This window comes from Sphingobium sp. BHU LFT2, from assembly GCF_018604485.1.
In the GTDB taxonomy this organism is placed as follows: domain Bacteria; phylum Pseudomonadota; class Alphaproteobacteria; order Sphingomonadales; family Sphingomonadaceae; genus Sphingobium; species Sphingobium yanoikuyae_A.
The window spans coordinates 110,612-168,282 of record NZ_JAFCGW010000009.1; the positions used below are offsets into that span (position 1 = coordinate 110,612).

Here is a 57,671-nt window from a genome sequence, read left to right on the forward strand (position 1 = left end):
GCAGGATGCGATATGGCTGGGGAGCGGGGCGGCGCTGGTCGTGGCCTTGCTGATCGCGGTCATGAGACGAGATGCGCAGGGCGCTTGACGCCCTCCACCACTACCCTACAGACTCGCGCGTATACGTGAGAGACTTCCAAACCGGGGCCTGAATGCAACTTGTCATTGTCGAATCGCCGGCCAAGGCGAAGACCATCGAGAAATATCTGGGCGGGGATTTCCATGTCCTGGCCAGCTACGGCCATATCCGCGACCTGCCGCCCAAGGACGGGTCGGTCGACCCGGACAATGGCTTTGCCATGTCCTGGGAAAATTATGGCGACAAGGGCAAGCAGCTCAAGGCCATCGCCGACGAGGCGAAGAAGGCCACGCGATTGATCCTGGCGACTGACCCTGATCGCGAAGGGGAAGCGATCAGCTGGCATGTGCAGGAGGTGCTGCGCGCCAAGAAGGCGCTGCCGCAGACGGTCGACCGGGTGACGTTCAACGCCATCACCAAGGCGGCGGTGCTGGACGCGATGGCCAAGCCGCGCGCGCTGGACGAGGATCTGATCGACGCCTATCGGGCGCGCCGCGCGCTCGACTATCTGGTCGGCTTCACCCTGTCGCCGGTGCTGTGGCGCAAGCTGCCCGGCGCCAAGTCGGCCGGCCGCGTCCAGTCGGTCGCGCTGCGCCTGGTGGTGGAGCGCGAGCGCGAGATCGAAAGCTTCGTGCCGCAGGAATATTGGTCGATCTCGGCCGAGATGGAGCAGGGCGGGCAGGGCTTCACCGCGCGCCTCGTCCGCTGGAAGGGCGAGAAGATCGACCGCCTGACCATCGGCAAGGAAGGCGATGCCATGACCGCGAAGGCGGACGTGGAGGCCGGGCGCTTCACCGTCGACAAGGTCGAGACGAAGCCGCTCACCCGCAATCCTCCGCCGCCCTTCACCACCTCGACCTTGCAGCAGGAAGCCGCGCGCAAGCTGGGCTTTTCGGCCAGCCACACGATGCGGATCGCGCAGCAGCTCTACGAAGACGGCGCGATCACCTATATGCGAACCGACGGTGTGCAGATGGACGGCAGCGCCATTTCCGCCGCGCGAAAGGCGATCGCGGAGCGCTATGACGGCGGCTATCTGCCCGAAAAGCCGCGCCAATATCAGACCAAGGCGAAGAATGCGCAGGAAGCGCATGAGGCCATTCGTCCGACCGAATTCCATCGCGACAAGGTGGGCGGCGGCGATCATGCGCGCCTCTACGACCTGATCTTCAAGCGCGCGCTGGCGAGCCAGATGGCGTCGGCCCGGCTGGAGCGCACCACCATCGACATGGTCGACGGCAGCGGCAGCCATACGCTGCGCGCCACCGGCCAGGTGGTGATCTTCCCCGGCTTCCTCGCCCTTTACGAAGAAGGTCGCGACGACGCCGAGGATGACGACAGCAAGCTGCTGCCGCGCCTGAGCGAAGGTGATGCGCCGGCCAAGAAGAAGGTGAGCGCCGAGCAGCATTTCACCCAGCCGCCGCCGCGCTATTCCGAAGCCTCGCTGGTCAAGAAGCTGGAAGAGCTGGGTATCGGTCGCCCGTCCACCTATGCCTCGACCCTGCAGGTTCTGAAGGACCGCGACTATGTCCGCGTCGAGAAGAACCGCTTCTTCGCCGAGGAGAGCGGGCGGCTGGTGACGGCCTTCCTGGAGCGCTTCTTCGAACGCTATGTCTCCTATGATTTCACCGCCGGCCTTGAGGACGAGCTGGACGAGATTAGTGGCGGCCGCGCCCAGTGGCAGGAAGTGCTCGAAGCCTTCTGGAAGGACTTCAAGCCCAAGACCGCCGAGATCATGGAGCAGAAACCGTCGGACATCACGGCCGAGCTGGACAAGTTCCTGGAGCCGATGCTGTTCCCGCCCAAGGCGGACGGCAGCAATCCGCGCGCCTGCCCGCTCTGCGCCGATGGCCAGCTGTCGCTGCGCGGTGGCCGCTTCGGTGCGTTCATCGCCTGCTCCAACTATCCCGAGTGCAAATATACCCGCAAGTTCGGCCAGCCCGGCGGCAGCGATGGCGCCGATACCGGTCCCGAAATCCTGGGCCAGCATCCCGAGACCGGGCAGGACATCGTCAAGAAGTCCGGCCGTTTCGGTCCCTATATCGAGATGGGCGAGGGCAAGGAGGCCAAGCGCGGGTCGATCCCCAAGGATCTGCCCGATGGCGAAATGACGCTCGATTGGGCGATCAAGCTGCTGAGCTTGCCGCGCGAGGTCGGCCTGCACCCGGAAACCGGCCTGCCGATCGTCGCCAATATCGGTCGCTTCGGTCCCTATCTGCTGCATGACGGCAAATATGGCCGCCTGTCCTCGACCGCCGAGATTTTCGAGGTCGGCATGAACATGGCGGTCGCCAAGCTCGCCGATGCGGCGAACAAGGGCGGCCGTGGCGGATCGTCGCGGGAGCCTTTGAAGGTGCTCGGCAAGCATCCGCGCACCGAAGCGGAGATCAAGCTGATGGCAGGCCGCTATGGCCCTTATGTCACCGATGGCACCACCAACGCGACCCTGCCCAAGACGATCGAGCAGGATGCGCTGACGCTGGAGGAAGCCGCCCAGCTGATCGACGCGCGCGCTGCGGCTGCCCCGGCCAAGAAGGGCAAGAAGGCGCCGGCGAAGAAGGCCGCCGCCAAGAAGCCGGCGGCGAAGAAGGAAGCGGGCGAGAAGAAGCCCGCTGCCAAGAAGGCCCCGGCCAAGAAGAAGGCGGAGACCGCCAAGGCATGATCGGCTCCATGGCGGCGCGGGCCTGCGCCATCGTCGCCCTGCTTCTGTCGGCGGCCAGCCCCGCGCTGGCCGCCGAACCGGAGGTCGTGCGCTTTCAGGTCGGCGACCAGGAACTGCACTGGACCGTGCCGGAGGGCTATTGCCCGCCCAAGGGGCCGATGGCGTCGCTGGCGCAGATGATGGCGACCATGGACACGCAGAATGTCACGGTCCTGACCCTCTATGCCTGCGACGCGACGCTGACGAAGCTGGATCGCTATATCCTCGTCAAGGCGCCGGTCGCGGCATTGATGGCGACGCTGGAGCGGGACCAGTTCCTGAAGCTCATGGAGGCGGAGTTCGACACGCCGGCGTTCAAGGCGTTTCTGGACAAGGACGATACCAATGTGGCCATCGACAAGGGGATGGAGACGCTGTTCGGCGCCAAGACTCAGACCAGCGGCAAGGTGGTGCCGATGGGAATGGACGATAGCTGCGCCATCATCGGCGGATCGATGACGATGCAGACCCAGCAGGCGCAGGTGGCGATCGGCGTTGGCGGCTGTCTGACGACGGCGGCGGGCAAGGTGATCCTTGTCGCGACCTATGAAGGCTATGACGAGCCGGACACGGTCCGCACGTTGGTAAAGCGGTCGCGCGACTTTGCCCTGTCGATCATCGCGGAAAATGAAGCGCCGGCGAATTGATCGGCTGAACAGTTTATCGCTTGCTCCGTTGTGGCGCGGAGCCGAACCGACGCCCCTCTAGCCGAAATAGTGGGCGGCGGCGATCAGGCTGCCAGCGGCCAGGATGGCGGCGGCGATCCATTTCGCGCCGTTGTCGGGCGGTGATGGCGTGGCGGGCGTCGTGTCTGCTTCCAGTCGGCGCGTCAGCGCGCGCAGCAGGCGGGGGGCGTCGTCGGCGATGCGCGAGAGTTCGAGCAGCAGCGCGACGGTCTTTTCCGGGGCATGGGCGGCTGCGACCTGGTTCATCACCAGCCGGCCGCGCGCCTTTTGCAGCGCCTGCGACAGGTCGAAGCCGGGCTGGATCGCGCCCAGCACCCCGTCCATCGTGATCAGCGCCTTGAAGATGAGGGCGAGGTCGGGCGGCAGCACCAGCCCCTCCTTGCGTAGCAGCGGAAAGAAGTCGGCGACCATGCGCGTCAGCACCAGCGGGCCGCTGCCATGGCGGGCGACCAGTTGCTCGGCCGCGTCCAGCACCCGGCCGGGATCGGGCGCACTAGCCTTCGACCAGACGAGCAGCGTGTCGGCCAGGGTGCGCGCGTCGCCGGAGCGCAGCGAGAGGATGAAGGACAGGAATTCCTGCCGCCGCCGCGCGCTGACATGGCCGATCAGGCCGAGATCGAGCAAAGCGAGCCGATCGCCGGGCAGACAGAGCAGGTTTCCGGGGTGCGGATCGCCATGGAATCGGCCATGGACCAGCACCATGTCGAGCACCAGCGCGGCGCCAAGATCAGCGATCGCAGCCGGATCGATGCCGGCGGCGCGCAGGCTTTCGCCGTCGCGTGGCGGCACCCCGTCGATATAATCCATCACCAACACGGTTTCCGCGCAATAGGCCCAGTGGATCGCCGGGATGACCACGGCCGGGTTGTCGGCCAGGTCTTCGCGCAGCCGGTCGGCATTGCGGCCTTCCTGGGTGAAATCCAGCTCCTCCAGCACGGTGTCGAGCAATTGCTGGACCAGCGCCTGCGGTTGGAAACGGCGCGCCTCGCGGCTGCTGGCCTCGACGATGCCAGCCAGATGGGTGATGAGGCGCAGGTCCGCCTCCATCGCCTTGCGGATGCCGGGGCGACGGATCTTGATCACCACCTCCTGCCCTTCGGTCAGCGTGGCGCGATGGACCTGCGCCATGGAGGCGGCGGCGAGCGGGGCCGTATCGAAGCGGGCGAAGGCGGTTTCGACCGGTTCGCCCAGCACCGCTTCGAGGCGTGGGCGAAGCTGCTCGAAGGGCAGGGTCGGCGCGTGGCTGTGCAGCTTGCCGAATTCGGCGATCCACGCCTCGGGCAGCAGATCCTGCCGGGTGGCGAGGATCTGGCCCAGCTTCACATAGGTCGGGCCGAGCGCTTCCATCGCCTGCCGGGTGCGGCGGGGCAGGTCGGGCGGATCGGCGGCGGCATTGTCATCGCCTTTCGCCAGCCCCAGCCGGGCAAGCAGCATGTCGAGGCCGAAGCGGGTCGCGACGCTGGTAATCTCGGCCAGTCGTGCGCGATCCCGCGTGGCCACCATGATGGTCTTGAGCATGAAGGCTCAACGACCGGGATGGTGATTATGTTTCGCTTGTGCAGCGAAGTGGATCAGTCGACCCAGTCGAGGCCGATGTCGCGATAGATGAAGCGGTCTTCTTCCCAGTCTTCCTTCACCTTGACGTGGAGGTAGAGATGGACCTTGACGCCCAGGAGGTTGGCCAGTTCGGCGCGCGCCTTGGACCCGATTTCCTTGAGGCGCTGGCCACCCTTGCCCAGCACGATCGCGCGCTGGCTGGAGCGGCCGACCAGGATCTGCTGGTGAATTTCGACCGAACCGTCGTCGCGCTCCTTATACTGCTCGGTATCGACCGCAGCGGCATAGGGAAGTTCGGCGTGGAGCTGGTGATAAAGCTGTTCGCGGGTGATTTCGGCCGCGAGCATGCGGTCGGTCGCGTCCGACACCTGATCCTCGGGGAAGTGCCAGGGGCCTTCGGGCATGGCGTTCGCAAAGGCGGTCTTGAGTTCGGCCAGGCCGTCGCCAGTCGCGGCGGAAACGAAGAAGGTCTCCTCGAATTCCAGCTCCTCATAGAGGCGCTGGGTATGGACCAGCAGCTTCTCCTTGACCGCGATGTCGACCTTGTTGAGCACCAGCCATTTGCGTTCCGGCCGGGCCTTCAGCGCAGCGATGATCGGCTCCATCTTGGCGCCAAGGCCCGCTTTGCCATCGACCAGCAGGACGATCAGGTCGGCGCCCTGCGCGCCGCCCCAGGCGGCCTGCACCATCGCGCGATCGAGGCGGCGGCGCGGCGCGAAGATGCCGGGCGTGTCGACCAGCACCATCTGCGCATCGCCCTCGATCGCGACGCCCATGACGCGGGTGCGCGTGGTCTGCGCCTTGGGGCTGGTGATCGCCACCTTCTGCCCGACAAGTGCATTGACCAGCGTCGACTTGCCGGCATTGGGGGCGCCGACGATGGCGATGACGCCACAGCGCTGATTTTCAAACTCGATGGTCAATCACATGCTCCGTTCGCTCCACGCCAATGCGCGGAGACGTCTTCCTAAACCAAAATGAATGTTGGGGACAGGCTTAGCCCGCCAATTGCTCCAGCAGGGCTTTCGCGGCAGCGGTTTCGGCTTCCTGCTTGGAGCCGCCGGTGGCGCTTGCCTCGCCCGCGCCCTTGATCGAGACGGTGACGGTGAAGCGCAGCGCATGGTGCGGGCCGGACCGATCCGTCATCACATATTCGGGCGGCTTGCGCTTGTTCGACGCGGCCCACTCCTGCAGCGCCGACTTGGGGTGGCGCGGTGCGGCGGTCTGGGTGTCGACCCGGTCGCCCCACAGGCGACGGACCAGCGTGCGCGCCTCGTCCAGTCCGGCCTCCAGATAGAGGGCGCCGATCAGCGCCTCCATCACGTCGCCCAGCACATTGTCGCTGTCGGCGGCGCCATCATCGCGCGCCTGCTTGCCCAGCACCAGATGGGTGGGCACGCCGGCGGCACGGGCCACCTGCGCGCAGGTTTCGCCGGAGACCAGCGCGTTGAAACGGCGCGACAGCTTGCCTTCCGGTTCGGCCGGGAAACGGGCATAGAGCCATTCGGCGATCAGCAGCCCCAGGATGCGGTCGCCCAGAAATTCCAGCCGCTCGTAATTTTCCGCCTTGGCGCTGCCATGGGTCAGCGCCTGTTCAAAGGCGGCGGGGTTGATCGGCGCTCGGCCGATCAGCGCGATCAGCCAGGCTGCGGTATCAGGCCTGTGCGAAGCCACCATCAAAAGCCTTCCCCGATCCGGCTCCAGCGTGCGGCGGTGAACCAGGTCCAGGGCAGCAGCCAGTTGGCGCTGCCGTCGGTCGAGAAGACCGAAACAAGTGCCTTGCCGACCAGATTTTCCTCGGGGACGAGGCCGATGCCGCCGCCTTCGACCGCCGGGAAGCGGCTGTCGGCGCTGCGATCGCGATTGTCGCCCATCATGAAGAGATGGCCTTGCGGCACCAGCACGGTGTCACGGTCGTCGGCGGCGCCATCGGGCACCAGGTCGAGAACATTGTAGCTCTTGCCGCCCGGAAGCGTCTCACGATACTGGGGATAGCGGCACTGCTTGCCACCGCCCGGCGCGGCCTGTTCGAATTCGGGGCGATAGCAGGGGGAGGGGCTGCCTTCCTTCTGCGCGGCATCTTCCATGTTGGGCGTCACCGGAATGACGAGGTCGGCGACCTTCTGCTTCGGGATCGCCTGGCCATTCAGATAGACGGTGCCGCCACGAACCGAGATCATGTCACCCGGCAGGCCGATCACCCGCTTGATATAGTCGTTCTTCTGGCTCGGCGGCGCCTTGAACACCACCACGTCGCCGCGCTGCGGCGTCGAGGCGAAGATGCGGCCGGGGATCAGCGGCACCGAAAAGGGCAGCGAATAGCGCGAATAGCCATAGGGCCATTTGGCGACCAGCAGATAGTCGCCGATCAGCAGGCGCGGCTGCATCGATTCCGAGGGGATGTTGAAGGGCGAGACGATGAAGCTGCGCAGGACGAAGACGAACACCGCCAGCTTGGCGAGGAACCAGATGAAGTCCCGCGTTTCCGATTTTGCGCTCATGTCTGCCTAATGTTCCTTCAAGATCGTGCCGCGCTGCGACGTATCACTGCGGCCTGTCGCGGCTTTTGCGGGGTCGCCCGCGCCGCGTCAAGCGCGTGGACGATGCAATGCGTGCCGCTTTTGGATAAGGAGAGGAAGAATCGACCGGTGCAGCGTCGATATCGACCAACGACCAAGAGGATCTCCCGCATGTCCAGTCCCGCACTGGCGGCCCTTGCCGCCCTGCCTCAAGCTGAACTCAAGACCATCTTCGAGAGTGATCCCGACCGCCTGTCCAAGCTGGTGCTGAGCCATGGGCCGCTGCGCTTCGACTGGTCCAAGACGCATCTGACCGACGATCTGGTGGACGGCTTCCTGAAGCTGGCGCAGGAACAGGATTTTACCGGCCGGCGCGAGGCGCTGTTCGCGGGCGAGGCGGTCAACAACACCGAAGGCCGCGCGGCAGAGCACACGGCCCAGCGCGGCGTCGGCAATGCCGACAGCGTGGCGCTGGCCAAGGCGCTGCACAACCGCACCCGCGCGCTGATCGACGCGATCGAGGCAGAGGCGCTCGGCCCGATCCGCCATATCCTGCATATCGGCATCGGCGGGTCGGCGCTCGGCCCCGACCTGATCGTCGATGCGCTGGGCGGCGACGGCATGCGCTATGATGTCGCGATCGTCTCCAATGTCGATGGCACGGCACTCGAAAAGGCGATGGACGCGTTCGACCCCGACGCCACGCTGATCGCGATCGCCTCCAAGACCTTCACCACCAGCGAAACCATGCTGAACGCGGCGAGCGCGATCAACTGGATGGTCGAGGCGGGCGTCGAGGATCCCTATGGCAAGGTGATCGCGCTAACCGCCGCGCCGGAAAAGGCGATGGAATGGGGCGTCGATGAGACCCGCATCCTGCCCTTCCCCGAAAGCGTCGGCGGCCGCTATTCGCTCTGGTCGTCGATCGGCTTCCCCGCCGCACTGGCGCTGGGCTGGGACGCGTTCGAAAGCCTGCTGGAAGGTGCGGCAGCGATGGACCGTCATTTCCAGCTGACTGATCCGCGCGAGAATATCCCGCTGATCGCCGCTTTCGTCGATCAATATTATGCCCGCGTGCTGGGCTGCGAGACGCGCGCCCTGTTCGCCTATGACGAGCGACTGGCGCTGCTACCCTCCTATCTGCAGCAGCTGGAGATGGAGAGCAACGGCAAGTCGGTGAAGCTGGACGGCTCGCCGGTCGATGGGCCGACTGCTCCGATCACCTGGGGCGGTGTCGGCACCGATGCGCAGCATGCCGTGTTCCAGCTGTTGCACCAGGGCACGATCCTGACCCCGGTCGAGTTCATCGCCTCGATTGAACCGGGCAATGCGCTCGACCCGGCGCATCATCGCGCGTTGCTGGTCAACTGCTTCGCCCAGGGCGCGGCATTGATGCGCGGCAAGGACAATGAAGACCCGGCGCGCGCCTATGCCGGCAACCGCCCGTCGACCACCATCCTGATGGACGATGTGAACCCGGAAGCGCTGGGCGCGCTGATCGCCTTCTACGAGCATCGCACTTTCGCCAATGCCGTGCTGATGGGGATCAATCCCTATGACCAGTTCGGAGTCGAGCTGGGCAAGGAGATCGCCAAGTCGATCGAGGCCAATGGTCCGACCGGTTTTGATCCCTCGACCATGGCGCTGATCGAGATCGCTCTGGGCGAGTAAGGCAATAACGACCGTTCGTTTCGGGCGATGTCGGGAAATGCTTCTCGACAGGCTCGAAGCGAACGGAAGTTGCAGCAAAAATTCCCATTTGTAACTGCGCGGTCCAGCCGCCATATCCGCCGCCAAGATAGTGCGCCGAGCGGAGACTGGCATGAGCGATTATGATTTCGACCTTTTCGTCATCGGCGCAGGATCGGGCGGGGTGCGCGCGTCGCGCGTCGCCGCCGCGCATGGCGCCAAGGTCGCGGTGGCCGAGGAATTTCGCGTCGGCGGCACCTGCGTCATCCGCGGCTGCGTGCCCAAGAAGCTGCTCATCTATGGCGCGCATTTCGCCGAGGATCTGAAGGACGCCCGCCGCTTCGGCTGGAATGTGCCGGACTGCGGCTTTGAATGGGCGACGCTGCGCGACAATGTGCTGGCCGATGTCGACCGGCTCGAAGGGCTCTACACCAACACGCTCAACAGCCATAAGGTTGAACTGATTGCCGAACGGGTGACGGTAACCGGGCCGCATAGCGTGAAGCTCGCCAGCGGGCGCGAGGTGACGGCCAAGGTCATCCTGGTCGCGACCGGTGCCTGGCCGCTGATCCCGCAAGTGGAGGGCGCCGAACATGGCATCACCTCCAACGAGGTGTTCCATCTGGACGAGTGCCCCAAGCGCATCGTGATCGTTGGTGGCGGCTATATCGCCAATGAATTTGCCGGCATCTTCCACCAGTTCGGCAGCCATGTGACGATGGTCAACCGGGGCGGCACGCTGCTGCGCGGCTATGACGAGCAGATCCGCGACCGCCTGCTCCAGATTTCGACGATGAAGGGGATTAATTTCCGCTTCAACGCGCAGATGGAGAAGATCGAGAAGAAGGAGGACGGCACCTTGTGCGTCCACTTCAAGAATGGCGATCCGGTCGCGGCCGACATCGTGCTGTTCGCCACCGGCCGCCGCCCGCACACCGACGGGCTGGGACTGGAGAATGCCGGCGTCGAGATCGACGACAAGGGCGCGATCAAGGTCGACGAATATAGCCGCACCAGCTGCGAGAGCATCTACGCCGTGGGCGACGTCACCGATCGGCTGCAACTGACCCCGGTGGCGATCCGCGAGGGTCATGCCTTTGCCGACACCGTGTTCGGCAACAATCCGCGCACCGTCGACTATAGCTGTGTGCCCTCGGCCGTGTTCAGCCATCCGCCGCTGGCTGGCGTCGGCCTGACCGAAGCGCAGGCCAAGAACAAATATGGCACCGTGAAGGTCTACACCTCCGACTTCCGGCCGATGAAGAATGTGCTGGCCGGGCGCGACGAGCGGGCGCTCTACAAGATGGTCGTCGACGCGACCACCAACAAGGTGGTGGGCCTGCACATGATCGGTCCGGACGCGCCGGAGATTTTGCAGGCGGCGGCGGTTGCGGTGAAGGCGGGCCTCACCAAGCAGGATTTCGACGATACCGTGGCGCTGCACCCCAGCATGGCCGAAGAGCTGGTACTGCTGAAATAATCCTCCCCGCCTGCGGGGAGGGGGACCGCTGGCGAAGCCGGGGGTGGAGGGGGCGTGCCGTCGGCCAGCCCCCTCCGTCATCGCTACGCGATGCCACCTCCCCGTGCCGGGGAGGATTGAAAGGTAATCACCAGCGCGTCGCGCCAGGCGGGCTGGGCGGGATCGACGGCGTGGATTTCGGTTACGCCGTGGAAGATGCGGTGGTCATCGATCAGCATCGCGTCGCCCGGTTGGGCCAGGGTGAATTCGCCCATCGGCGTGCCATCGGCGGCGCCGATGCGGGTGACGCCCTCGCGCACATTGCGGCGCTCGACCAGCATCACGAAGACCCGATCGACGCCGTCGCGGTGCATGCCCTCGGGTGTGGGACGGCCAAGCTCGCCCGCCTTCGCCTCGATCCGGAACTGGTGCATCTCGACATGCCAGTCGCCCGATGACGCCGGATCGAAATGGCCGGCGCAAAAGGCGAGCAGCGCCTGTGTTACCGGCAGCGCGGTCGTGGCATCCTCGACCGGATCGAACCAGCGCTGCACGTCGCCGTTCAGCGGGTTATAGTCGCGGCTCTGATAATGGGGCTGGTGGGGCTGGCGGATGAACTGACCGGCCGTGCAGCGAAAGGTCGCGTGGCGGCGGCGGCGATAACGGCCGCCATCGGCCATGAAGAGGTCGGGGCCAAGATCGTCCCAACTGCGGGCAAAGGGCGCCCAACCGGCCGCGCCGATATCCAGCTGGCGCAGCAGGTCGGCGCCGGCCAGGCGGGCATAGCCATCCTGTTCCAGCGCCTGGTCGATGGTGGGCAGGCAGTCCGTATCGCTCATTTTCATCCTCATAGGCAGAGGAGGAAACGAGCGACAGGGCCAGTTGCCACAAGCAGGATTGTGATGGTGCCGGCCACAAACCTCCGTTCGTTTCGAGCGTGTCGAGAAACGTCATGCTCTACGCTTCTCGACCAGGCTCGAAGCGAACGGGGCCGGGGGCTTAACGGTCAGTAGATGGTGGGCACCATGCCGCCTTCGACCTTGACCGCGGCGCCGTTGGTGGCGGCGGCCAGCGGGCTGGCGAGATAGGCGGTCATCGCGCCGACCTCATCGGCTTCGATCAGCCGCTTGATCAGCGAGAGCGGGCGCAGCTTGGTGAAGAATTCGGCTTCGCGCTCGGCTTCGGACGCGTCCTTGTTCTCGACCACCGAGCGGATGAACTCGACGATCCCTTCCGAACGGGTCGGGCCGGGCAGTACCGAATTGACGGTGACGCCGGTGCCGCGCGTATGTTCGGCCAGGCCCCGCGAAATGGCGAGCTGGGCCGACTTGGTCATGCCATAATGGATCATCTCGGCGGGCGGCAGCAGGCCGCTTTCGCTGGCGATGAACAGGATGCGGCCCCAGTTCTTGGCCAGCATCTTCGGGAAATAATGGCGGGCAAGGCGGGCGCCGCTCACGACATTGACCTCGAACAGATGATGCCAGTCCGCGTCCGTGATGTCGGTGAAGTCCTTGGCCTCGTAGATGCCGAGATTATTGACTAGGATGTCGATGTCCGGGACGGCGGCGATCAGCGCGTCGGCGCCCGCCGCGGTGGCGGGATCGGCCAGCACCGGGCGGATGGTGCCGGCCTGCGAAAGCTCGGCGGCAGCAGCGTCCAGCTTGGCCTGGTTGCGGCCGGTGATGACGACCTCGACCCCTTCCTCAGCCAGGCGCTTGGCGATGGCGAAGCCGATGCCGGCGGTCGATCCGGTGACGAGGGCGGTCTTGCCCGAAAGCTGAAGATCCATGGTGCATTCCTCTGAAAAGTGACAGCGACGTTGACACCAAGATAGACTATTTATCATTGGTGATTAGATTGCACTTTCGCATTTCAGAAGTGATTTGAAATCATGGATAACCGGTTCGGCGACATCGAAACCTTCCTGATGGTGGCGGGCGAGGGCAGTCTGGCGGCGGCGGCGAAGGCGCTGCGGCTGACGCCATCGGCGGTCAGCCGGTCGATCGCCCGGCTGGAACAGCGGCTGGGCGTCACCCTGCTGCGGCGGACGACGCGGGCGCTGGCGCTCACGCCGGAAGGCGTCACCTATCGCGACCGTATGGCGGTGCTGCTGGGCGACATGATGGCGCTGGAGGCAGGACTGGGAGAGGATCGCACGGCGCCGCGCGGGCTGTTGCGGATCAACGCTTCGCCCTCCTTCGGCATCGAATGCCTGATCCCGATCCTGCCCGGCTTCCGTGATCTGTATCCGGCAGTGACGGTGGACCTGACCCTGTCCGACACGATCGTCGATCTGGTCGAGGAGCGGGCCGATATCGCCATCCGCATCGGCCCGCTGCGCGATACCAGCCTGCGGGCGAAGAAGCTGGGCCATAGCGCGATGGTGCTGGTGGCCAGCCCGGCCTATCTCGCCCGGCGCGGCACGCCGCAGACGCCGGACGATCTGGACGATCATGATTGCCTGCGCTTCAGCTTCCGCCGCTCGATCGACGGCTGGCCGTTCCGCATCGGCGGAAAGCTGGTGCAGCGGCCGGTGCAGGGCAGCTTCTACGGCAATTCGGGCGAAGTGGTGCGCCAGATGGCGGTCGCCGGCGGCGGCATCGCCCGGCACGGCCATTTCCATGTCGCCAGCGACATCAGGGCGGGGCGCCTGGTCGAAGTGCTGGCCGACTATAATCCCGGCGATGGCGAGGATATTCACGCGCTCTATGCGGCAGAAGATCGCACGGCGGCGCGGGTGCGTGCGTTTCTCGACTATCTGGACGGGGCGATGCCCGTGGTGGGTTGAAGGGGCGCCAGCCGATGCCGGCGCCCCTCCGTCCGGTCAGAAGGCCACGACCATCGACCCGCTGATCGCGCGGGGCGAGCCGAGATAGGCGGTGGTGGCGGTGCTGGTGAGGCCGGTGCCCGAATAGCCGATATAGACCTTGTCGAACAGGTTGGTGACGTTGAGCTGGAAGAAGGTCTTCTTGAGGCCCCATTGCTCCAGCGAGAAGCGGGCGTCGAGATCGACCAGCGTATAGCCGGGCAGCTTCACCGTGTTGATGTCGTTGACATAGCGCTCGCCGGTCCGCTTGATCTGGAGGCCGAGGTCGACCGGGCCGAGCGTGCCCTGGATGCGGCTGCCCAGCGTATAGACTGGCGCGCCGGCCTCCCGCTTGCCGGCGGTTGCGGCATAGGTGCTGGCGCCGGTCTGGACATCGTCCTTGATCTCCGACTTGAGGTAGGAGCCGAAGACGTAGAACATCAGATCCTTGACCGGGCGCACCGCGACGCTGCCGTCGACGCCATATTTGTCGACGCGGCCGAGGTTGCGGGTCACGCTGCAATCGCAATCGGCGTCATAGGCGGTCGCCAGGCGGTTGTTATAGCGGGTGTACCAGCCCGACAGCTGCGCCTGGACGATGCCAGACTGATAGCGCAGGCCAAGGTCGAACGCGTCGGAGGTTTCCGGCTTGGGATTGCCCGAGCTGGAGCCTTCGTCGAAATAGAGCGCGCCATAGAGGGCGTCGGTGCCGGGCACGGACAGGTTCTTGGCATAGCTGGTGAAGACGCTGGCCTTGCTGGTGAGCTTGTAGGTGACGCCAAGGTTGGGCAGCAGCTTGTTATAGTCGAACTTGCGCGACTGCGGCGCGGCATAGGCGCTGTTGGCGGCCAGCTGGGCATCGATGCCGGCCTGGGTCGCCGGGCAGTTGACATTGCCCGATGCGTCGGTGGTGACGCAATATTGATTTAGGTCGCGGCTGAAGAAGGGCATGCGCGCGCCCAGCAGCAGGATGACCTGATCGTCGAGATAGGAACCGCGATACTCGCCCGAAATCTGGTTCAGCGTGGCATAGGATAGCCGGTTGCGCTTCTGCACGACATTGCCGTCGGCATCGACGATCGGATTGTTGATCGGGAAGACATCGACCGGATCGCCATTGGCCTCCAGATAGCCGGCCTCGCCGGTCTGGCGATGGCGGGCACGGTCATAGGTGTAGGACAGGCGCAGGCGATTGTCGGGGTCGATATCGTAGGACAGGTTGGCGATCACGCCATAGCGTTTGGTCACGGTCTGGCTGGGCGAGAGAACGCGCACGAAATCCTGTGTGTCGCCATCGCCATTCAGGTCCACGCCGCCGACATAATAATATTGGGTCGAGCTGCTGGTGGCGGTGTTGCGGCTGTCCTTGAGATAATAGCCGCCCGTATTGCCGTCGGCGCTGGCGCCTTCATAGGCATAGGATGTGCCGCCGCCATTGGCCTTGGTATATTGGAAGCTGGGATCGACCGTCAGCGTGAGGCCATTCGCCAGGGTGAAGCGCGAATTGAGCCGGACATTGCCGGTGTTGGACGGGTTGTAGCGCCGCTCGAACGCCGAACCGCAGCTATTGGCATAGTCGGTGACGCCGGTCTGCGGCGTGTCCACGGTGCAGGTCGCGGTGTCGTAGAAGCGGCCGTCGGTCGTGCCGGGGAAGGTCGCGGTGGTATAGGTCGAACCGTTGAAGGTGTTGCGGTTCTGGTTGTAATGGCCCGCCAGCGCGATGAAGTCGCCATTGCTGCCGATCGGCTGGTAGATCTTGCCATTATATTGCTGTTTATCGACGCCGCCATAGTTGGTGTAGGTCGACTTGTTGGTCGCGCGCGAGGCGGAGAACCAGGCCTTGGTGCCAAAGGGCGTGAAGACGCCGGTCTGGAACATGCCGAAGATGCGGTGATAGGCGCGATCATCGTCATTGCCGCGGGCGACGATATTGCCATAGCTGGCGCTGATCATCGCGCCCATCTCGTCCGATGGCATCAGCGAGCGGATGTTGATCGTGCCGCCGGCGGCCGAGGCGGTCGGGCTGTCGACATCGGTCGAGCCCAGGCTGACGGTTGCCGCCTCGATAATTTCCGGATCGAGCTGCTGGTTGGTGTAGAGCGCATAATTGCCAGAGTCATTGAGCGGAATGCCGTCGATCGTCTGCGACACGCGGTCGGAACTGAAGCCCCGCACGGTGAAGCTGCCGCCCAGCGATCCCCAGGGATCCTGGTTGGAGAAGCTGACGCCGGGCACCAGGTTCAGCGTTTCGTTGATCGCCTGGCCGGGGCGCTGGCGGGCGATGATCTCCTGGTCGAGCGTGACCTTGGCCTTGGGCGTTTCGGGGATTTTGACGCCGCCGACGCTCTGGTCGCCCTGCGCACCGGTGACGATGATGCTGTCCTCGAAATCCTGCGAGCCGGTCGATTGCGCGAGCGCGATCGTCGGCGCAGCCGCCACGACCAGCGCGGCGCTGCACATCAATAGCTGTTTCATTGACCCGAAATCCCTTTTTACCATGTGCGACAAGGGTGCCGATTATCTGTTCTGGCACCGAGCTGTCCGTGACAGTCCCGCCCTGCAACTGGGATTTCGCTATGACAATTTTGTTAAAAGTGACACGACATATAAGTGAATTATATTTCAATATGCTGCATAATCTTTATGGTTAAAGACTAGTATTGAAATGTAAAAGTAACGTAAAATTTTATTTCGGATTTTCGTGCCATTATTACTTCGTGTCAGCCGATCCAGTAGGGCACGATCTGGCGATTGTCGGGGTCGACATGGATCGGGCGGTCGGCGGGTGGGAAGGCGCGCTGGTCGCAGCTCTGGCGCGAGCAGAGGCGGCAGGTGATGCCGATCGGCGTCGCGGCGCCTTCCTCCTGCAGATGCAGGCCGTCGGCATAGACGAAATTGGCCGCATGGGCGACCTCGCAGCCCAGCACTACGGCGAAACGGCGCGGGGTGCGCTTGTAGCTGCCGGACGGCTTCACCAGCCCCTTGGCCATCGAGACATAGCGCACGCCGTCGGGAGTCTCGCCAAGTTGGACATTGATGCGGTCGGGCACGGCCACCGCCTCATGCACGTTCCACAGCGGGCAGGCGCCACCAAAGCGGGCGAATTGCAGGCGAGTGGCGCTGTGGCGCTTGGTGATGTTGCCGGCCATGTCGACCCGGCAGAAGAAGAAGGGGATGCCGCGCAGGCCCGGTCGCTGCAGCGTGGACAGGCGGTGGCAGGCCTGTTCGAAACTGACGCCGAAGGTGCGGGCCAGCCGGTCGATATCATGGCGCATCGTCCGCGCCGCCTCCCGGAAGGGGGCATAGGGCATCAGCAGCGCGCCGGCGGCATAATTGCCAAGGCCGATCGCGAGCAGCCGGTCGGCGCCGGTGACCGGCAGGCCGGCCTTGCGCACCACATCGGCGATCACCGCCTGCCCCTCCAGCATCATCAGCTGGTGCGCCAGCATGAACTTGCGGCTTTCGGTCGGCAGGGCGGCGTTGATGAACAATTGCCGGTCGGCGGCGCGATAGGCGCGCAGTGCGCTATCGGGTGTCTCGGCGATCAGCGTCTCGATGCCGTGGCGGCGGGCCAGCGCCTCGACCAGCATCCCTTCGTCCAGCACCTGGCCCTGGGCAAAGCTTTCGGCCATCTCCTCGGCCAGGCAGTCGAGGCTATGGACATAATTGCCCGCCTCGTGAAACCAGTCGCGCGCCGCTTCCCAGGGCAGGCGGGCCTGCACCTCATGATCGTTGGCGATCGCCTCCTCGATCATGTTGATCCGCTCATTGGCGCGCATATGGGCGTTGTAGAGATCGACGTAGCGCGCCGCGAACTCGGGGAATTGCAGATGCAGCTTCTCGATCCGTTCCGGCTCCAGCGCGGGGCCAGGTAGTTCGGGGTGGGACAGGGCAAAGGCGAAGGCGCCCAGCAACTGCTCGTCCTCGCGGCTGTCGAAACTGGCCCAGTCGGTGGGAAAGGCGTTGGCGAGCGCGGCCTTGACCTTGGCGGTCAACGGGCGATCGTCATTTTCCATTTGGCTGAGATAGGATACGGATATGCCCAGTGCCTGCGCCATCGTCGCCTGGTCCATGCGATGGTCCAGGCGCAGTTGGCGCAGGCGTGGACCTGCGAATATACGGTTGCCGCGTGCCATAATCCTTACCCTAATTTGCGAAGTCGCGATTTGCAAATTGGCAAATTTACATTTGCGAACTTTGCGTGCGGCTGGGTAGGGGAAGGGCAAGGCGGCGTCGGCCAAGCTATGGACGCCACGAATTTGGAGAGAAGCCTTTCATGTCGAAGCTCGCCGTCATCGAACAGCTGGAAGCCAAGCGCGAGGGCGCCCGCATGGGCGGCGGCCAGCGCCGCATCGACGCGCAGCATGGCAAGGGCAAGCTGACCGCGCGGGAGCGGATCGAAGTGCTGCTGGACGAGGACAGCTTTGAAGAGCTGGACATGTATGTCGAGCATAACTGCATCGATTTCGGCATGGACGAGCAGCATATTCCGGGCGACGGCGTGGTCACCGGATCGGGCACGATCAACGGCCGTCTCGTCTATGTCTTCAGCCAGGATTTCACCGTCTATGGCGGCGCGGTGTCGGAACGGCACGCGATGAAGATCTGCAAGATCATGGATATCGCCATGAAGGTCGGCGCGCCGGTGATTGGCCTCAACGACAGCGGCGGCGCGCGCATCCAGGAGGGCGTCGCCTCGCTCGCCGGCTATGCCGAGATTTTCCAGCGCAATGTGCTGGCGTCGGGCGTGGTGCCACAGATCAGCGTCATCATGGGGCCGTGCGCGGGCGGCGCGGTCTATTCGCCGGCGATGACCGACTTCATCTTCATGGTGAAGGACAGCAGCTTCATGTTCGTGACCGGGCCGGACGTAGTCAAGACCGTCACCAACGAGGTGGTGACGCAGGAAGAACTGGGCGGCGCGATCACCCACACGACCAAGTCGGGCGTGGCGGACGTGGCGTTCGAGAATGACATCGAAGCGCTGCTGGCAGTGCGCGATTTCGTCGACTTCCTGCCAGCGTCCAACAAGGAACCGGTGCCCGAGCGGCCTAGCGCGGACCCGTGGGACCGGCTGGAGGACAGCCTCGACACGCTGATCCCGGCCAATGCCAACCAGCCCTATGACATGCACGAGCTGATCCGCAAGGTGGTGGACGAGGGCGACTTCTTCGAGGTGCAGCCGGCCCATGCGGGCAATATCCTGTGCGGTTTCGGCCGGATCGAGGGCAAGACGGTGGGCATCATCGCCAATCAGCCGATGGTGCTGGCCGGTGTGCTGGACATCAACTCGTCGAAGAAGGCCGGCCGCTTCGTCCGCTTCTGCGATGCGTTCGAAATCCCGATCGTCACCTTCGTCGACGTGCCGGGCTTCCTGCCGGGCACCGCGCAGGAACATAGTGGCATCATCAAGCATGGTGCCAAGCTGCTCTTCGCCTATGCCGAGGCGACCGTGCCGAAGATCACCGTCATCACCCGCAAGGCCTATGGCGGCGCCTATGACGTGATGAGCTCCAAGCATCTGCGCGGCGACCTCAACTATGCCTGGCCGACCGCCGAGATCGCGGTGATGGGTGCCAAGGGCGCGGTCGAGATCATCTTCCGCGGCAAGACGCCCGAAGAGATTGCCGAGAAGACCAAGGAATATGAAGACCGCTTCGCCAACCCCTTCGTGGCGGCGAGCAAGGGCTTCATCGACGAGGTGATCCAGCCCCACTCGACCCGCAAGCGGATCGCGCTGGGCCTGCGCAAGCTGCGCAACAAGGCGCTGGAGAACCCGTGGAAGAAGCATGATAATATTCCGCTCTAAATAACGACGTCATCCCCGCGAAAGCGGGGATCCATCCCCCACATCGCTTCTTGGGGATGGGTCGGGAGATGGATTCCCGCTTTCGCGGGAATGACGACATTGGGAATGATGTGATGAAACTCGGCCGCTTGAACCATATCGGCATCGCGACGCCTTCACTGGAGGCTTCGCTCGCCTATTATCGCGACATCATGGGCGCGACCTTGACACATGAGCCGTTCGACCTGCCGGCGCAGGGGGTGAAGGTGTGCTTCGTCGATACGCCTGGCGAAGGCGACACCGCCGGCACGCAGATCGAACTGATCGAGCCGCTGGGCGAGAACAGCCCGATCCACGGCTTCATCGCCAAGAACCCGGCCGGCGGGCAGCATCATATGTGCTATGAAGTGCCCGACATCATGGAAGCCAAGGCTTGGTTCGAGGGGCTGGGCAAGAAGGTGCTGGGCGAGCCGCGCATCGGCGCCCATGGCACGCCGATCTTCTTCGTCCACCCCAAGGATATGAACGGGGTGCTGACCGAGATCATGGAGACGCCGAAGGCCGGCGCGCATTGAATTACGTCATGCCGGACTTGATCCGGCATCCCGCTTCTTTTCAGCAAGCGGGATGAAGATAGCGGGATCCCGGCTCAAGGCCGGGGTGACGAACGGGTAGGATAGGACACGCATGACCGAGAAGCCGACGCTGGACGCATGGGCCGCCGCTGCCGCCAAGGAAGTGAAGGGCAAGGATTTGAACTGGGATACCCCGGAAGGTATCACGGTGAAACCGCTCTACACCGCCGAGGATGTGACCGTCGATCCGGGCCTGCCGGGCTTCGCCCCCTTCACGCGCGGCGTGCGTGCCTCCATGTATGCCGGCCGACCCTGGACCATCCGCCAATATGCGGGTTTCTCGACCGCCGAGGAATCCAATGCCTTCTACCGCCGCAACCTGGCCGCAGGGCAGAAGGGCCTCAGCGTCGCCTTCGACCTCGCCACCCATCGCGGCTATGACAGCGACCATCCCCGCGTCGTCGGCGATGTCGGCAAGGCGGGCGTGGCGATCGACACGATCGAGGACATGAAGATCCTGTTCGACGGCATTCCGCTCGACAAGATGAGCGTGTCGATGACCATGAACGGCGCGGTGATCCCGATCCTGGCCTTCTTCATCGTCGCGGGCGAGGAACAGGGGGTCGAGCGCAAGCTGCTCGACGGGACCATCCAGAACGACATCCTCAAGGAGTTCATGGTCCGCAACACCTATATCTACCCGCCCGAACCCTCGATGCGGATCATCAGCGACATTTTCGGCTATACGTCGCGCGAGATGCCCAAGTTCAACAGCATCTCCATCTCCGGCTATCATATGCAGGAAGCCGGCGCGACGCAGGTGCAGGAACTGGCCTTCACCATCGCCGACGGCGCGGAATATGTCCGCTATGGCGTCGCCAGCGGCCTCGACATCGACAAGTTCGCCGGACGCCTCAGCTTCTTCTTCGCCATCGGCATGAACTTCTTCATGGAGATCGCCAAGCTGCGCGCCGCCCGCGTGCTGTGGCACCGCGTCATGACGAAGCTGGGCGCGCAGGACGAGCGCAGCAAGATGCTGCGCACCCATTGCCAGACGTCGGGCGTGTCGCTGACCGAGCAGGACCCTTACAACAACGTCATGCGCACCACGATCGAGGCGATGGCCGCGATGCTGGGCGGCACCCAGTCGCTCCACACCAATGCGCTGGACGAGGCGATCGCGCTGCCGACGGACTTTTCCGCCCGCATCGCGCGCAACACGCAGATCGTGATCCAGGAAGAGACCGGCATGTGCAATGTCGTCGATCCGCTGGGCGGCAGCTACTATATCGAGGCGCTGACCCAGCAGTTGGTCGACGCAGCGCAGGAAATCATCGACCGCGTGGAAGCCGAAGGCGGCATGGCCAAGGCCGTGGGTGCGGGCTGGCCCAAGGCGATGATCGAGACTGCGGCGGCCGCCCGTCAGGCGCGCGTCGACCGGGGCGAGGATGTCATCGTCGGCGTCAACAAATATCGCCTCGCGAACGAAGACCTGCTCGAAACCCTCGAAGTCGACAATACCAAGGTCCGCGAGGCGCAGATCGCCCGCATCAACCGGGTGAAGGCGCAGCGCGACGAGGATGCCTGTCAGGCTGCGCTCCAGTCGCTGCGCGATGCCGCCGCCGCGCCGCAGTCGATCGAGACCAATCTTCTCGCCCACGCCGTCGAGTGCGCCCGCGCGCGCGCCACGCTGGGCGAAATCTCGGCCGCCATGGAAGACCGCTTCAACCGCTATGGCACCCAGCCGACGCCGGTGAAGGGCGTCTATGGCGCGCCCTACAAGGATGACAGCCGCTGGAAACAGGTTCTCGACGGGGTGCAGGCCGTCGAACGGCGCCTCGGCCGCAAGCCCAAACTCCTCGTCGCCAAGATGGGGCAGGACGGGCACGACCGGGGCGCCAACATCATCGCGTCGGCCTTCGGCGACATGGGCTTCGATGTCGTGTCCGGCCCGCTGTTCCAGACGCCGGAGGAGACGGTGGTGCTGGCGCTCGACAGTGGTGTCGATGTGGTCGGCGCCTCGTCGCTGGCCGCCGGGCACAAGACGCTGATCCCCGAACTGATCAACCGGCTGCGCGACCATGGCCGTAGCGACATCAAGGTGATCGCGGGCGGGGTCATCCCGCCGCAGGATTATGACTATCTTCGTGACGCAGGGGTTCAGGGCATTTATGGGCCGGGTTCCAATGTCGTGGAGTGCGCCGCCGATGTGCTGCGCCTGCTCGGCCACAACATGCCCCCGGCGGGGCTAGAGGAAGCTGCGTAAATGAATACCCCCTGCACCCTGACCGCCCGCAACGACTGGACGCGCGAGGAAATCGCCGCGCTGTTCGACCTGCCCTTTGGCGACCTGATGTTCGAAGCGCAGTCGATCCACCGCGCGAACTTCCCGCGCAACGAGGTGCAGTTGTCGACCCTGTTGTCGATCAAGACCGGCGGCTGCCCAGAGGATTGCGGTTACTGCAACCAGTCAGCCTCGGCGGAAAGCGGCCTGAAGGCCGAAAAGCTGATGAGCGTGCAGGCGGTGATGCAGGCGGCGGCGCAGGCGAAGGACGCGGGCAGCTCGCGCTTCTGCATGGGCGCAGCCTGGCGCAACCCCAAGGACCGCGACATGCCCGCTATTGTCGAAATGGTGAAGGGCGTGCGCCAGATGGGCATGGAAACCTGCATGACGCTGGGCATGCTCAGCGAAAGCCAGGCGGACATGCTCGCGGAAGCGGGCCTTGATTATTACAATCATAATATCGACACCTCGCCCGAACATTATGAGAAGGTCATCACCACCCGGACCTTTGACGATCGTCTGGTGACGCTGGAAAATGTCCGCAATTCGGGCATCAACGTGTGCAGCGGCGGGATTGTCGGCATGGGCGAGGCGCGGGAGGACCGTGTCGGCTTCCTCCATGCGCTGGCCGTGCTGCCGGTCCATCCGCAGAGCGTGCCGATCAACGCGCTGGTGCCGGTGAAGGGCACGGTGCTGGGCAATATGCTGGCCGACACGCCACTCGCCAAGATCGACGAGATCGAGTTCGTCCGCACCGTCGCGGTCGCGCGGATCGTGATGCCGGAAAGCATGGTGCGGTTGAGCGCGGGTCGCGAGAGCATGTCGGATAGCTGCCAGGCGCTCTGCTTCATGGCCGGCGCGAACAGCATTTTCACCGGCGACAAGCTGCTGACCACCGCCAATGCGGGCGACAATGCCGATGCGGCTCTGTTCGCCAAGCTCGGCGTCGTGCCGATGCAGGCCGAAGTGAAGGTCGAACTGGAGGCGGCTGAGTGAATTTCACGCTCAGCTTCGTCACCCCGGATTTAATCCGGGGTCCCGCTTCTTCTCTGCCGTCGCGCGGGAAGAAAGCGGGATGCCGGATCAAGTCCGGCATGACGAAGGTGGGTTTGGTGTTTGAATGGAAGGAATGACACGCCGCCGGCAGATATGGGTGACGGTGTGGACCAGCCTTTCGCTCGTTCCCGTTCTCCTGCTGCTGTTCGGCTGGTCGATGATGGAATGCTCGGATGCGGACCCGTGTCCGACGGGTGGGAAGATGCCTTTTGGAGAGGCCGCGGCGATTTTCGGTGTGATGCTGATGATCGGGCAGGGCATTTTCCTGAAATCGATCTGGAGAGGTCGATAACCGGAATGGGATTGAGCCTCACTTGAAAGAGCGGGGCGAACGAAACTGAACAAGGACTGGGACAGGAAATATAATGGCAATCACCAAGATCCTGATCGCGAACCGTGGCGAAATTGCGTGCCGTGTCATGCGCACGGCCAAGAAGATGGGCATCAAGACCGTCGCGGTCTATTCCGATGCCGACGCTCGCGCGCCGCATGTGCTGATGGCCGATGAAGCCGTGCATATCGGCCCGCCGCCCGCCGCCCAGTCCTATCTGCTGGCCGACAAGATCATCGAGGCGTGCAAGGCCACCGGCGCTGATGCGGTGCATCCCGGCTATGGCTTCCTCTCCGAGCGCGAGAGCTTCCGCAAGGCGCTGGACGCGGAGGGCATCATCTTCGTCGGCCCGCCCGCCAATGCCATCGCGGCGATGGGCGACAAGATCGAATCCAAGAAGCTGGCGATGGAAGCGGGCGTCAATGTCGTGCCCGGTTTCGTTGGCGTGATCGACGACACCGAACATGCGGTGAAGATCTCCAACGAGATCGGCTATCCGGTGATGATGAAGGCATCGGCCGGCGGCGGCGGCAAGGGTATGCGCCTCGCCTATAGCGAACAGGATGTCCGCGAAGGCTTTGAGGCGACCAAGCGCGAGGGCCTCAACAGCTTTGGCGACGACCGCGTCTTCATCGAGAAGTTCATCGAAAGCCCGCGCCATATCGAAATCCAGGTGCTGGGCGACCAGCATGGCAATATCGTGTACCTCAACGAACGCGAATGCTCGATCCAGCGCCGCCACCAGAAGGTGGTAGAGGAAGCGCCGTCGCCCTTCGTCAGCCCCGAAATGCGCAAGAAGATGGGCGAACAGTGCGTCGCGCTCGCCCGCGCGGTCGGATACTTCAGCGCCGGCACGGTCGAACTGATCGTCAGCGGCGAGGACAAGACCGGCGACGGTTTCTACTTCCTGGAAATGAACACGCGGCTTCAGGTCGAGCATCCCGTCACCGAAGAGATCACCGGCGTCGATCTGGTTGAACAGATGATCCGCGTCGCCAATGGCGAGAAACTGTCCTTCGGTCAGGCGGACGTGAAGATCAACGGCTGGTCGATCGAGAACCGCGTCTATGCCGAAGATCCGTATCGCGGCTTCCTGCCGTCGACTGGGCGCCTGATCCGCTACAATCCGCCCGAAACCGGCACGGATGAGAGCGGCACACTGATCCGCGTGGATGACGGCGTGCAGGAAGGCGGCGAGGTGTCGATCTTCTACGATCCGATGATCGCCAAGCTGATCACCTGGGCGCCCACGCGTCTGGAAGCCATCGACAAGCAGATCGAGGCGCTCGACAAGTTCGAGATCGAGGGGCCGGGCCATAATATCGATTTCGTGTCCGCGCTGATGCAGCATGAGCGCTTCCGCTCCGGCAACATCACCACCGGCTTCATCGCCGAGGAATATCCCGAGGGCTTCACCGGCGCGCCCGCATCGCCCGAACTGCTCCAGCGCCTGTCGGCGATCGGCGCCTTTGCCGCGATGGCGCAGGCCGACCGTGCCCGCCGCATCGACGGGCAGCTTGGCAAGCGCCTGTCGCCGCCGACTGGCTGGCAGGTGAAGATCGGTGACGCGATCCATGACGTCGTGATCGACGGCGACGAGGTGACGGTCGATGGCGAGAGCATCGACATGGCGCTGGAATATACGCCCGGCGATCGCCTGATCGAAGCGGAATTCGGCGAGGAGCAGCTCGCGGTGCGGATCGCACCGATGCGGTCGGGCTTCGTGCTGACCGCCCATGGCGCCAGCCACAAGCTGCGCATATTGCCCGCCCACGCCGCGCCTTACGCTGCGCACATGATCGAGAAGATCCCGCCCGATCTCTCCAAGTTCCTCATCTGCCCGATGCCCGGCCTGCTGGTCGCGCTGAACGTCAAGCAGGGCGACAAGGTCGAGATCGGCCAGCCGCTCGCCGTGATCGAGGCGATGAAGATGGAAAATATCCTGCGCGCCGGCAAGGCGGGCACGGTCAAGAGCGTGTCGGCGGCACAGGGTGAGAGCCTGCCGGTCGACGCGGTGATCCTGGAACTGGAGTAAACATTCCTCCCCGGAACGGGGAGGGGGACCACGAAGTGGTGGAGGGGGGGATGCCCCTGGACGCGGCCTCGCATTTGGGGCACGCCCCCTCCGTCGGCTTCGCCGCCACCTCCCCGCAGACGGGGAGGAGATGGAGTTCCTGCATGCACCTGACCCACGACCCCAGCGCCCCCGCCGCCGACCCGATCGGCTTCGACGATTTCCTGAAAGTGGATATCCGCGTCGGCACGATCATCTCGGCCGAACCCTATCCCGAGGCGCGCAAGCCCGCCTACAAGCTGCTGATCGATTTCGGCCCGACGATCGGCCAGAAGAAATCGAGCGCCCAGATCACCGAAAACCACGCGCTGGAAGACCTGCCCGGCCGCCAGGTCGCCGCCGTAGTCAATTTCCCGCCGCGCCAGATCGGCAAGTTCATGTCGGAAGTGCTGACCCTGGGCTTCGCCGACGCGGCCGGCGCCGTCATGCTGTTCGCGCCCGACAAGCCCGTGCCGAACGGTTCGCGACTGTTCTGAACCTGTCCTACAAGGGCCGAGCCATGTTAGGCAGTCGGCATGGCGGCTATGCGCGTGCTGTTGGAAATTTCCTTTCCCGTTGGCGCATGAAGATGTCAAAATATACGGGAAAAGTGGGAAGTTAAGGGGAGCGGGATGACGCAGGCGGTCGGGGGCGACTATGTGATGGATGCGAAGCGGGACCGGTTGGTCATCACCGCTTCGGCGCTGGGCACGGTGTTCGAATGGTATGATTTCTACATCTATGGCGTGCTCGCGCCGATCATCGGCCGCACCTTCTTCCCGACCGACAATCCGACCGTCGAACTTCTCTATTCGCTGGCCGGCTTCGCGATCGGCTTCGGCTTCCGGCCGCTCGGTGCGATGCTGTTCGGTTATCTGGGCGATCGGTTGGGGCGCAAATATACGTTCCTTGCCACCATCGTCCTGATGGGGCTGGCGACGGCGGGCGTCGGGTTGACCCCGTCGGCCGCCAGCATCGGCGTCGCCGCGCCGGTCATCCTGATCCTGCTCCGCATCGCGCAGGGGCTGGCGCTGGGCGGCGAATATGGCGGCGCGGCCATCTATGTCGCCGAACATGCCCCGACCGGAAAGCGCGGCTTCTATACCAGCTTCATCCAGGCCGGGGTGATTGGCGGCTTCATCCTGTCGCTGATCGTCGTGGTCGGCACCCAGTGGATCGTCGGCATGGATGTATGGGATGCCTGGGGCTGGCGTATTCCCTTCATCTTCTCGCTGGCGCTGCTCGCCATCTCGCTGTGGATGCGGCTGATGCTGCGCGAAAGCCCGGTCTTCACCGCGATGAAGAAGGCGGGGCAACAGGCGAAGAATCCCTTGAAGGAAGCCTTTACCGCGCCGGGCAACAGGAAGCGGATGCTGGTGGCGATGATCGGCATAGCGGCGGGCTTCACCGTGATTGCCTATACGGTGATGTTCCAGGCGCTCTATTTTCTGCAGAGCGGCCTGCATGTCGCGCCGGGCATCGCGCAAATGCTGGTCGGCGGCAGCGCCTTTGCCGGCATGGCGAGCTTCATCTTCTTTGGCTGGCTGTCGGACCGCATCGGACGCAAGAAGCCGATCGTCATCGGCTATGCGCTGGTGCTGCTGCTGGTCATGCCGCTCTACCAGTTCATGGGCGCGACCGCGAACCCGGCGCTGGCGCAGGCGGCGGCACGGGCGCCGGTGGTGGTGAGCGGCCCCGATTGCCGTTTCGATCCCTTTGCCAAGGTGCAGCCGACGGCCTGCGGCAAGCTGCTCGATCATTTTTCCAAGCGCGGCATCCCCTATGAGAAACGCAGCGGCGCGGCTCCGGCGGTCAGCATCGGCGGCGTGACCGTGGCGGACCTCAGCAGTGACGGGATCGATGCCGCGCTGACGGCGCAGGGCTATGATTTCGGTGTCGTCCGCCCCGACTGGCCGCGTGCGCTGATGCTGTTCGCCGCGTTGTTGTTGCTCTGGACCCTGTCGGGCGCGACCTATGGCCCGGTCGCGGCGCTGCTCTCGGAATATTTCCCGGCCCGCATCCGCTACAGTTCGCTCTCCATCCCCTATCATATCGGCACCGGCTATTTCGGCGGCTTCCTGCCGCTGGTCAGCCAATATATCGTCGCGCGCACCGGCGATCCCTATGCCGGCCTATGGTACACGATCATCGTGGTGGCGCTGGCGCTGGTCACCTGCCTCGTCGCCTTGCCGGAAACCAGGGGACGCCCCCTCGACGCCTGAGCCCCGGCGCGCTATCGGCTGCGGGCAATGACTGGCTATATCGCTCCGCTCCGCCTGCGCCTCGATGGCGATGCGCTGCTTTCCAACTGGCGCTGGCTGGCGCGGCAGGGCGGCGCCCCGGCCTGTGGCGCGGCGATCAAGGCCGATGGCTATGGGCTGGGTGCGGCCGGCGTCATGCAGCGGCTGAAGGGCGTGGGTTGCCGCGATTTCTTCGTCTCCAACTGGGGCGAAGCGGCAGCGCTCGAAGCGCAGATGGACGGTGTGAACTTCGCCGTCCTGCACGGCGTGCGCGACGAGGATATGGCGCAGGCGCTGACCTCGCGGGCGCGGCCGGTGCTCTGTACGCCGGGACAGGTCGCGCGCTGGAAGGCGGCGGGTGGTGGCGCCTGCGATCTGATGATCGATACCGGCATGAACCGGCTGGGCCTCGACTGGCGCGCCGACCTCAGCGAACTGGTTTCGGGGCTGGAGGTCGCGACGCTGCTCAGCCATCTCGCGTCGGCCGACGAGGACAGCGACCTCAACCCGACGCAACTGGCCCGTTTCCGGGATGTCCGGGCCGCTGTGCCCGCACAGCGCTACAGCCTCGCTAACAGCGCAGGCATCTGCATGGGCAGTGACTATGGTTTCGACCTGACGCGGCCGGGTATCGCCCTTTATGGCGGCGTGCCCCATCGCGATGCAGCGCCGCATCTCCGCCCGGTCGTCCAGCCACAGGCTCAGATATTGCAGCGTCGCGCGGTGATCGCCGGCGACACGATCGGCTATAACGCCACTCATCGCGCCGAGCGCGATCTGGAGATCGCGATCCTCAACATCGGCTATGCCGACGGCTATTTGCGCGGCTTTTCGGGGCGCGGTGCGGCGCTGGTCGATGGCATTCGCCTGCCGGTGCTGGGCCGGGTGTCGATGGACCTGCTGGCCGTCGATGTCGGCGCGCGCCCGGATGTCGCGGAGGGCGACTGGCTGACGATCGACTATGATCTGCCGCAGGCGGCGCAGGCTTCGGGCCTGTCGCAATATGAGCTGCTGACGGGCCTGGGCAAGCGCTTCGACCGTATCTGGGCCTGAGATTCTGTTTTAGAAAAACCGGTTCCGGCCCGCTCCCCCGCCCAACCGCCCGATCCAGTGTCATCCTGTCGGGTGGTTGGGCGGGGGAGCGGGCTGGTACGGGCTCTAACAGCAAAAAGGGCGCCGATCGCAAGACCGGCGCCCTTCGCTATTCAGTCGCTGGCGTTCAGCGCTCGATGCACATCGACACGCCCATGCCGCCGCCGACGCACAGGGTGGCCAAGCCCTTCTTCGCGTCGCGCTTGGCCATTTCATAGAGCAAAGTGGTCAGCACGCGCGCGCCCGATGCGCCGACCGGGTGGCCGATCGCGATCGCGCCGCCATTGACGTTGACCTTGGCCGGATCCCAGCCCAGTTCCTGACCGACGGCCAGCGCCTGCGCGGCAAAGGCTTCGTTCGCTTCGATGAGGTCGAGGTCGGCGACAGACCAGCCGGCCTTTTCCAGTGCCTTGCGGCTGGCCGGGGCAGGGCCGATGCCCATGATCGAGGGATCGACGCCGCAGGTGGCGAAGCTGGCGATGCGGCCCAGGATGGTGGCGCCGCGCTTGGCGGCTTCGTCGGCGCTCATCACCACCAGCGCGGCGGCGCCGTCATTGATGCCGCTGGCATTGCCCGCGGTCACGGTACCGTCCTTCTTGAAGGCGGGGCGCAGGCCCTGCAGCGCTTCGATCGTGGCACCGGCGCGGATATATTCGTCCTGGTCGACGATGGTGTCGCCCTTGCGGCCCTTGATCGTCACGGGCAGGATTTCGTCGGCGAAGCGGCCCGACGCGCGCGCGGCTTCCGCCTTGTTCTGGCTGGCGACGGCGAATTCGTCCTGCGCCTCGCGGCTGATCTGATATTTCTCGGCCAGGTTCTCGGCAGTGATGCCCATATGATAGCCCTGGAACGCGTCGGTCAGGCCGTCATGGATCATGGTGTCGACAAAGCTGACCGGGCCCATCTTGGTGCCGCCGCGCAGCATCTGGGCATGAGGGGCGAGCGACATGCTTTCCTGGCCACCGGCGACCATGATGCGGGCGTCGCCGGCCTTGATTGCCTGCGCTGCGAGCGCGACGGCGCGCAGGCCCGAACCGCACAGCTGGTTGAGGCCGATGGCGGTGCGCTCGACCGGGATGCCGGCGTTGACGGCGGCCTGGCGGGCGGGGTTCTGGCCCTGGCCGGCGGTGAGGATCTGGCCCAGGATCACTTCGTCCACTTCTTCAGGCGCGACGGCGGCCTGTGCCAGCGCGGCGAGGATGGCCTGGCGGCCCAGTTCATGTGCCGGAGTCGTGCCGAAGGCGCCCATGAAACTGCCCACGGCGGTACGCTTGGCGGCGGTAATGACGATGTCTGACAAAGGCTCGATCCTCACTAGTGGTAATGTTGTTTTCGCAGGCGCACATAACATCATCCGCCATGGCGGGAAAGCCAAAGGGACAGTGGATGCCACAGCATGTCGGGTGCCCGCTGGCTCAATATCATGCCGACATGGCCAAGGTTCAATATCCGGCTTTCCGTAAGGGATGGGGCGGCCGTCGCGGGCACGATTCGATCGGTTGCCGAAGCGATCGACAAGCTGGGGCAGGCGAGCGAGGCCGGGTCTATGACGGTCCCGTCGATGTGCCATTCGTTTCGCCCGCTCGCATTCGCCGCATAGAGCATCTCGAACAATTGCTGCCCGGCGGCATAGGTGAGCGGTGCGCCCTCATTGGCCCAGTCCTCGACCGCGAGAAAGGCGCGCTCCTCGTCGGAGCCGGCTGCCATGCCGGCGAAGGCTGCATATTTCTGCACGGTCCGCTGCGGATCGAGCGCCCAGAAGCCCGATTGCAGCGCCTCCATCGGCACATAGCCGAGCCGGTCGCACACCGGCTTCGCACCGCGCCACAGGGCGGCGATCTCGGCAAGGTCGGCGGGCGGGAAGCCGGCAAAGTCCCAGGGCGAAGCGATCGTCGCTAGAGCTGCGACCCGGTGCAATGCTGCGGCCGCGATGGCGATCGTGCCGCCCAGGCAATAGCCGACCAGGATCGGTGGGCGCCGCAATGCAGCGAGCATCGGGATGAGACGGTCGGTGACATGCTTGTCCAGGCCGAGGCTGCGGTCGGCGGCCGTCGGCGCCCCCCAATCGACCAGATAGGCGTCATGGCCCGCTGCGGCCATATGGCGCAGCATGGAGCGGCTTTGCGACAGGTCCAGCACCTGTGGCGGGTTGATCAGGGAGGGGATGAAGACGACCGGCGCCCGATCGCTTTCTGCTGCCAAATCAGCGTGATACCGCAGCAGCCGGGCACTGCCCGCCGTTGCGGCGATGGGGCATGGTGGTGGTGGGGACGGACGCTGCGCCTCCTGATAGCGACGCAGGCCGATGAAGGCGCGGCGACGCAAATCAGGATCATGCTCCGTTTCGCGCCATAAAATGTTGAGAAAAAGGGGTAAAGGACGCGGGCCATGTTGCGGCGCGGCATCGCCCTGTGCTAATGCGGGATGAGCAGGTGAGGGAGAGACAGGCATGGCCAAATCGAAGGCTGCTAATGAATCCGAACCGGTGGTTATCAAGAAGTACGCTAACAGGCGGCTCTATAACACCGAAACTTCAAGTTATATCACGCTGGACCTTTTGTCGCAGATGACCCGTGAGGGGCGCGAGTTCGTCGTCGTCGACGCGAAGACCGGCGAGGACATCACCCATAATGTCCTGACCCAGATCATCATGGAAGAAGAACAGCGCGGCAAGAACATGCTGCCGGTCAACTTCCTGCGCCAGCTGATCGCGATGTATGGCGATTCCATGCAGTCGATGGTGCCGCAATATCTCGAAGCGTCGATGGACGCCTTCCGCAAGAACCAGCAGCAGTTCCAGGAAGCCATGAAGGGCGCCTTTGGTGGCGGCCCGCTCGCCGAGATCGCCAAGCGCAACATGCAGATGTTCGAGGCCGCGGCGAGCGCGTTCGGCAATGGCGTTCCGGGCATGCCGGGTGCCACGCCCAGCCCGACCCCGGCGGCGACCGAGGAAAGCAAGGATGACGAGATCGCCGTCCTGAAGGCGCAGCTGGCTGCGCTCAATGCGAAGATCGACAAGTTGAGCTGATCCAATATGGCCAAGGTGGATAGACTGGAGCGCCTGGATATCCGCCGAGCGGAGCTGGAAGAGGAATATCGCGCGGCGCTGATTGCGGCGCTGCGCGTGACCGCGGCCGGACGCTGGGGCCTGTTCGATCACCAGCAGGATCGCAGCGCCCGCGCGAAGACTGCGCCGGTGCTGGCGCAGCTCGACGAACTGGCGCAAGAGATCGACGCGATGCGCGACACGCTGGGGCTGGAGCCGTTTGACCTCCATCCCGCCTTTCTGGCGGCGCGGGGCAAGCCGGCGGCCGATGCGGTGGGCGAACCCAAGCAGGCGAAGGCCTGGCTGGAACGACTGGGCGCCGACGCCGACTGAACCCCGCCCGACGCGATGCTTGGGGGTCGACAGGGATGGCGGGTCTGGCCTATGGCGCCCCATCCACTTCAATACAGGCGACAGACCCCGTGAAACACGCCCTTAACGTTACCCGCGAACAGGATTTCGCTGCCTGGTATCAGGCCGTCATCACCGAAGCCGACATGGCCGAGGAAAGCGGCGTGCGCGGCTGCATGGTGATCCGTCCCTGGGGCTATGGCATCTGGGAACGGATCCAGACCCTGCTCGATGCGCGGATCAAGCAGACTGGCCACGAAAATTGCTATTTCCCGCTGTTCATTCCGCTCTCCTATTTCGAGAAGGAAGCCGAGCATGTGGACGGCTTTGCCAAGGAAATGGCGGTCGTCACCCATCATCGCCTGATCCAGAAGGACGGTAAGATGGTGCCCGATCCCGAAGCGAAGCTGGAAGAGCCGCTGGTCGTGCGCCCGACGTCGGAAACCGTGATCGGCGCAGCCTTCAGTCGCTGGGTCCAGAGCTGGCGCGACCTGCCGGTGCTGATCAACCAGTGGGCGAATGTCGTCCGCTGGGAAATGCGCACCCGCATGTTCCTGCGCACCAGCGAATTCCTGTGGCAGGAAGGGCATACCGCGCACTCGACCGTCGACGAGGCGATGGAAGAGACGATGAAGATGCTCGAAGTCTATCGCAGCTTTGCCGAGGAATGTGTCGGCCTGCCGGTGGTCGCGGGCGAGAAGCCGGAGAATGAGCGTTTCCCCGGCGCCGTCGCGACCTATTCGATCGAGGCGATGATGCAGGATGGCAAGGCGCTGCAGGCTGGCACCTCGCATTTCCTGGGCACGACCTTCAGCCAGGCGCAGAATATCAAGTTCCAGAATGCCGAAGGGCAGCAGGAACTGGCGCAGACCACCAGCTGGGGCATGTCGACCCGGATGATCGGCGGCTTGATCATGGTGCATGGCGATGATGACGGCCTGCGCGTGCCGCCGCGCGTCGCGCCCTATCAGGTGGTCGTCGTGCCGATGCTGCGCGATACCGAGGAAGACGCCGCGATCGTCGATTATTGCACCGATCTGGTGAACCAGCTGAACGGCCTGGACGTGTTCCGCGAGCCGGTCCGCGCGCTGCTCGACAAGCGCCCGTCCAAGGCCGCGACCAAGCGCTGGGGCTGGGTCAAGAAGGGCGCGCCGATCGTGATCGAGGTTGGCGGTCGTGACGTTGCCGGTGGCAATGTCTCGGTCATCCGCCGCGATCGCCTCTATCGCGAGGATGGCAAGCTCGACAGCCAGATTATGCTGAAAGCCGCGTTTGTCGCAAATGTGACCAACTTGCTCGAACACATTCAGGCATCGCTGTTCGCCGACGCCAAGGCGCGGCTGGACGGCAATATCGACAGGTCGATCACCGATCTCGACGCGCTCAAGGCTTATTTCAAAGCCAGCAAGAACCCAGGCTGGGCGCTGGTCCAGTGGGCCAAGCCGACCGGCGCGGAACTGGAAAAGGTGGTGCAGTGGCTCAAGGGTGAGAAGCTCACCCTGCGTAACGTGCCGACCGACGCGGAAGCGGCGGATGGCGCCTGCATCTTCACCGGCGGCACTGCGATTGAGCGGGTGCTGGTGGGCCGCAGTTACTGAACATTATTTCCCCTCCCTTCCAGGGAGGGGATTAAGGGGTGGGTAGCGAGCGAAGCGAGCCTTCTACTGCCGCTACTCGGCAGACCCACCCCAGGCCCCTCCCTTGAAAGGGAGGGGATATGAATGGTTACTCCACCCCCAGTTGCTCCAGCGCGAAGGCGCTATATTCGGCCTGGTCGCGATAGCGGCGGAAGCGGCCCGATTTACCGCCATGGCCGGCTTCCATGTTGATGCGGAAGACCAGCGGGTTGCTGTCGGTCTTGGTCGCGCGCAGCTTGGCGACCCATTTGGTCGGCTCATAATATTGGACCTGACTGTCCCATAGGCCGGTGCCGACGAACAGGCTGGGATAGGCTTTCGCCTCAACATGGTCGTAGGGCGAATAGGCGAGCATCACATCATACCAGGACTGCTGCTCGGGATTGCCCCATTCGTCATATTCGCCGGTGGTGAGCGGGATGGTCGGATCGAGCATGGTGGTCACGACATCCACGAACGGCACCTGCGCGATGATGACCTTGTAATCCTGCGGCGCCATGTTCGCGACCGCGCCCATCAGCAGACCGCCGGCACTGCCGCCCATCGCGGCGACCCGGCCCTTCTTCGCATAGCCCTGATCCACCAGCGCGCGCGTCACGTCGATGAAGTCGGTGAAGCTGTTCATCTTGTTCTTGAGATGGCCGTCATCATACCATTGGCGGCCCATTTCCTGGCCGCCGCGAATATGGGCGATGGCATAGACGACGCCGCGATCGAGCAGGCTGGGCAGCAGGGGCGAAAAGGCCGGATCGGTCGAATAACCATAGCTGCCATAGGCATATTGGTAGAGCGGAGCCGAGCCATTTTTCTGGAAGCCCTTGGCGTAGATGAGCGACACCGGGACCTTCGTGCCGTCGCGGGCGGTCGCCCAGACCCGTTCGGTCACATATTTGGCGGGATCATAGCCCTTAACCTCCTGGACCTTCAGTATCTTGCGTTCGCCCGTGTCGACGTTCACCTCATAGGTGGTTTCGGGCGTGCGCAGGCTGTCATAGGTGTAGCGAACCCAGGGCGTGCCGCTTTCGGCATTGACGTCCAGCGCCATGGCATAGGCGGGCTCGTCGGCGTTGACGAAGCTGCTCTTGCCGCTCCTGGTCAGCAGGCGCAGGCGCTTATTCCCTTCCGAGCGTTCCTCGATCGCAAGGAAGCTGTCGAATGGCTGGAAATTCTCGATGAAGACGCTGGCGCTGGTCGGCACGATGTCCGTCCAGACCGCGCGGCCCTTGGCGGCATCGGTGTCCGATACGGTCATCAGCCGGTAATTGGGCGCCTGCCAGTTGGTGCGGATCGTCCAATGCCCGCCGACATTGTCGCTGCTGTAGAGGAAGTCGCGCTCGCGCGGGGCAAGCGGCGTGAAGCTCGCCGGATTGGCGGACGGCGCGCAGCGCTCCTCATTGCTGACGGTCGATTGCAGGACGATGCAGATGAACTTGTCCGATGTCGTCTTCTTGAGGCCCATGTAGAAGCTATCGTCCTTCTCCTCATAGACCAGCCGATCGGCGCTGACGGGCGTCCCCAGCACATGCGCCTTCACCCGCTTGCCGAGCAGGGTGGTCGGGTCTTTCTCGACATAGAAGATCGTCCTGCTGTCATCGGCCCAGGCGAAATCGGGTTCGGCATTGGGGATTTCGTCGCTCAGCAGCTTGCCGTCAGCGAGTCCCTTGACCCGGATCACATATTGGCGGCGGCCGACCAGATCCTCGGCATAGGCGAGCAACTTGTCGTCGGGGCTGACTTCCTTGCCCCCGATCGCGAAATAGCCCTTGCCCGCGCCCATCCTGGGCTCGTCGAGCAATATCTGCTCGGGCGCGTCCATGTTGCCCTTGCGCCGGGCGACGATCGGATAGTCGCCGCCGGTCTCGAAGCGGCTATAATACCAGTATCCCTTCTTGCGATAGGGAACGCTGCTGTCGTCCTGCTTTATGCGGCCGGTAATTTCGCCGTAGAGCTTGTCCTGCAACGGCTTGGTCGGCGCCAGCAGCGCGTCGGCATAGGCATTTTCGGCCGCCAGATAGGCGAGCATCTCGGGGTTCTTGCGGCTGTCGTCGCGCAGCCAATAATAGGGATCCTGCCGCGTCGCGCCGAAGGGCGCCTTCACCTCATGCGGCTTCTTTGCCGCGACGGGTGGTTTGGGGGCGGTCTGCGCCTCGACGGTGGTGGACAGTGCGGCAATGCTGAGGCTCGCCATGAGCCAGGCCGAAGTGCGGATCATATTCCCTCCCTGCGAATCGCATGGCGGAGGCTGACATGATGGCGGGCAGGGGGGAAGATGATCCGGGCCTGCCGTAAGAAACGGCAGGCCCGGACTTAATCTATGCGCTCAGTTACAGCACATATTTGCTGAGATCGGTGTCGTGGGCGACCGCCGACAATTGCTTGTCGACATAGGCCTGATCGATCACCAGCGTCTCGCCGCGGCGATCTTCCGCCTCGAAGCTCACATCCTCCAGCAGCTTTTCCATGACGGTCTGCAGGCGGCGGGCGCCGATATTCTCGACCTCGCTGTTCACCTCGGCCGCGATCTTCGCGACCGCGCGGATGCCTTCGGGCGTCAGGTCGATCGTTACTTCCTCGGTCGCCAGCAGCGCGCGATATTGCGCAACAAGGCTGGCCTTGGTGTCGGACAGGATCGCGACGAAATCCTCCTCGGTCAGCGCCTTCAGCTCCACGCGGATCGGCAGGCGGCCTTGAAGCTCGGGCAACAGGTCGCTGGGCTTGGCGACATGGAAGGCGCCTGAGGCGATGAAGAGGATATGGTCGGTCTTGAGCGGGCCATATTTGGTCGAGACGGTCGTGCCCTCGATCAGCGGCAGCAGATCGCGCTGCACGCCTTCACGGCTGACCGAGCCGCCGCGCACGTCGCTGACGGCGATCTTGTCGATCTCGTCGAGGAAGACGATGCCATTCTGCTCGGCGCTGGTGATGGCGACGCGGGCGACATCATCCTGATCGAGGCGCTTGTCCTGCTCTTCCTCGACCAGCTTGTCCCAGGCGTCGGCGACGCGCATCTTGCGACGCTTCTTCTGCTGCTGGCCAAAGGCCTTGGACATCATGTCGCTGAGGTTGATCATGCCGACCTGGCCGCCCATGCCGGGGATTTCCATCGGCATCGACGGGGCGTCGGCGACTTCCACCTCGACCTCGACATCGTTCATCTGGTTGCCCTCGATCTTCTGGCGGAAGGAGAGGCGGGTGGCTTCGCTCGCATCCTTGCCGGTCAGCGCATCGAGCAGGCGGGCCATGGCGGCTTCCGATGCGGCTTCGCGCACGGCTTCGCGGCGACGGTCCTTTTCCAGCCGCACCGCTTCCTCGACCAGATCACGGACGATCTGTTCGACGTCGCGGCCGACATAGCCGACCTCGGTGAACTTGGTGGCCTCGACCTTGACGAAAGGCGCGTCGGCCAGCTTCGCCAGGCGGCGGCTGATTTCGGTCTTGCCGCAGCCCGTCGGCCCGATCATCAGGATATTCTTGGGCGTCACCTCGTCGCGCAGGTCGGCGGGCAGGTGCTGGCGGCGCCAGCGGTTGCGTAGCGCGACGGCGACGGCGCGCTTGGCATCATGCTGGCCGATGATATGCGCGTCGAGCGCGGCGACGATGGCTTTGGGGGTCAGATTGTCGTTCATGGTCTTTTCTTGGGATCTCAGGCTGCGCTGTCGAGCGTTTCTATGGTGAGCTGGTCGTTGGTGTAGACGCAGATATCCGCCGCGACACCCATCGCCTTGCGGGCCAGGGTTTCGGCATCTTCCTCATATTCCACCAGCGCGCGGGCGGCCGCGAGGGCATAATTGCCGCCCGAACCGATCGCGGCCACGCCGCCGAGCGGCTCCAGCACGTCGCCATTGCCGGTCAGGATCAGGGTGACGTCCTTGTCCGCGACGATCATCATCGCTTCCAGGTTGCGCAGATATTTGTCGGTGCGCCAGTCCTTGGCGAGTTCGACAGCGGCGCGCATCAATTGGCCATTATGGCGTTCCAGCTTGGCTTCGAGCCGCTCGAACAGGGTGAAGGCGTCGGCGGTGGCGCCGGCAAAGCCGCCGATGACGCTGCCGTCATGCAGGCGGCGTACCTTGCGCGCATTGGGCTTCATCACCGTCTGGCCCATCGAAACCTGGCCATCGCCGGCGACGACGACCTTTCCATTCTTGCGGACCGACATGATGGTGGTGCCATGCCAGACCGGCATGGACGAGCGGTTATGGTCATTCATGACCGCGCATATGGGAGCGGCAATCAAGCGCTGCAAGCGTCTATGTAGAAACACGAGGCCGCCGCCGAAACGTGCGATTTGCGGGACGATTTCTGACTATCGGTTAAGGAACCAATGTCGATGAATTGACATTGTGCAACGCAGCAATCATTGTCAGTCGTCCCAAATGGAGGGAAGTTACTCATGACTCTCAAGGCCAGAGCACAAGAAAAGGTCGAGCGCGCGGGTATTGCCAACTATTCGTTCGACCAGGATGTTCTGGTAATGTGTGGCGTGCGCTATGCGATCGAGGCGTGCGAATGCGGCGAGCCGGATTGCGACGGTGTGCGTCTGCGCAAGAAGTCGGCCTTTCCGCGCATCCTGCAATGATGCAGGGCGGCAGGACGCCGCCCCGTCCCCGTTATCAGTGAATGACTTCCTTGCCGGCGGTGCCGACCGATTCGATGTCGCGGCCGACGCCCTGCACCGTGTTGCAGGCGGCGAGCGCGGACAGGAGCATGGAGGCAAGGACGAGAGCGACGGTCTGACGCATGGATGATGCACTTTCTGATCTATGTTGGTCGGGCCTGTATAATGCGGCCGAACGCGCTGGACAGAGATAATTTCCAAAAAGCTGCAAGGCGGCGCTTGACAGGTCAGGCATCGGATGCGAAAGGCCGCCTCCTCCTTACAGGGGGCGCGTAGCTCAGCGGTAGAGCACACCCTTCACACGGGTGGGGTCACAGGTTCAATCCCTGTCGCGCCCACCATGATTTCAACGATTTGCGTTGAAGCATGGCTGGAGATATCCAACATCAGTAGTTGACCGTTGCAGGCACAGACCAGCACCGGCGCTTCTATGTGCCCTCGGCAAGTCGATGGTTGCCGCCGAGGATGAAGCGAAGCGAGCAATTTCGCCCTCATCCCCGGCCATCACAGTCTCTCACATATCGCCGAAGCGCGGAGCGCCTTCGAAATCCGCCTGCCCGAACGGCTTGTCGGTGAAGAGATAGGCATAATAATAGGTGCGCAGCCGGGCGTGGAAGGCGCGGATGCGGTCCTGATAGGCCAGTTGCGCCTGCATGTCGGTGTCGGCGAGGCGGGCGAGCAGCGCCTGTACGCCGACCGAGGGCAGCAGCCAGCCGACCGAACGGGCGGCAGCATCGCGCGCCTCGATCCCGTGGCGGTAGGCGTTCGCCTTGGGCGCGACGCTTTCATCGCCGACCTGGTGGAAGGCGAAATACCATTTCCAGTGGAATGCGTGGCCTAGCGGCGGGCTGTCCTTCCATTCGGGATGGCCGGCATAGAAGGCCTGCATGGTCTGTTCGCGCGGAATGTCCCAGGCACGGTTGACCGCCTCGCGCTGGGCGAGCGTCAGTTCCACGCCCTGGCCGACCGGGATGGCACGGTTGATCGCGACATGGGCGATGGTCGGCAGCAGCAGGGTGAGCAGCAGCCACAGGCCGGCGAGCGTCGCGGCATTGGTGACCGAACTCCAGCGCAGCCGTCCTACCAGCAGCGTGACGCCGATCCAGAAGGCGAGATAGAGGGCGACGAGGCCCAGCACCGCCAGCAGCGGGAGAAGCTTCACATGCGAGAGGATTGCGCCGATGGTGACAGGCAGGGCGAGCGCGAGGAACAGCAGGCCACCACGCAGCAGCACACGCCGTGCCCAGAGATGCCGTCCCGACCCTGCGAGCGCATCGAGCATGCGCAGCCGCCCGGCTTCCCGCTCGCCCGAGACAAGGTCATGGGACAGGGCAATCACGAACAAAGGCGTCAGATAGACGAGCACGAAGGCGAAATCGAAGCGACCGTGGAGGGCGAGTTCGGGATTGAACGCCTCGCCATCGTAAAGCTGTGCTTCCAGCCCCAGCGCGCGGACACGCAAGATGTAAGGTGCGACGTCCCGCAGCCCGAGCGCCACGAAGGCGAGCGGCGCGGGGGCATCCCAGGTGGCATGGAAGCTGTAATAAGCCGCGTTGCCGGGATCCTGCGTCTTGCCGGCCCATTGCGCGACGGCGGCGATATCCTGTGCCTGTTTCGGCTGGATGCGGGCGATGACGGCGCGCTGCCGGCCGACTTCGGCCATGCCGGCAGCGACCGAGGCGATGGCGAGCAGGGCGACGAGCAGCAGCGCCAACAGCGCCATGCGCGAGCGCAGCAGCAGGCGCAGTTCATGGGTGAGGAGGATCATGGACGGGCTTTCTGAAGATGGCGGGCGACGGGCAGCAGCGCCAGCAGCGCGAGTACCAGCCAGGCGAGCAGCAGGCCCAGGCCGGGCAGGCTGGCCGTCACCAGGTCGCCGGCGGTCGGCGCGATGAAGCGGAATTGCGGGATCGCCTGCCAATGGTCGGCGGAGATGCGCTTGCGCTGATCGGCGCCGGCATCCTTGGCCTTGTCATCGGCATAGCTGACGGCATCGGCCTGCAATTGGTTCAGATGCTGGACCATGGCGTAGCGATAGGCTTCGGCCTGGGCGAGGAAGCGGCGATGGCCGGCCAGATCGGTGCCCGCGGCTGCCATCGACAATTGCCGCAGCGAGATAGCCGGGCTGATGATGCCGAAGCCGTCGGTCAGCCGGCTCTGCGCCTGCTGGATCGCGAAACTGCGATCGGCATAGGCGTCGAACAGACCCGATGTCAGCTTCTCGCCCTCGACCGCGAGCAGGCCGTTATAATTGACCGGCAGATCCTCCACCTTGTCGACGCCATAGCGGCGCAGCATCTTCTGCTTGAAGGCGTTGAAGAAGGGATCGTCAGGATTATGCGCGTCGCCAAGGCGATGCAGATCCTGCTGGATGGCGATGTCGGTTTCCAGGCGGGTGGGCAGGCCATGGGCCTGCGCCGCGATATCGGGCGCCACGCGCGGCAGCAGGATGACCAGCATCGCCCAGAGCGCGAGCAGTGCGAGCAGTGCGTCGCGGCCGCGCCTTACCAGCGCGGAGACGAGGATCACGATGATCGACCAGAGCGCCAGATAGGCGCCATAGCCAAGTGCGATCACCGCCATCGGCCCGGCCAGCGCGCCCGGTTGCCCAGCAATCAGCAGGAAGGCGATGAGCGCGGGCAGGCCGACCAGCGTGGCGACCATGGCCAGCGCCAGCAGCTTGCCCATGACGAGCGCGCGGGCGGACACGCCCTGCACCAGCATCTGGCGCAGTGTGCCGCGTTCGCGTTCGCGCGCGACCGTGCCATAGCCAAGGAAGATCAGCAGCAGCGGCGCAATCACCTGCAGCACGAAGGCCGGGGTCAACTGGCCGAAGCGGACCAGCAGCGAGGATTGGCGGACATCGCCGAAATTGGCGCTGTTCTGGCGATGCCCTTCCAGGAAGATGCTGTTGCCGGTGAACGCATCGACGCCGGGATCGAAGGCGGCGAGCGGTGGCAGCGGGCGGAAGATGAAATTGCCGAAATGGACCATGCGATGGGGGTGGCGGTCGGGCTGCGCCTCGAACGCCTCGGCGGCCTGGGCCTGGAACCGGGCGCGGGTTTCGGCGATGCCGCTCTGGTGCGACCAACTGATGAGGGCGGCGGCGAGCGTCAGCAGGACGAGCAGCGCGAAGGCGATGACGGCGACGCGGTTGCGCCGCATCAGCCGCAATTCGTCGCGCGCGATCAGGGTGATGGCGCTCATGCGGTGACAGCCTCCCGCGCGAACTTGCGGTGCAGGTCGCGCACGTCGAAGCGGTCCGTGCCTTGCGCCGATGCCTCGTCGACGATCCGGCCGGATTCGAGGAAGCCGATCCGGTCGGCAATGTCGGCCGCCGACAGCAGGTCATGGGTGACCATCAGCACGGCCGCGCCCTTGCGTGCGACATCATGGACCAGCCGGTTGAAGTCGGCGGTCGCGCGCGGATCAAGGCCGGAAGAGGGCTCATCGAGCAGCAGCACCGGCACTTCGCGCAGCAAGGCGATGGCGATCGCCACCTTCTGCCGCATCCCCTTGGAAAAGCCGCCGAGCCGCTTGTCCCAGGCCGATGCCTGCAGGCCCGTTGCGTCGAACGCGCCGTCAATCTCCTGCAAGGCCGGGTGGCGGCCGGCCAGTGCCAGCAGATAGGCGGCATTTTCGCGCGCTGTCAGATGCTCGTAAAGGGCGACATTTTCGGGGACATAGGCGATCTGCTCGCGCGCCTTGTCGGGCTGCTCCGCCGGGTCATGGCCCGCCACCAGCACGGTGCCGCTGTCGGGCTGGGCAAAGCCCAGCAGGGTCGACATGGTGGTCGACTTGCCGGCGCCATTGCCGCCGAGCAGCGCATAGATTTCGCCGGCATCGACATGCAGGGTCAGGCCGCGCAGCACATGATGGCTGCCATAGGACAGGTGGACGTCGGACAATATTATGGGCTGGCCGGTGGCGGTCAGGGACATGGGGGCAAGGCTCCTTGGCTGTTGCGCCGGACCATTTCGGCGATGCAGCAATCTGTCAATGAAATAATATAACATTTCCATTGACGGGTGCGGCGAGCCTACCCTAGGGGCAGCGGCGAATGAGATTTCGTCTCATTTCATTCAGGGGAAAATATGTCGATCCAGTTCCTGCCGAGCGCCTGCGCTGCGCCCGTCCGTTCCCGTCGCTTCTATCGCATCGCCCGCGCGCTGCCGCTGGCCGCTGTCCTGGCCTGGTTTCCAGCGCAGGCGCAGACCGGCGACGCGGTTCATCATGTGCCGGAGGGCGAGGGCGCCATCACGGTCGACGGCGTGCGCCAAGCCTATCGCGGCGATTTCTCCGTGAAGGAAATTCCCCAGGCCGTCACCGAGATCGATGCGGAGACGTTGCAGCAGAATAATATCCTGCGCCTGACCGACGCGCTGGACATGAATGCCTCGGTCGCGCGCCAGAATACGCTGGGCGGCCTGTGGGACAGTTTCGCCATTCGCGGCTTTGCCGGCGATGAAAATCTGCCGAGCGGCTATCTGGTCAACGGCTTCAACGCCGGACGCGGCTTTGGCGGCCAGCGCGACGTCGCCGGGATCGAGCGGGTCGAGGTGCTGAAAGGTCCGGCGGCGGCGCTGATCGGGCGCGGCGAACCGGGCGGCACGATCAACCTCGTCACCAAGCAGGCGGAAATCGGCCGGAGCTTCGGCACGGGCACGCTGCAATATGGCAGCTATGACCGGTTCCGCGCTGACGCCGACGCCAATCTGGCGCTGACCGACGGCATCACCGCACGGCTGATCGGCTATTATGAGAAGGGCGACACGTTCCGCGACTATGTGTCGCAGAAGCGCTGGGGCTTCCTGCCCTCGATCGGCGTTGCGCTGGGCGATCGGACGCGCCTGACCTATGATTTCGAATGGACCCGCGTGGAAGTGCCGTTCGATCGCGGCATCGTCGTGCTGAACAATGATTTCGACACCGTGCCGCGTTCGCGCTTTCTGGGCGAGCCGGGCGATGGCGACACGGTGGCGCGCGCCACCGGCCACCAGTTGCGGCTCGACCATCAGTTCTATGACGACTGGAGCCTGCTGGTCGGGGCCAGCCATCGCGACACGCTGCTGACCGGTTTCTCGTCCGACGCCGAGCAGACCGCGTCGCGCCAGAAACTCTATGTCGATGGCCGCTCCCTGTCGCGCCAGCGCCGCTCGCGCCGCTATGATGCGGAACATAGCGTGGTCCGCGCCGAGGTCGCCGGCAAGTTCGAGACCGGATCGCTGCGTCATCGGGTGCTGATCGGCGGCGATTTCGACCAGTTCGAATATGATAATTATTTCACCCGCTATCGCCCGCCGGCGCTGAGCAGCAATCCGAGCGGCCAGGCCGGCTATGTCATCGACATCGACAATCCGGTCTATGGCCAATATCCGCTGCCTGCGACGTCGGTGCTGACCAATCGTCTGGATACCCAGCGCAGCTTCGGCTTCTATGTGCAGGACCAGATCGAACTGACCGATCGACTGCAGATCCGCATCGGCGGCCGCTATGACAATCTGACGCTGAAGGTCGATAATCGCGTGCTTGCGGAGGCCAATCGTTACAATAGCCGCAAATATGAGCGGTTCAGTCCGCAGGCCGGCATCGTCTATGACCTCAGCGATCCGATCACCCTCTATGCCGCTTATGGCCAGGGCTATCGCGCCAATGTCGGCGCGGATTTCTTCAACAATATCTTCGACCCGGAAACGAGTGAGTCGATCGAGGCCGGCGTCAAGCTGACCGCGCTCGGCGGCGCCTTGACCGGCACCCTGTCTGTCTATCAGCTGACCAAGGACAATGTGCTGGCCAGCGACAATAATAATCCCGGCTTTTCCGTCGCGATCGGCAAGGCGCGGAGCCGCGGCGTCGAACTGGACGTGAACGGCCATCTGCCCGGCGACATCGATATCCTGCTGAGCTACGCCTATACCGATGCCGAAGCGCGGGAGGCGGTGAATGACCCCAATTTCGCCACCCAGATCCTGCCGGGCGACAGGCTGATCAACATTCCCGACCATGTTCTCAACATCCAGATCGCCAAGCATTTCGAACTGGCCGGGCGCGAGGCGCAACTGGGCGCGGGTATGCAATATGTCGGCGAACGGCTGGGCGAGACGGGCACGGACTTTACCCTGCCGTCGCACACCCTGTTCCGCCTGTTCGGCAGCGTCGATGTGATCGAGGGTGTCGAGCTGTTCGGGACGATCAGCAACCTGTTCGACGAGACATGGTATGCCAGCAGCTACAGCTCGGTCTGGGTGCAGCCGGGCACGCCGCGCACTGGCACTATCGGCGTGCGCGCCCGCTTCTGAGCCGGAAGGATAGAGACATGAGCAAGTTGATGTCACGCCTTATGGGCGCCGCCGCTTTGTGTGTCGCTGGCACCGCCATCGCACAGCAGCCGACCTCTGCGCCGCTGCCGGGCTTGCCCGCATCGGTGTTGCCGCCAGCTTTGCCCTGGTCAGGCGCCAGCGAGAAGCTGGTCGTCGGCAAGGATGATCCCTGGATCACGCCGGCCGAGCAGGCAGGCTTTGCCACCACGCCGCGCTATGATGAGGTTACGGCCTGGTTGAAGCGTCTGGATGCGGCCTCGCCCCTCATCAGCCTGGAAAGCTTCGGCCGCACGGGCGAAGGGCGCGATATGCTGCTCATCCGCGCCAGCAAGGGCGGGCCGGGCAAGCCGGTCGTGCTGGTGCAGGCGGGCATCCATGCGGGCGAGATCGACGGCAAGGATGCCGGCCTGATGCTGCTGCGTGACATCGCGCTGCGCGGCAAGGACGGGCTGCTCGACAAGGTCGATCTGGTGTTCGTGCCGGTCTATAATATCGACGGGCATGAAAAGATGAGCCGCTGGAACTTCCCGGCGCTGCGCGGCCCGGCGGAGAAGGGCTATGTCGGCAACAGCCGCAACATCAACCTGAACCGCGACTATTCCAAAGCGGATGCGCCGGAAAGCCGGGCGATGATCGGCCTGCTGCGCCGGCTGGACCCGATCCTCTATGTCGATTGCCATGTCAGCGACGGCTTCGACATGCAGTATGACATTACCTTCACCTATGCCGGCTGGGGCCGCTATGCCTATCATCGCGCCACCGCCGACTGGCTGCAGGGCCGTTTCGGGCCGAGCGTGACGGCCGCGCTGGAAAAGGCCGGGCATGTCCCCACCATCTATCCCAGCCCGATCGATACGCGCGAGCCGACAAAGGGCATCCGCCAGGCGCCCGAAGGACCGCGCTATTCGACCGGCTATGGCGATTTCATCGGCGTTCCGACCGTGCTGGTCGAAAACCATATGATGAAGCCCTATCGCCAACGGGTGCTGGGCACTTATGTCCTGCTGGAGGCGGCGCTGAAGCTGGCCGGGCAGGATGCCGGAGCGATTGCGCAGGCGAAGGCCAGCGACCGGGCATCGCGCCCCGCCGAAATGCTGACCCGGTGGAAGCCGGCCGCGCAGCCGATCGGCTGGGTCGAACGGTTCAAGGGCATCGCCTTCGACACCTATGTCTCGCCGGCGAGCGGGCGCAGGGAACAGAAATGGCTGGGTCGCCCGGTCGACTGGCGGATGCCGATCATCGGCCAGGAACCGGTCGAGACGGTGCGTCTGCCGAGGGCCTGGTGGATACCGGCCGGGCAGGTCGAGGTGATCGACCGGCTGACATTGCATGGCATCCGTTTTGAGGTGCTGGACGCGCCGCGCACGCTGACGCTCGATCGGGCGCGGCTGGTGGACCCGCAGTCGATGTCGGTGCGTGATGCGCGTATCCCGCTGGACACGAAGTTGCGGCACGAGACTGTGACCGAAACGCTGCCAGCCGGCACGGTGCGCGTGCCTGCCGACCAGCCGCTGGGCCTTTTGGCGGCGGCGTTGCTGGAACCGGAAAGCCAGGACAGTTTCCTGGCCTGGGGCTTCTTCCCGGAGATATTGGCGGCGCCTTCTGGGGCGGAGGATTTCGTCCGCGCGCCGATCGCCGAGGCGCTGCTGGCCGCCGATGCGCAGCTTCGCGCAGAGTTCGAGGCGAAATTGGCCGCTGATGCCACATTTGCGGCCGATGGCGATGCGCGGCTCGACTGGCTATCGGCCCGGCTGCCCGATCGCAGCCCCTATCATCATCTCTATCCTGTGCTCAGGGAGAACTGAGCCGGATGAACCGGGGCGGTCGACCCGCCCCGGTTCATCCAAATCAGAAGCTGACCCGCGCGGTCACGCGGATGTCGCGGCCGGTGAGCGGGGCATAGTCCTTGAGGAAGGACGAGGCCCGGCGGGCGACCACATCGAAGATGTTGTTGGCCGACAGGGCGAAGCTGAGCGGACGTTCCTTGCCCCAGGGGCGAACATTCAACTCGGCATTGACCATGGTGTAGCCGGGCGTCGTGGTCTCGAACTCTGCGACCCGGTCCTGCTTGCTGACACGCTCGACTTCGCCGCGCAGGTCGAACTTGGTCGCCTGATAGGCCAGGCCACCGAGCAGACGGAGCGGAGGAATGCGCGGCGCCGGCCCGACGCTCTTCACATTGGCATGGACATAGTCGGCCAGGCCATCAGCGACGATCTTGCCATCGCCCAGCTTGGCCAGGGTCAGCGATCCCTGCACCTCGAAGCCATAATAGCGGGCGTCCGCCTGGTTGAACGCATAGACGGGCAGGCCATCTTCTTCCTCGCCGGTCAGATCCTCATAGATGAAGTTCGAGAACCAGGTGTGATAGGCCGACGCCTCGAAGCTGTAATTGTCGCCGCTGCCGCGCAGGATCGCCTCGACGCTGTTGGCCTTTTCCAGATTGAAGTCGGGATTGCCGACCTCATAGGCCTGGGTGCCGGCATGGGGGCCGTTGGCGAACAATTCTTCAGCCGCCGGCGCGCGTTCGGTGTGCGACAGGTTGAGGCCGATGCGCCAGCTGTCGGTCAGGCCATAGGAGGCGCCGACCGAGCCGGAGAAGGCGTCGAAGCTGCGCTTGCCGGCGAAGAACTGCTCCTGATCCTCCAGCGGATTGGCGGTCAGGCTGGTATGTTCGTAGCGGCCGCCAAGCTCGAACTTGAGCGCGCCATAATCGAGCTGCTGCAAGGTGAAGACGCCGACCTGCGTGGTCGAGTTTTTCGGCAGGAAGGCTTCCTCGCCGATCACGTTGAAGTCGCGGTTGAACAGTTGCACGCCGGTCGCGCCGCGCCAGGCGCCATGCTTGGTCTGGGTCAGTTCCAGCCTGGCTTCCATGCCCTTGCTGAAGAAGGCGGTGCCGACCGAACCATCTTCCTCCAGCTCGGCATGGGTATAGTCCGCATAGCCCAGACGCAGCGAAACCTTGTCCAGCACATTGCCGTCGCCATTCACTTCGGCGCGCAGGTTGACGCTGTCCTGCTTCATGCTGAGGCGCGGGGCTTCCTGCTCGTCGCCCGGCTGGGTCGCGAAACGGATCGGCACGCCATAAAGGCTGTCATAATGGTCGTAGGAAATGCCGATATTACCAGTGTCGCCGATATAGGCGATGCCCCCGCCAGCGGTCCAGGTCTTGGCCGCCGAATTGGGCAGCTTGCCCTTGACCGCGGCATTGCTGGCAAAGTCGATCGCTTCCTCGCCTTCTTCCGCCGGTTCGGCGGGAAGCAGGCTCGACGCCAGCGCTTCGGCACGTAGTGCTGGCGTCAGCGCATGGCCGCCGATGCGGACATCGTCGCTCTTGAGATAGCTGCCATCGGCATGGGCAACCCAACCGCCCGACAGCGGGACATCGACCGAGGCTGCGCCTGAACGCTCGTCCGCGGCCGAACCATAGGTGCCGATCGCATCGACATGGACCGGCTCATCCGGAATTGCATTCGGAATGCGCTTGTCGATGACGTTGACGACGCCGCCGATCGCTGAAGATCCATAGAGCAGCGACTGCGGCCCACGCAGCACCTCGATCCGTTCGGCAAGCAGCGGATTGACGACCACGGCATGATCGACCGAGGTGTTGGACACGTCGACGGTCGACAGACTGTTGGTCAGCATCTTGACGCGTTCGCCCTGCAGGCCGCGCAACACCGGGCGCGATGCGCTGGGGCCGAAGGAGGTCGCAGACACGCCAGGCTGATGTTCCAGTGTCTCGCCGATCGAGGGGCGGATTGCCTGGGTCAGGTCCTTGCCTTCGACCACGGCGACGCTGGACAGCATGTCCTGGCGGCGGGTCGGCAATATGCCGGTGACGATGATGTCGGTGCGGGCCGCCTGATGATAGCCGTCGGCAGCGTCATCCGATGCGGTTTGCGCATGGGCGGCCGTCGAAACGCCGAGAACGGCAAGCGCACAGCCGGCGAGAAACTGGAATTGCATGGACTTGGATCCCCCGAGGTGGATGGAGCGACATTATTCTGACCTCCACGCCCTGCTCGGTCGCGCTGGAGGCTGCCCCGCCTCTGTAAAAACATGTCTATGATGTTACAACATATCAAGCATTACATTTCTGTCATGTGGCTGGCGTCCTATCCATCCAGCCCGCGCAGCTTCCGCAGGTCGATGCCCAGCCGCCGGACCCGATAATAGAAGGTCTTGCGCGGCAGGCCGAGGCGCTCGATCGCCTGGCCCATGTCGCCGCCGGTCGCGTGGATCGCCTCGATGATCGCCATGCGCTCGAACGCGTCCATGCGCGCGTCGAGCGGCAGCGTCGCGCCATCGGCAACGGGTTCCTGCTCCAGGCCCAGCGCCAGCCGTTCGGCCAGCCGCCCCAGTTCATGGACATTGCCGGGCCAGTCATGGTCCAGCAGATGGGCCAGCACCGCGCGGCTGACCGGCGGCACCGCGCGGCGAAAGCGACGGGCGGCGGCATCGAGCAGATGGGCGAAGATTAGCGGAATATCCTCGCGCCGTTCGCGCAGCGGCGGGATGTGCAGCCGCACCGCCGCCAGCCGATAGAGCAGGGCCGGCTGGATTGTCGCCGCCTGGCCCTGCTGCGTCATGCAGCCGATCACGCGCAGGTCCACCGGCTGGGGTTCGCGCGCGCCGACCGGGCGGACCAGTCGATCCTCCAGAAACTGGATCAGATGCGCCTGGAGCGCCGGGCCGGACTGGTCGACATCGTCCAGGAACAAGGTGCCCTGATGCGCGCGGGCCAGCCGCCCTTCGAGCGGGGCGCGTCCGGCCAGGCTTTCGCCATGCAGGCTGGTCTCGGCGATCGCATCCGGCACGGCGGCGCAGGCGATGCTGACGAACTGGGCGCTGGCGCGGCGGCTGCGCTGATGGATCATGCGCGCGACCAGTTCCTTGCCGGTGCCGGTCTCGCCCTCGACCAATATGTCGATATTGGTGTCGGCCAGGGTCGCCACCATGTCGCGCAGCCGCTCGATCGCCGGGGAATGGCCGATCAGCGGGGAGGCGACGGCGGTATCGACCATTGCGCGCAGTCGGCGATTCTCGATCACCAGCAGCCTCTTCTCGCTCGCCCGCGCGACCGATGCCAGCAACGCGTCGGGATTGAAGGGTTTGGTCAGGAAGTCCCAGGCGCCGGCCTTGAGCGCATCCACCGCCATCGGCACATCGCCATGGCCGGTGACCAGGATCACCGGCAGTTCCGCGTCGCGGGCATGGAGCATCCGGAACAGGTCGATGCCTGACATGTGCGGCATCCGCACGTCGCTGACCACCACGCCGGGAAAGTCCGCATCGATCGCCGCCAACGCGTCGGCGGCGCGGGCGAAGGCGCGCACCTCATGGCCCGCCAGTGTCAGCGTCTGCGCCATGGCGGCGCGCAAATCATCATCATCGTCGATCAGGGCGATCGGACGGGGGGGCATGTCGGTCATGCGCGTTTCAAGCTCAGCTGGAAATGGGCGCCGGCCTCACTGGGCAGCAGGCGCAGCGACCCGCCCATGTCGGCCATGATGTCGCTGGCGATGACGAGGCCGAGCCCCAGGCCCGACGGGCGGCTGGTGACGAAGGGGGTGAAAAGCTGGCCCTGCACCGACGGATCGATACCCGGCCCATTGTCGATCACCGACAGCAGCACCGTCTCCGCATCGAGCGCGACCGACAGGCGGATCGTCGGCGCGGCCACGCCCTCCAGCGCTTCGAGCGCATTTTGCAGCAGATTGACCAGCACCTGCTCCAGCCGGATCGTGTCGGCCATCACGCGCAGATCGTCGGGCAGGTCCGGCAGGTGCAGGTCGACCCGTGCCAGCCGCGATTTGAGGATCAGTACGCTGCCCTCGATCGGCCCGACGAGCGGGATGGCATCGATCGCGCCGGTCGCCTTGCGCGAGAAACCGCGCAGTTCGGCCGTGACCTTGCCGATCCGGTCGGTCAGCCGTTCGATCGCCGCCATATTCTCGGCGGCCGCCTCGCTATCGCCGCGCGCGATCAACAGCCGGCCATTGGCGGCATAGCTGCGGATTGCAGCGACCGGCTGGGCGGTTTCATGGGCGATGCCGGCGGTGATCTGGCCCAGCGAAGCTAGGCGATTGGCCTGGCGCAGCCCTTCGCGCAGCGTATCGGCGCGCGTTTCGCTGGCGGCACGTTCTTCCATCTCCCGGCGCAGTTCGCGGGTGCGGGCCGTCACCATCGCCTCCAGTTCGCTGGTGCGGGCGGCGACCATGGCGGCCCGTTCGGCGCGACGATGGCCGCGCTCGCGCAATATCCAGATGCCGCCGGCGAGCAGCAGCAGCAGCAACAGGGTCGCCAGCCGCACCGTGCGCACGAAGCTTTCCACGCCATGCAGCGGCGTCAGCATGTTGAGCTGCCAGCCCGGTTCGCCGGCCGCGACCGATTGCCACAGCAGGCGGCGGCGCGGTTCGTCGGCGGGGCTGACGATCTGCCGGCCATCGGCATCGCCCATGCCCCTGAGCGGCACTGGCAGCAGCGAGCCGCGGCCGGACTGCAATTCGGCGCGAAAGCGCTGCTTGGCCTGCGCCGACAGCGGATGGATGGTGGTGAAGCGCCAGTCGGGGCGGCTGGTGATCAGGATGATGCCCTCGCGACTGGTGATGAAGGTGATCTCACCAAGCCGCGCCCATTGCTGTTCGATCCCGTCAAATTCCAGCTTCACCACGACATAGCCGCCGCCGCGCGATCGCCGCGACAGATACATGCCGGGCCGTTCGCTGATCGTGCCGAGGGCGAATTGCGCGCCCGATCCATGGGCGGCGGCGAGCTTGAAATAGTTGCGGAAGGAATAGTCCTGGCCGACGAAGCTGCGCTCGCTGCCCCAGTTGCTCGATGCGACGGTGCGCCCGGATGCGTCGAGCACATAGATTTGCGCCGCGCCGGTGGTGCGGGCAAGCGCCTGCAGCTTGCGGTCCAGCGCGCGCAGCGCGGCCTGTGATCCGGTGAGGCCGGCGACCAGGTCGCTGTCATCGGACAGGGCGATGGGCAACAGCCGGAACCGCTCGATCTCGCTCTTGAGATAGGCCTGGCGCAGGATCGCGGCGCCGCGCGTCTCCGCGCTCAGCCGGGCAATGGCATTGCGCTCGGCAACCTCGCCCGACAGCCAGAGCAGGCTGCTAGCCACGCCCAGGAACAGGGCGATCCACAGGATGCGATTCGGGAAGCGGGCGCCGTCCATAGCCCTGCATATCGCGCCGGCGCGCCATGTGCAAATTCCTGCACATTATGCAAAAGTGATGGGCAGATATCTGCACTGATAATGCTTTCTCGCCTGTGCCGGTGCATAATTAACATATTGAACTATAATGATTTAATTTCATTTCTCCTACAATTTGTCGCGCATGGCTGACAGCTCGATACTGGCCCCCTCAATTCCCGACCCGCCCAACCAAGAAGGCGGGAAGGCTTTTGGCGAGGGCCAGAAAGACAACTGTCATGCAGATTTCCGATTTCTCCGACACGCCGGTCGCCCGGCGTCCCTGGTATCTTCATCTCTATGCGCAGGTGCTGCTGGCGATCATCGCCGGCGTGGCGCTCGGCCATTTCGCGCCGCATCTGGGCGAGGCGATGAAGCCGGTCGGCGACGCCTTCATCAAGGCGGTGAAGATGGTCATCGCCCCGGTCATCTTCCTGACGATCGTCACCGGTATCGCCGGCATGCGCGACATCGCCAGCGTCGGCCGGGTCGCGGGCAAGGCCTTCGCCTATTTCCTCTTCTTCTCTACCCTGGCGCTGGTCGTCGGCATGATTGTCGCCAATGTGGTGCGACCGGGCGCGGGCCTCAACATCGATCCCGCCACGCTCGACGCCAGCAAGGTCAGTGAATATGCAGAAAAGGCGCATGACAGCACGCTGACCGGCTTTCTGACCGGCATCATCCCCGACAGTTTCCTGTCTGCCTTCGTCAGCGGCAATATCCTTCAGGTGCTATTCGTCGCGATCTTGTTCGGGGTCGCACTGGCACTGATCGGCGATCGCGGTGCGCGCGTGCTCGACCTGCTCGAAGATGTCTCGGCCGCCGTGTTCAAGCTGGTCGCCATCGTCATGAAGGCCGCGCCCATCGGTGCGTTCGGCGCCATGGCCTTCACCATCGGCAAATATGGCGTCGGCACGCTCGCCAATCTCGCCTTCCTGGTCGGCACCTTCTACCTCACTTCGGCGCTGTTCGTGGTCGTGATCCTGGGTCTGGTCGCCCGTGCCGCCGGTTTCTCGATCTTCGGCCTGATCCGCTACCTGAAGACCGAATTGCTGCTGGTGCTGGGCACTTCCTCATCGGAAAGCGCGCTGCCGGCCCTGATCGAGAAGATGGAGCGGGCGGGCTGCCCCAAGTCGATCGTCGGCCTGGTCGTGCCGACCGGCTACAGCTTCAACCTCGACGGCACCAATATCTACATGACGCTGGCCGCGCTGTTCATCGCGCAGGCTACCGGTGTCGACCTGTCGATCGGCGACCAGATCCTGTTGCTGGGCGTCGCGATGCTCTCGTCCAAGGGCGCAGCGGGCGTGACTGGTGCCGGCTTCATCACGCTGGCGGCGACCCTCTCCATCGTCCCCTCCGTGCCTGTCGCCGGCATGGCCCTGATCCTGGGCGTCGACCGCTTCATGAGCGAATGCCGTAGCCTCACCAACTTCATCGGCAATGCGGTGGCGACGGTCGTGGTCTCGCGCTGGGAAGGGAAGCTGGACCAGGCGCAGTTGCAGGCCGCGATGCGAGGCGAGGGCGGGGCGCCATCCCCGACGGCTCCCGCGCTCGCCAGCGCCGTCCCGGCGGAATGAGGCGCAGCCACCATGGTTCGTTTCTCCTGCGCGGCCGCGCGCCGCCCCATCGCCGTCTCCGCTCTCACTTTGACCACCCTGTTCGCCTGCCCCGCATGGGCCGACGACATGCCCGCTGAACCCGCTAGCCTCTATCCCGCCGATGCCGTCGGCGAAGGATCGGTATCAGGCGGTTATGCTCTGTCGCGCTGGGCGGAGGACTGGCGCAGCAAGGCCGATCCGCAGCAGCGCGACGACCTGTTCGATCGCCTCAAATATCTGCCGCTCGACGATGATGGCGACATCTATCTGACGCTCAGCGGCGAGGCGCGGGTGCGGGTCAATTACACGACCAACCTCAACCTGCGGAACGCCGGCAGCCAGCGGCAGGACATCAACCGGCTGGTCGGTGGCGCCGACCTGCATGTCGGGCCGCATCTGCGCTTCTATGGCGAAATCGCCCATGGCGGCATGTCCGGTGACAATATCGGCGCGCCGTCGGGATCACTGCGCAATGATCTGGTGCTGCTCCAGTCCTTCGCCGAACTGAAGGGCCGGGTCGCGGGCATGGACCTGGGCCTGCGCTATGGGCGGCAGGAATTTACCGACGGCCCCAATCTGCTGACGTCGCAGCGCGACAACAACACGATCCGCTATGCGCTGAACGGCGTGCGGGCCTGGGCACGGACGGGATCGCTGCGCATCGATGCCTTCGATTTCAAGCCGACCGCGCTGGGCAATGGCGGGACGGGCGACGACAAGGTCGAGCAGGGGCGGCGCTTCTCCGGCTTCACCGCCGGCATCCGCATTCCCGAAAAGGCGCTGGGCGGATCGGAGCTCTATCTCGATCCCTTTTTCTGGCGGTTGCGCACGAGCGAAGCGCTGTGGGGTGGCATCACCGGCCGGGTCGAGCGCTTCTACGCTGGCGCGCGCCTGTGGGGGGAGGTTGGCCCGGTCAATCTCGACTGGACCGTCAACCACCAGTTCGGCGATTTCGACGGGCGCGACATCAGCGCCTGGCAGCTTTTCTTCAACCAGAGCTACAAGCTGCCCGGCGACCTGCCGATGGCTCCGCGCATCGGCTTCCACGCCGATTATGCCAGCGGCGGCGGTACGTTCGAGGGCGGTACGCTGAAGGCCGCCTATGCCCCCTTCGGCAATAATATTTATTACAGCTACCAGCTGTGCATGACGCCGACCAACCTCAAGACGCTGGCGCCCAGCCTGACCTTGTCGCCGCTCAAGGGCGTGAAGGCGACGATGGAATATCAGTTCGCCTGGCGCGCCGATGAAAATGACGCGGTCTATCGCGCCAACAAGTCGATCTTCGCCGGCACCCAATCGGTCCCCGGCCACAAGATCGGTGAATCTATCCGCGCACAGATCACTTGGTCGATCACGCCGCGCCTGTCCTTTGTCGGGCGCTACGAGCATCTGGATGCAGGGCCGGTGCTTAGCCGTGCCGGTTATGGCAACAGCGATTATCTGGCCGGCTGGCTGAGCTTCCGTTTCTGAAGGTGGATGGGGTGGTGTGCATGACCTGACAAGCAAGATTGGCGAACGCGCATCCGGCCGCCCGGCCCCTTTCCACGCAGATTTGGAATCCACGATCATGACATCCTCCTCCAGTCCGGCGGCACCGCGCCGCCGGCCCCTGTTCAAGAAGATCCTCCTTACCCTCGCCATCCTCCTCCTGGTGCTGGCGATCGCCGCCACCGCCTTCCTGTTCCGCCCGATGGCCTCGCCGGCCGGCAAGGCGGCCGCCAATGACAAGCCGGTCGACGTGCTGGTGATCGGCGGCGGCATAATGGGCGTGACGCTGGCCACCTATCTCCAGGAAATGGAGCCGGACTGGCGGATCGACATCTATGAGCGGATGGACAAGGTGGCGCAGGAAAGCTCCAACGGCTGGAACAATGCCGGCACGGGCCATTCGGGCTTTGCCGAACTCAATTACACGCCGGAAAAGGACGACGGATCGATCGCGACCGAAAAGGCCGTCGATATCGCCGAGCAGTTCGAGATTTCGCGCCAGTTCTGGTCGCATGAGGTCAGGCAGGGTCGCCTGCCCAAGCCGACCGACTTCATCAATGCGACGCCGCATATGAGCTTCGTCTGGGGCGACGACAATATCGCCTATCTGCACAAGCGCCGCGATGCGCTGGTCAAGAACCCGCTTTTCTACGGCATGCAATATTCGCAGGATCCCGCGCAGATCCGCCGCTGGGCACCGCTGGTGATGGAAGGGCGCGACCCGCAGCAGAAGGTGGCGGCGACGTTCATGCCGCTCGGAACCGACGTCAATTTCGGTGTCATCACCACTCAGCTGACCCAGGCGCTGACCCGCAATCCCAATTTCAACCTGCAGCTTGGCCATGAGGTGCGCGGCCTGCATCAGAATGCGGACAAGACGTGGAACGTCACCGTCCATGACCTCAAGAAGAACAGCGACGCCGTGGTGAAGGCGAAGTTCGTCTTCATCGGCGCGGGCGGTGCCTCGCTCAAGCTGTTGCAGATGTCGGGCATTCCGGAATCGAAAAATTATGCCGGCTTCCCGGTCGGTGGCCAGTTCCTGGCGTTCGAGGGGGCGGCCGCGACCAGCCGCCACAATGTGAAGGTCTATGGCAAGGCCGAGGCCGGATCGCCGCCCATGTCGGTGCCGCATCTCGACGCGCGCAAACTGGATAGCAAGTCGGTGACCCTGTTCGGTCCCTTCGCGCTGCAGAGCACGAAGTTCCTCAAAAATGGTTCGTCGCTCGATCTGTTCGCTTCCATCTACAAGAATAATGTCGGCGGCATGATGAAGGTCGGCGCGGAAAATCTGGATCTGGTCCGCTATCTGGCGCAGCAGGCGACGCTGACCGATGCTCAGCGTCAGGCCGAATTGGTCAAATATTATCCCAATGCCAAGCGTGGCGACTGGAAGCTCATAACCGCCGGCCAGCGCGTGCAGGTCATCAAATATGATCCCAAGAAGGGGACCGTTCTGCAGTTCGGAACCGAAATCGTCACCGACAAGGATGCCAGCATCGCCGCGCTGCTGGGCGCGTCTCCCGGTGCTTCGACCTCGCCGGCGATCATGCTGGAAGTCATGCGCCGCGCCTTCCCGCAGCAGATGGCGACCAGCTGGAAGCCCAAGGTGGCGGCGATGGTGCCTTCCTATGGCCAGAAGCTCAACGCCAGCCCGGAGCTCACCAACCGCATCCGACGCATGACCAGCCAGACTTTGGGCCTGCCTTATGTCGAGGTGCCGGCGAGCCTGACTGGTGCGTCGCCTAATGCCGGTGCCAAACTGCCGGCGAAGCGCAACCTCAATTCGGAGCAGCAGGCGCTGTAACGACCGGACAGGGGAGAGGCTGGCGCGCGATCGCCAACCTGCTCCCTGTCCCTCAGCCTATCGGCGTGTGATGCCGGCGCCACCGTCCACCGGGAATACGCCACCGGTGATCCAGGCGGCTTCATCAGACGCCAGGAACAGCACCAGATTCGCGACATCCTCGACGGTGCCGAGCCGGCCGAGCGGATGGCGCAGGATATTGGCTGTCAGCGCGGCCGCCGGATCGGGCTGGCGGTCGAAGGAGGCGCGCAGCATTGCCGTGTCGATCGAGGCCGGGGCGACGCAATTGGCGCGAATACCGTCGGCTGCGACGTCCAGCGCAAAGCCCTTCATGAAGGTTTCGAGGCCGCCCTTCGATGCGGCATAGGCCGCCAGGCTGGGCGCGCCCATGCGGGCATTGATCGAGGAAATGAAGACGAAATTGCCGCGGCCTGCGCCCTGCATGGCGGGGGCGAAGGCCTGGACCAGGCGGACCGCGCCACCGACATTCACGTCATAGATCGCATTGAAGGCTTGCGGTGAGGAGGCGAAGATGTCCGCCTGTTCGGTTGCGGCGCCGGCATGGACGATGATGTCCGGCGGCCCAAGCCGTGCCAGCAGGTCGGCCGCGCCCTGCGCAATGCCGGCGTCGTCCGCCAGGTCGCAGACCCATGCCTCGTCCCCCGCATCGGGGGCGAT

General features: G+C 64.5%; 46 protein-coding genes and 1 tRNA gene (2 of these 47 running past the window's edge). 26 read left to right on the top strand and 21 right to left on the bottom strand.

The features are described from left to right. The 3 genes from JQK15_RS16945 to JQK15_RS16955 form a co-directional block, all read left to right on the top strand. Nucleotides 1–88, top strand: the 3' portion of a protein-coding gene (locus tag JQK15_RS16945) for a YoaK family protein (RefSeq protein ID WP_251007822.1). It extends 557 nt beyond the left edge of the window; the window shows 88 of its 645 coding nt (coding positions 558–645); the start codon falls outside the window, past its left edge; its stop codon occupies nt 86–88. A gap of 64 nt (nt 89–152) precedes the next feature. After that, complete coding sequence (gene topA / locus JQK15_RS16950) at nt 153–2,741, top strand: type I DNA topoisomerase (RefSeq protein ID WP_214866558.1); 2,589 nt, start codon at nt 153–155, stop codon at nt 2,739–2,741. Then, a complete protein-coding gene (locus JQK15_RS16955; RefSeq protein ID WP_214866559.1) occupies nt 2,738–3,427 on the top strand; it encodes a hypothetical protein in 690 nt (229 codons plus the stop codon). Before topA ends, JQK15_RS16955 begins: the two co-directional genes overlap by 4 nt. Before the next feature lie 57 nt (nt 3,428–3,484). Here JQK15_RS16955 and JQK15_RS16960 read toward each other — a convergent pair whose 3' ends face one another. From JQK15_RS16960 to lepB, 4 genes are all read right to left on the bottom strand, one after another. Beyond that, nucleotides 3,485–4,984 carry an ABC1 kinase family protein gene (locus JQK15_RS16960; RefSeq protein WP_214866560.1) on the bottom strand — a complete coding sequence of 500 codons (1,500 nt, stop codon included), beginning with the start codon at nt 4,982–4,984 and terminating at the stop codon, nt 3,485–3,487. A gap of 53 nt (nt 4,985–5,037) precedes the next feature. After that, a complete protein-coding gene (era, locus tag JQK15_RS16965) occupies nt 5,038–5,946 on the bottom strand; it encodes a GTPase Era (protein ID WP_037519663.1) in 909 nt (302 codons plus the stop codon). A gap of 73 nt (nt 5,947–6,019) precedes the next feature. Then, nucleotides 6,020–6,700 (bottom strand): ribonuclease III, encoded by a 681-nt coding sequence (rnc, locus tag JQK15_RS16970; protein WP_017499592.1) that lies wholly within the window; start codon nt 6,698–6,700, stop codon nt 6,020–6,022. Continuing rightward, complete coding sequence (gene lepB, locus JQK15_RS16975) at nt 6,700–7,524, bottom strand: signal peptidase I (RefSeq protein ID WP_125985982.1); 825 nt, start codon at nt 7,522–7,524, stop codon at nt 6,700–6,702. Before lepB ends, rnc begins: the two co-directional genes overlap by 1 nt. A gap of 189 nt (nt 7,525–7,713) precedes the next feature. Between lepB and pgi the strand changes: the two genes are divergently transcribed. Continuing rightward, on the top strand, nt 7,714–9,213 hold the full coding sequence (gene pgi, locus JQK15_RS16980; RefSeq protein ID WP_004207241.1) for a glucose-6-phosphate isomerase: 1,500 nt from the start codon (nt 7,714–7,716) through the stop codon (nt 9,211–9,213). Between the two features lie 151 nt (nt 9,214–9,364). Then, nucleotides 9,365–10,711 (top strand): glutathione-disulfide reductase, encoded by a 1,347-nt coding sequence (gene gor, locus JQK15_RS16985; protein WP_214866561.1) that lies wholly within the window; start codon nt 9,365–9,367, stop codon nt 10,709–10,711. A gap of 83 nt (nt 10,712–10,794) precedes the next feature. Here gor and JQK15_RS16990 read toward each other — a convergent pair whose 3' ends face one another. Then, nucleotides 10,795–11,529 (bottom strand): 2OG-Fe dioxygenase family protein, encoded by a 735-nt coding sequence (locus tag JQK15_RS16990; protein WP_214866562.1) that lies wholly within the window; start codon nt 11,527–11,529, stop codon nt 10,795–10,797. Between the two features lie 167 nt (nt 11,530–11,696). Continuing rightward, nucleotides 11,697–12,482 (bottom strand): SDR family NAD(P)-dependent oxidoreductase, encoded by a 786-nt coding sequence (locus tag JQK15_RS16995; RefSeq protein WP_169860974.1) that lies wholly within the window; start codon nt 12,480–12,482, stop codon nt 11,697–11,699. A gap of 102 nt (nt 12,483–12,584) precedes the next feature. Between JQK15_RS16995 and JQK15_RS17000 the strand changes: the two genes are divergently transcribed. Then, nucleotides 12,585–13,481, top strand: a complete 897-nt coding sequence (locus JQK15_RS17000) for a LysR family transcriptional regulator (RefSeq protein ID WP_125997579.1) — start codon at nt 12,585–12,587, stop codon at nt 13,479–13,481. Between the two features lie 36 nt (nt 13,482–13,517). On the opposite strand, the gene JQK15_RS17005 is transcribed toward JQK15_RS17000, so the two are convergent. Together JQK15_RS17005 and JQK15_RS17010 are read right to left on the bottom strand one after the other, a co-directional pair. Then, nucleotides 13,518–15,974 carry a TonB-dependent receptor gene (locus tag JQK15_RS17005; protein ID WP_251007823.1) on the bottom strand — a complete coding sequence of 819 codons (2,457 nt, stop codon included), beginning with the start codon at nt 15,972–15,974 and terminating at the stop codon, nt 13,518–13,520. 245 nt (nt 15,975–16,219) lie between these two features. Next, nucleotides 16,220–17,635, bottom strand: a complete 1,416-nt coding sequence (locus tag JQK15_RS17010; RefSeq protein ID WP_010338815.1) for a helix-turn-helix domain-containing protein — start codon at nt 17,633–17,635, stop codon at nt 16,220–16,222. 140 nt (nt 17,636–17,775) lie between these two features. Here JQK15_RS17010 and JQK15_RS17015 point away from each other — a divergent pair, with 140 nt between their 5' ends. The 10 genes from JQK15_RS17015 to alr all read left to right on the top strand — a co-directional run bounded on the left by JQK15_RS17015 (nt 17,776) and on the right by alr (nt 28,879). Further along, on the top strand, nt 17,776–19,308 hold the full coding sequence (locus JQK15_RS17015; RefSeq protein WP_214866563.1) for an acyl-CoA carboxylase subunit beta: 1,533 nt from the start codon (nt 17,776–17,778) through the stop codon (nt 19,306–19,308). Nucleotides 19,309–19,421: 113 nt separating this feature from the next. Continuing rightward, complete coding sequence (gene mce / locus JQK15_RS17020) at nt 19,422–19,862, top strand: methylmalonyl-CoA epimerase (RefSeq protein ID WP_214866564.1); 441 nt, start codon at nt 19,422–19,424, stop codon at nt 19,860–19,862. Nucleotides 19,863–19,974: 112 nt separating this feature from the next. Further along, nucleotides 19,975–22,128 carry a methylmalonyl-CoA mutase gene (gene scpA, locus JQK15_RS17025; RefSeq protein WP_214866565.1) on the top strand — a complete coding sequence of 718 codons (2,154 nt, stop codon included), beginning with the start codon at nt 19,975–19,977 and terminating at the stop codon, nt 22,126–22,128. Further along, on the top strand, nt 22,129–23,142 hold the full coding sequence (bioB, locus tag JQK15_RS17030; protein WP_004207227.1) for a biotin synthase BioB: 1,014 nt from the start codon (nt 22,129–22,131) through the stop codon (nt 23,140–23,142). Beyond that, on the top strand, nt 23,139–23,279 hold the full coding sequence (locus JQK15_RS17035) for a hypothetical protein (protein ID WP_164546043.1): 141 nt from the start codon (nt 23,139–23,141) through the stop codon (nt 23,277–23,279). The genes bioB and JQK15_RS17035 overlap by 4 nt, the downstream gene beginning before the upstream one ends. Then, the gene (locus tag JQK15_RS17040; RefSeq protein ID WP_214866566.1) at nt 23,276–23,494 is read left to right on the top strand and encodes a hypothetical protein; all 219 of its coding nucleotides are present in this window, start codon (nt 23,276–23,278) and stop codon (nt 23,492–23,494) included. The genes JQK15_RS17035 and JQK15_RS17040 overlap by 4 nt, the downstream gene beginning before the upstream one ends. Nucleotides 23,495–23,567: 73 nt before the next feature. Then, the gene (locus JQK15_RS17045) at nt 23,568–25,568 is read left to right on the top strand and encodes an acetyl-CoA carboxylase biotin carboxylase subunit (protein WP_214866567.1); all 2,001 of its coding nucleotides are present in this window, start codon (nt 23,568–23,570) and stop codon (nt 25,566–25,568) included. A gap of 143 nt (nt 25,569–25,711) precedes the next feature. Then, nucleotides 25,712–26,083: a tRNA-binding protein gene (locus JQK15_RS17050; RefSeq protein WP_214866568.1), complete on the top strand. Its 372-nt coding sequence runs from the start codon at nt 25,712–25,714 to the stop codon at nt 26,081–26,083. 135 nt (nt 26,084–26,218) lie between these two features. Continuing rightward, nucleotides 26,219–27,808, top strand: coding sequence for an MFS transporter (locus JQK15_RS17055; RefSeq protein ID WP_214866569.1), 1,590 nt, complete (start codon nt 26,219–26,221; stop codon nt 27,806–27,808). A gap of 27 nt (nt 27,809–27,835) precedes the next feature. Continuing rightward, on the top strand, nt 27,836–28,879 hold the full coding sequence (gene alr, locus JQK15_RS17060) for an alanine racemase (RefSeq protein ID WP_214866570.1): 1,044 nt from the start codon (nt 27,836–27,838) through the stop codon (nt 28,877–28,879). Between the two features lie 166 nt (nt 28,880–29,045). Here the strand turns inward: alr and JQK15_RS17065 are convergent, their stop codons facing one another. Together JQK15_RS17065 and JQK15_RS17070 are read right to left on the bottom strand one after the other, a co-directional pair. Continuing rightward, complete coding sequence (locus tag JQK15_RS17065) at nt 29,046–30,218, bottom strand: acetyl-CoA C-acetyltransferase (protein WP_004207221.1); 1,173 nt, start codon at nt 30,216–30,218, stop codon at nt 29,046–29,048. A 50-nt stretch (nt 30,219–30,268) separates the two neighbouring features. Continuing rightward, nucleotides 30,269–31,243, bottom strand: a complete 975-nt coding sequence (locus tag JQK15_RS17070; protein ID WP_214866571.1) for an alpha/beta fold hydrolase — start codon at nt 31,241–31,243, stop codon at nt 30,269–30,271. A 124-nt stretch (nt 31,244–31,367) separates the two neighbouring features. Here JQK15_RS17070 and phaR point away from each other — a divergent pair, with 124 nt between their 5' ends. The 3 genes from phaR to proS all read left to right on the top strand — a co-directional run bounded on the left by phaR (nt 31,368) and on the right by proS (nt 33,913). Further along, complete coding sequence (phaR, locus tag JQK15_RS17075; protein WP_017502180.1) at nt 31,368–31,946, top strand: polyhydroxyalkanoate synthesis repressor PhaR; 579 nt, start codon at nt 31,368–31,370, stop codon at nt 31,944–31,946. Between the two features lie 6 nt (nt 31,947–31,952). After that, entirely contained in the window at nt 31,953–32,297 is a 345-nt protein-coding gene (locus JQK15_RS17080; protein WP_214866572.1) for a hypothetical protein, read from the top strand. Nucleotides 32,298–32,386: 89 nt separating this feature from the next. Next, nucleotides 32,387–33,913, top strand: a complete 1,527-nt coding sequence (proS, locus tag JQK15_RS17085; protein WP_214866573.1) for a proline--tRNA ligase — start codon at nt 32,387–32,389, stop codon at nt 33,911–33,913. A 127-nt stretch (nt 33,914–34,040) separates the two neighbouring features. Here the strand turns inward: proS and JQK15_RS17090 are convergent, their stop codons facing one another. From JQK15_RS17090 to hslV, 3 genes are all read right to left on the bottom strand, one after another. Continuing rightward, the gene (locus JQK15_RS17090; protein ID WP_214866574.1) at nt 34,041–36,164 is read right to left on the bottom strand and encodes a S9 family peptidase; all 2,124 of its coding nucleotides are present in this window, start codon (nt 36,162–36,164) and stop codon (nt 34,041–34,043) included. Nucleotides 36,165–36,276: 112 nt separating this feature from the next. After that, the gene (gene hslU / locus JQK15_RS17095) at nt 36,277–37,578 is read right to left on the bottom strand and encodes an ATP-dependent protease ATPase subunit HslU (RefSeq protein ID WP_037506705.1); all 1,302 of its coding nucleotides are present in this window, start codon (nt 37,576–37,578) and stop codon (nt 36,277–36,279) included. Nucleotides 37,579–37,595: 17 nt separating this feature from the next. After that, nucleotides 37,596–38,162, bottom strand: a complete 567-nt coding sequence (hslV, locus tag JQK15_RS17100) for an ATP-dependent protease subunit HslV (protein ID WP_004207214.1) — start codon at nt 38,160–38,162, stop codon at nt 37,596–37,598. Nucleotides 38,163–38,345: 183 nt separating this feature from the next. On the opposite strand from hslV, the gene JQK15_RS17105 reads away from it, so the two are divergent. Continuing rightward, the gene (locus JQK15_RS17105; RefSeq protein WP_004207213.1) at nt 38,346–38,531 is read left to right on the top strand and encodes a hypothetical protein; all 186 of its coding nucleotides are present in this window, start codon (nt 38,346–38,348) and stop codon (nt 38,529–38,531) included. A gap of 34 nt (nt 38,532–38,565) precedes the next feature. Here the strand turns inward: JQK15_RS17105 and JQK15_RS17110 are convergent, their stop codons facing one another. After that, on the bottom strand, nt 38,566–38,694 hold the full coding sequence (locus JQK15_RS17110) for an entericidin A/B family lipoprotein (protein WP_004207212.1): 129 nt from the start codon (nt 38,692–38,694) through the stop codon (nt 38,566–38,568). 142 nt (nt 38,695–38,836) lie between these two features. On the opposite strand from JQK15_RS17110, the gene JQK15_RS17115 reads away from it, so the two are divergent. Beyond that, nucleotides 38,837–38,911, top strand: a tRNA-Val gene (locus JQK15_RS17115). A 173-nt stretch (nt 38,912–39,084) separates the two neighbouring features. Here JQK15_RS17115 and JQK15_RS17120 read toward each other — a convergent pair. Genes JQK15_RS17120 through JQK15_RS17130 form a run of 3 tightly spaced genes read right to left on the bottom strand, consistent with a single transcriptional unit; the run spans nt 39,085 to nt 42,511 of the window. Beyond that, complete coding sequence (locus tag JQK15_RS17120) at nt 39,085–40,338, bottom strand: DUF3526 domain-containing protein (RefSeq protein WP_214866575.1); 1,254 nt, start codon at nt 40,336–40,338, stop codon at nt 39,085–39,087. Further along, a complete protein-coding gene (locus JQK15_RS17125) occupies nt 40,335–41,777 on the bottom strand; it encodes an ABC transporter permease (RefSeq protein WP_214866576.1) in 1,443 nt (480 codons plus the stop codon). The genes JQK15_RS17120 and JQK15_RS17125 overlap by 4 nt, the downstream gene beginning before the upstream one ends. Beyond that, a complete protein-coding gene (locus JQK15_RS17130) occupies nt 41,774–42,511 on the bottom strand; it encodes an ABC transporter ATP-binding protein (RefSeq protein ID WP_214866577.1) in 738 nt (245 codons plus the stop codon). The genes JQK15_RS17125 and JQK15_RS17130 overlap by 4 nt, the downstream gene beginning before the upstream one ends. Before the next feature lie 153 nt (nt 42,512–42,664). Between JQK15_RS17130 and JQK15_RS17135 the strand changes: the two genes are divergently transcribed. Beyond that, the gene (locus tag JQK15_RS17135; protein WP_214866578.1) at nt 42,665–44,869 is read left to right on the top strand and encodes a TonB-dependent siderophore receptor; all 2,205 of its coding nucleotides are present in this window, start codon (nt 42,665–42,667) and stop codon (nt 44,867–44,869) included. A 17-nt stretch (nt 44,870–44,886) separates the two neighbouring features. Beyond that, nucleotides 44,887–46,695: a M14 family metallopeptidase gene (locus JQK15_RS17140; protein WP_214866579.1), complete on the top strand. Its 1,809-nt coding sequence runs from the start codon at nt 44,887–44,889 to the stop codon at nt 46,693–46,695. Nucleotides 46,696–46,738: 43 nt separating this feature from the next. On the opposite strand, the gene JQK15_RS17145 is transcribed toward JQK15_RS17140, so the two are convergent. The 3 genes from JQK15_RS17145 to JQK15_RS17155 all read right to left on the bottom strand — a co-directional run bounded on the left by JQK15_RS17145 (nt 46,739) and on the right by JQK15_RS17155 (nt 52,079). After that, nucleotides 46,739–48,859, bottom strand: a complete 2,121-nt coding sequence (locus tag JQK15_RS17145) for a TonB-dependent receptor (RefSeq protein WP_214866580.1) — start codon at nt 48,857–48,859, stop codon at nt 46,739–46,741. A gap of 149 nt (nt 48,860–49,008) precedes the next feature. Further along, a complete protein-coding gene (locus JQK15_RS17150) occupies nt 49,009–50,325 on the bottom strand; it encodes a sigma-54-dependent transcriptional regulator (RefSeq protein WP_214866581.1) in 1,317 nt (438 codons plus the stop codon). After that, complete coding sequence (locus JQK15_RS17155) at nt 50,322–52,079, bottom strand: sensor histidine kinase (protein ID WP_214866582.1); 1,758 nt, start codon at nt 52,077–52,079, stop codon at nt 50,322–50,324. Before JQK15_RS17155 ends, JQK15_RS17150 begins: the two co-directional genes overlap by 4 nt. A gap of 257 nt (nt 52,080–52,336) precedes the next feature. On the opposite strand from JQK15_RS17155, the gene JQK15_RS17160 reads away from it, so the two are divergent. The 3 genes from JQK15_RS17160 (at nt 52,337) to mqo (ending at nt 56,993) form a co-directional block, all read left to right on the top strand. Next, nucleotides 52,337–53,677, top strand: a complete 1,341-nt coding sequence (locus JQK15_RS17160; RefSeq protein WP_214866583.1) for a dicarboxylate/amino acid:cation symporter — start codon at nt 52,337–52,339, stop codon at nt 53,675–53,677. Nucleotides 53,678–53,689: 12 nt separating this feature from the next. Further along, nucleotides 53,690–55,171, top strand: coding sequence for an alginate export family protein (locus tag JQK15_RS17165; RefSeq protein ID WP_214866584.1), 1,482 nt, complete (start codon nt 53,690–53,692; stop codon nt 55,169–55,171). A gap of 97 nt (nt 55,172–55,268) precedes the next feature. After that, nucleotides 55,269–56,993 (top strand): malate dehydrogenase (quinone), encoded by a 1,725-nt coding sequence (gene mqo, locus JQK15_RS17170; protein WP_214866585.1) that lies wholly within the window; start codon nt 55,269–55,271, stop codon nt 56,991–56,993. A 57-nt stretch (nt 56,994–57,050) separates the two neighbouring features. Here mqo and JQK15_RS17175 read toward each other — a convergent pair whose 3' ends face one another. Further along, a protein-coding gene (locus JQK15_RS17175) for an SDR family NAD(P)-dependent oxidoreductase (protein WP_214866586.1) crosses the window boundary here: on the bottom strand, nt 57,051–57,671 show its 3' portion. Its footprint extends 114 nt past the window's final position; 621 of the gene's 735 nt are visible here — the last part of the coding sequence; its start codon lies off the right edge, out of view — the gene reads right to left on this strand; the stop codon is at nt 57,051–57,053.

Bases quoted from the DNA above. Each gene is read 5' to 3' on its own strand.
- topA (WP_214866558.1), top strand. From the start codon at position 153: ATGCAACTTGTCATTGTCGAATCGCCGGCCAAGGCGAAGACCATCGAG.
- JQK15_RS16955 (WP_214866559.1), top strand. From the start codon at position 2,738: ATGATCGGCTCCATGGCGGCGCGGGCCTGCGCCATCGTCGCCCTGCTT.
- JQK15_RS16960 (WP_214866560.1), bottom strand. From the start codon at position 4,984: ATGCTCAAGACCATCATGGTGGCCACGCGGGATCGCGCACGACTGGCC.
- rnc (WP_017499592.1), bottom strand. From the start codon at position 6,700: ATGGTGGCTTCGCACAGGCCTGATACCGCAGCCTGGCTGATCGCGCTG.
- lepB (WP_125985982.1), bottom strand. From the start codon at position 7,524: ATGAGCGCAAAATCGGAAACGCGGGACTTCATCTGGTTCCTCGCCAAG.
- pgi (WP_004207241.1), top strand. From the start codon at position 7,714: ATGTCCAGTCCCGCACTGGCGGCCCTTGCCGCCCTGCCTCAAGCTGAA.
- gor (WP_214866561.1), top strand. From the start codon at position 9,365: ATGAGCGATTATGATTTCGACCTTTTCGTCATCGGCGCAGGATCGGGC.
- JQK15_RS16990 (WP_214866562.1), bottom strand. From the start codon at position 11,529: ATGAGCGATACGGACTGCCTGCCCACCATCGACCAGGCGCTGGAACAG.
- JQK15_RS16995 (WP_169860974.1), bottom strand. From the start codon at position 12,482: ATGGATCTTCAGCTTTCGGGCAAGACCGCCCTCGTCACCGGATCGACC.
- JQK15_RS17000 (WP_125997579.1), top strand. From the start codon at position 12,585: ATGGATAACCGGTTCGGCGACATCGAAACCTTCCTGATGGTGGCGGGC.
- JQK15_RS17005 (WP_251007823.1), bottom strand. From the start codon at position 15,974: ATGAAACAGCTATTGATGTGCAGCGCCGCGCTGGTCGTGGCGGCTGCG.
- JQK15_RS17010 (WP_010338815.1), bottom strand. From the start codon at position 17,635: ATGGCACGCGGCAACCGTATATTCGCAGGTCCACGCCTGCGCCAACTG.
- JQK15_RS17015 (WP_214866563.1), top strand. From the start codon at position 17,776: ATGTCGAAGCTCGCCGTCATCGAACAGCTGGAAGCCAAGCGCGAGGGC.
- mce (WP_214866564.1), top strand. From the start codon at position 19,422: ATGAAACTCGGCCGCTTGAACCATATCGGCATCGCGACGCCTTCACTG.
- scpA (WP_214866565.1), top strand. From the start codon at position 19,975: ATGACCGAGAAGCCGACGCTGGACGCATGGGCCGCCGCTGCCGCCAAG.
- bioB (WP_004207227.1), top strand. From the start codon at position 22,129: ATGAATACCCCCTGCACCCTGACCGCCCGCAACGACTGGACGCGCGAG.
- JQK15_RS17040 (WP_214866566.1), top strand. From the start codon at position 23,276: ATGACACGCCGCCGGCAGATATGGGTGACGGTGTGGACCAGCCTTTCG.
- JQK15_RS17045 (WP_214866567.1), top strand. From the start codon at position 23,568: ATGGCAATCACCAAGATCCTGATCGCGAACCGTGGCGAAATTGCGTGC.
- JQK15_RS17050 (WP_214866568.1), top strand. From the start codon at position 25,712: ATGCACCTGACCCACGACCCCAGCGCCCCCGCCGCCGACCCGATCGGC.
- JQK15_RS17055 (WP_214866569.1), top strand. From the start codon at position 26,219: ATGACGCAGGCGGTCGGGGGCGACTATGTGATGGATGCGAAGCGGGAC.
- alr (WP_214866570.1), top strand. From the start codon at position 27,836: ATGACTGGCTATATCGCTCCGCTCCGCCTGCGCCTCGATGGCGATGCG.
- phaR (WP_017502180.1), top strand. From the start codon at position 31,368: ATGGCCAAATCGAAGGCTGCTAATGAATCCGAACCGGTGGTTATCAAG.
- JQK15_RS17080 (WP_214866572.1), top strand. From the start codon at position 31,953: ATGGCCAAGGTGGATAGACTGGAGCGCCTGGATATCCGCCGAGCGGAG.
- JQK15_RS17090 (WP_214866574.1), bottom strand. From the start codon at position 36,164: ATGATCCGCACTTCGGCCTGGCTCATGGCGAGCCTCAGCATTGCCGCA.
- hslU (WP_037506705.1), bottom strand. From the start codon at position 37,578: ATGAACGACAATCTGACCCCCAAAGCCATCGTCGCCGCGCTCGACGCG.
- hslV (WP_004207214.1), bottom strand. From the start codon at position 38,162: ATGAATGACCATAACCGCTCGTCCATGCCGGTCTGGCATGGCACCACC.
- JQK15_RS17105 (WP_004207213.1), top strand. From the start codon at position 38,346: ATGACTCTCAAGGCCAGAGCACAAGAAAAGGTCGAGCGCGCGGGTATT.
- JQK15_RS17110 (WP_004207212.1), bottom strand. From the start codon at position 38,694: ATGCGTCAGACCGTCGCTCTCGTCCTTGCCTCCATGCTCCTGTCCGCG.
- JQK15_RS17120 (WP_214866575.1), bottom strand. From the start codon at position 40,338: ATGATCCTCCTCACCCATGAACTGCGCCTGCTGCTGCGCTCGCGCATG.
- JQK15_RS17125 (WP_214866576.1), bottom strand. From the start codon at position 41,777: ATGAGCGCCATCACCCTGATCGCGCGCGACGAATTGCGGCTGATGCGG.
- JQK15_RS17130 (WP_214866577.1), bottom strand. From the start codon at position 42,511: ATGTCCCTGACCGCCACCGGCCAGCCCATAATATTGTCCGACGTCCAC.
- JQK15_RS17135 (WP_214866578.1), top strand. From the start codon at position 42,665: ATGTCGATCCAGTTCCTGCCGAGCGCCTGCGCTGCGCCCGTCCGTTCC.
- JQK15_RS17140 (WP_214866579.1), top strand. From the start codon at position 44,887: ATGAGCAAGTTGATGTCACGCCTTATGGGCGCCGCCGCTTTGTGTGTC.
- JQK15_RS17145 (WP_214866580.1), bottom strand. From the start codon at position 48,859: ATGCAATTCCAGTTTCTCGCCGGCTGTGCGCTTGCCGTTCTCGGCGTT.
- JQK15_RS17150 (WP_214866581.1), bottom strand. From the start codon at position 50,325: ATGACCGACATGCCCCCCCGTCCGATCGCCCTGATCGACGATGATGAT.
- JQK15_RS17155 (WP_214866582.1), bottom strand. From the start codon at position 52,079: ATGGACGGCGCCCGCTTCCCGAATCGCATCCTGTGGATCGCCCTGTTC.
- JQK15_RS17160 (WP_214866583.1), top strand. From the start codon at position 52,337: ATGCAGATTTCCGATTTCTCCGACACGCCGGTCGCCCGGCGTCCCTGG.
- JQK15_RS17165 (WP_214866584.1), top strand. From the start codon at position 53,690: ATGGTTCGTTTCTCCTGCGCGGCCGCGCGCCGCCCCATCGCCGTCTCC.
- mqo (WP_214866585.1), top strand. From the start codon at position 55,269: ATGACATCCTCCTCCAGTCCGGCGGCACCGCGCCGCCGGCCCCTGTTC.